This is a genomic window from Streptomyces sp. NPDC049687, assembly GCF_044465285.1.
Taxonomy (GTDB): Bacteria; Actinomycetota; Actinomycetes; order Streptomycetales; family Streptomycetaceae; genus Streptomyces.
In genome coordinates this window covers 1-57671 of record NZ_JBITLN010000024.1, presented here as the reverse complement: position 1 = coordinate 57671, position 57671 = coordinate 1, and the positions used below count along the sequence as shown (strand labels likewise).

47 protein-coding genes and 3 pseudogenes (1 of these 50 running past the window's edge) are annotated in these 57671 nt (G+C 72.3%); 34 read left to right on the top strand and 16 right to left on the bottom strand.

Annotation, left to right across the window (positions count from 1 at the left end; all coding sequences use genetic code 11):
• The 15 genes from ACIBVL_RS41090 to ACIBVL_RS41020 all read left to right on the top strand — a co-directional run.
• Positions 1-867, top strand: the 3' portion of a protein-coding gene (locus ACIBVL_RS41090) for a thiolase family protein (RefSeq protein ID WP_399106004.1). The gene continues 315 nt to the left of window position 1, outside the view; only the last 867 of its 1182 coding nucleotides appear in the window; its start codon lies off the left edge, out of view; the stop codon is at positions 865-867.
• Positions 864-1610: an enoyl-CoA hydratase/isomerase family protein gene (locus tag ACIBVL_RS41085; RefSeq protein WP_399106002.1), complete on the top strand. Its 747-nt coding sequence runs from the start codon at positions 864-866 to the stop codon at positions 1608-1610. The genes ACIBVL_RS41090 and ACIBVL_RS41085 overlap by 4 nt, the downstream gene beginning before the upstream one ends.
• On the top strand, positions 1607-2473 hold the full coding sequence (locus ACIBVL_RS41080; protein WP_399106001.1) for a 3-hydroxyacyl-CoA dehydrogenase family protein: 867 nt from the start codon (positions 1607-1609) through the stop codon (positions 2471-2473). Before ACIBVL_RS41085 ends, ACIBVL_RS41080 begins: the two co-directional genes overlap by 4 nt.
• Positions 2464-3279, top strand: a complete 816-nt coding sequence (locus ACIBVL_RS41075; protein WP_399105999.1) for an enoyl-CoA hydratase/isomerase family protein — start codon at positions 2464-2466, stop codon at positions 3277-3279. The genes ACIBVL_RS41080 and ACIBVL_RS41075 overlap by 10 nt, the downstream gene beginning before the upstream one ends.
• A gap of 28 nt (positions 3280-3307) precedes the next feature.
• A complete protein-coding gene (gene paaA, locus ACIBVL_RS41070; protein WP_399105997.1) occupies positions 3308-4282 on the top strand; it encodes a 1,2-phenylacetyl-CoA epoxidase subunit PaaA in 975 nt (324 codons plus the stop codon).
• Entirely contained in the window at positions 4279-4575 is a 297-nt protein-coding gene (gene paaB / locus ACIBVL_RS41065; protein ID WP_399105995.1) for a 1,2-phenylacetyl-CoA epoxidase subunit PaaB, read from the top strand. Before paaA ends, paaB begins: the two co-directional genes overlap by 4 nt.
• A 19-nt stretch (positions 4576-4594) precedes the next feature.
• Positions 4595-5461, top strand: a complete 867-nt coding sequence (gene paaC / locus ACIBVL_RS41060) for a 1,2-phenylacetyl-CoA epoxidase subunit PaaC (RefSeq protein WP_399105993.1) — start codon at positions 4595-4597, stop codon at positions 5459-5461.
• Complete coding sequence (gene paaD / locus ACIBVL_RS41055) at positions 5455-5976, top strand: 1,2-phenylacetyl-CoA epoxidase subunit PaaD (protein ID WP_399105991.1); 522 nt, start codon at positions 5455-5457, stop codon at positions 5974-5976. Before paaC ends, paaD begins: the two co-directional genes overlap by 7 nt.
• Entirely contained in the window at positions 5973-7076 is a 1104-nt protein-coding gene (gene paaE, locus ACIBVL_RS41050) for a 1,2-phenylacetyl-CoA epoxidase subunit PaaE (protein ID WP_399105989.1), read from the top strand. The genes paaD and paaE overlap by 4 nt, the downstream gene beginning before the upstream one ends.
• 37 nt (positions 7077-7113) lie before the next feature.
• Positions 7114-7512 (top strand): SRPBCC family protein, encoded by a 399-nt coding sequence (locus ACIBVL_RS41045; protein WP_399105987.1) that lies wholly within the window; start codon positions 7114-7116, stop codon positions 7510-7512.
• 235 nt (positions 7513-7747) lie between these two features.
• Positions 7748-8374, top strand: coding sequence for a TetR/AcrR family transcriptional regulator (locus ACIBVL_RS41040; protein ID WP_399105986.1), 627 nt, complete (start codon positions 7748-7750; stop codon positions 8372-8374).
• A 226-nt stretch (positions 8375-8600) separates the two neighbouring features.
• Positions 8601-10058 (top strand): APC family permease, encoded by a 1458-nt coding sequence (locus ACIBVL_RS41035; protein ID WP_399105984.1) that lies wholly within the window; start codon positions 8601-8603, stop codon positions 10056-10058.
• A 112-nt stretch (positions 10059-10170) separates the two neighbouring features.
• Positions 10171-11661 (top strand): aldehyde dehydrogenase, encoded by a 1491-nt coding sequence (locus tag ACIBVL_RS41030; RefSeq protein WP_399105982.1) that lies wholly within the window; start codon positions 10171-10173, stop codon positions 11659-11661.
• Positions 11658-12404 (top strand): gamma-glutamyl-gamma-aminobutyrate hydrolase family protein, encoded by a 747-nt coding sequence (locus ACIBVL_RS41025; protein ID WP_399105981.1) that lies wholly within the window; start codon positions 11658-11660, stop codon positions 12402-12404. The genes ACIBVL_RS41030 and ACIBVL_RS41025 overlap by 4 nt, the downstream gene beginning before the upstream one ends.
• Before the next feature lie 60 nt (positions 12405-12464).
• Positions 12465-12731, top strand: coding sequence for a hypothetical protein (locus tag ACIBVL_RS41020; protein ID WP_399105979.1), 267 nt, complete (start codon positions 12465-12467; stop codon positions 12729-12731).
• A 364-nt stretch (positions 12732-13095) separates the two neighbouring features.
• Here ACIBVL_RS41020 and ACIBVL_RS41015 read toward each other — a convergent pair whose 3' ends face one another.
• The 5 genes from ACIBVL_RS41015 to ACIBVL_RS40995 all read right to left on the bottom strand — a co-directional run bounded on the left by ACIBVL_RS41015 (position 13096) and on the right by ACIBVL_RS40995 (position 18955).
• Positions 13096-13881: a hypothetical protein gene (locus ACIBVL_RS41015; protein ID WP_399105977.1), complete on the bottom strand. Its 786-nt coding sequence runs from the start codon at positions 13879-13881 to the stop codon at positions 13096-13098.
• A gap of 30 nt (positions 13882-13911) precedes the next feature.
• Positions 13912-15054 (bottom strand): PP2C family protein-serine/threonine phosphatase, encoded by a 1143-nt coding sequence (locus ACIBVL_RS41010; RefSeq protein WP_399105976.1) that lies wholly within the window; start codon positions 15052-15054, stop codon positions 13912-13914.
• 101 nt (positions 15055-15155) lie between these two features.
• Positions 15156-15914, bottom strand: coding sequence for an IclR family transcriptional regulator (locus ACIBVL_RS41005; RefSeq protein WP_399105974.1), 759 nt, complete (start codon positions 15912-15914; stop codon positions 15156-15158).
• Between the two features lie 361 nt (positions 15915-16275).
• Entirely contained in the window at positions 16276-16872 is a 597-nt protein-coding gene (locus ACIBVL_RS41000; protein WP_399105972.1) for a TetR/AcrR family transcriptional regulator, read from the bottom strand.
• Positions 16873-16900: 28 nt separating this feature from the next.
• The gene (locus ACIBVL_RS40995; protein ID WP_399106046.1) at positions 16901-18955 is read right to left on the bottom strand and encodes a discoidin domain-containing protein; all 2055 of its coding nucleotides are present in this window, start codon (positions 18953-18955) and stop codon (positions 16901-16903) included.
• Between the two features lie 286 nt (positions 18956-19241).
• On the opposite strand from ACIBVL_RS40995, the gene ACIBVL_RS40990 reads away from it, so the two are divergent.
• Both ACIBVL_RS40990 and ACIBVL_RS40985 read left to right on the top strand, forming a co-directional pair.
• Positions 19242-21233 (top strand): flavin monoamine oxidase family protein, encoded by a 1992-nt coding sequence (locus ACIBVL_RS40990; RefSeq protein ID WP_399105970.1) that lies wholly within the window; start codon positions 19242-19244, stop codon positions 21231-21233.
• 191 nt (positions 21234-21424) lie between these two features.
• Positions 21425-22657, top strand: a complete 1233-nt coding sequence (locus tag ACIBVL_RS40985) for a cytochrome P450 (RefSeq protein ID WP_399105968.1) — start codon at positions 21425-21427, stop codon at positions 22655-22657.
• An 80-nt stretch (positions 22658-22737) separates the two neighbouring features.
• On the opposite strand, the gene ACIBVL_RS40980 is transcribed toward ACIBVL_RS40985, so the two are convergent.
• Both ACIBVL_RS40980 and ACIBVL_RS40975 read right to left on the bottom strand, forming a co-directional pair.
• A complete protein-coding gene (locus tag ACIBVL_RS40980) occupies positions 22738-23454 on the bottom strand; it encodes an alpha/beta fold hydrolase (protein WP_399105966.1) in 717 nt (238 codons plus the stop codon).
• 21 nt (positions 23455-23475) lie between these two features.
• Entirely contained in the window at positions 23476-24444 is a 969-nt protein-coding gene (locus ACIBVL_RS40975) for an alpha/beta hydrolase (RefSeq protein ID WP_399105964.1), read from the bottom strand.
• Positions 24445-24513: 69 nt separating this feature from the next.
• On the opposite strand from ACIBVL_RS40975, the pseudogene ACIBVL_RS40970 reads away from it, so the two are divergent.
• Positions 24514-24772, top strand: a pseudogene (locus tag ACIBVL_RS40970) (amidohydrolase); the annotation flags it as partial.
• Between the two features lie 149 nt (positions 24773-24921).
• On the opposite strand, the gene ACIBVL_RS40965 reads toward ACIBVL_RS40970, so the two are convergent.
• Complete coding sequence (locus ACIBVL_RS40965; protein ID WP_399105963.1) at positions 24922-25563, bottom strand: TetR/AcrR family transcriptional regulator; 642 nt, start codon at positions 25561-25563, stop codon at positions 24922-24924.
• A gap of 98 nt (positions 25564-25661) precedes the next feature.
• Here ACIBVL_RS40965 and ACIBVL_RS40960 point away from each other — a divergent pair, with 98 nt between their 5' ends.
• The 4 genes from ACIBVL_RS40960 to ACIBVL_RS40945 all read left to right on the top strand — a co-directional run bounded on the left by ACIBVL_RS40960 (position 25662) and on the right by ACIBVL_RS40945 (position 29499).
• Positions 25662-26045 carry a VOC family protein gene (locus tag ACIBVL_RS40960; RefSeq protein ID WP_399105961.1) on the top strand — a complete coding sequence of 128 codons (384 nt, stop codon included), beginning with the start codon at positions 25662-25664 and terminating at the stop codon, positions 26043-26045.
• Between the two features lie 75 nt (positions 26046-26120).
• Positions 26121-27773, top strand: a complete 1653-nt coding sequence (locus tag ACIBVL_RS40955; RefSeq protein ID WP_399105959.1) for a TlrC/CarA/OleB/SrmB family ABC-F type ribosomal protection protein — start codon at positions 26121-26123, stop codon at positions 27771-27773.
• Positions 27774-27817: 44 nt separating this feature from the next.
• On the top strand, positions 27818-28444 hold the full coding sequence (locus ACIBVL_RS40950; RefSeq protein ID WP_399105957.1) for an RNA polymerase sigma factor: 627 nt from the start codon (positions 27818-27820) through the stop codon (positions 28442-28444).
• Positions 28441-29499, top strand: coding sequence for a CU044_5270 family protein (locus ACIBVL_RS40945; RefSeq protein ID WP_399105955.1), 1059 nt, complete (start codon positions 28441-28443; stop codon positions 29497-29499). Before ACIBVL_RS40950 ends, ACIBVL_RS40945 begins: the two co-directional genes overlap by 4 nt.
• On the opposite strand, the gene ACIBVL_RS40940 is transcribed toward ACIBVL_RS40945, so the two are convergent.
• The 3 genes from ACIBVL_RS40940 to ACIBVL_RS40930 all read right to left on the bottom strand — a co-directional run bounded on the left by ACIBVL_RS40940 (position 29496) and on the right by ACIBVL_RS40930 (position 35573).
• Positions 29496-30422, bottom strand: coding sequence for a helix-turn-helix domain-containing protein (locus ACIBVL_RS40940; RefSeq protein WP_399105953.1), 927 nt, complete (start codon positions 30420-30422; stop codon positions 29496-29498). The two genes, ACIBVL_RS40945 and ACIBVL_RS40940, sit on opposite strands and share 4 nt — an antisense overlap.
• Before the next feature lie 122 nt (positions 30423-30544).
• On the bottom strand, positions 30545-32719 hold the full coding sequence (locus ACIBVL_RS40935; protein ID WP_399105951.1) for a BTAD domain-containing putative transcriptional regulator: 2175 nt from the start codon (positions 32717-32719) through the stop codon (positions 30545-30547).
• Positions 32712-35573: an AfsR/SARP family transcriptional regulator gene (locus tag ACIBVL_RS40930; RefSeq protein ID WP_399105949.1), complete on the bottom strand. Its 2862-nt coding sequence runs from the start codon at positions 35571-35573 to the stop codon at positions 32712-32714. Before ACIBVL_RS40930 ends, ACIBVL_RS40935 begins: the two co-directional genes overlap by 8 nt.
• Before the next feature lie 379 nt (positions 35574-35952).
• On the opposite strand from ACIBVL_RS40930, the gene ACIBVL_RS40925 reads away from it, so the two are divergent.
• A complete protein-coding gene (locus ACIBVL_RS40925) occupies positions 35953-38109 on the top strand; it encodes a GH92 family glycosyl hydrolase (protein WP_399105948.1) in 2157 nt (718 codons plus the stop codon).
• Positions 38110-38112: 3 nt separating this feature from the next.
• Here ACIBVL_RS40925 and ACIBVL_RS40920 read toward each other — a convergent pair whose 3' ends face one another.
• Positions 38113-39069, bottom strand: a complete 957-nt coding sequence (locus ACIBVL_RS40920; RefSeq protein WP_399105946.1) for an alpha/beta hydrolase — start codon at positions 39067-39069, stop codon at positions 38113-38115.
• A 175-nt stretch (positions 39070-39244) separates the two neighbouring features.
• Here ACIBVL_RS40920 and ACIBVL_RS40915 point away from each other — a divergent pair, with 175 nt between their 5' ends.
• From ACIBVL_RS40915 to ACIBVL_RS40895, 5 genes and pseudogenes are all read left to right on the top strand, one after another.
• The gene (locus tag ACIBVL_RS40915; RefSeq protein ID WP_399105944.1) at positions 39245-39730 is read left to right on the top strand and encodes a MarR family winged helix-turn-helix transcriptional regulator; all 486 of its coding nucleotides are present in this window, start codon (positions 39245-39247) and stop codon (positions 39728-39730) included.
• 126 nt (positions 39731-39856) lie between these two features.
• Positions 39857-41407 carry a hypothetical protein gene (locus ACIBVL_RS40910; protein ID WP_399105942.1) on the top strand — a complete coding sequence of 517 codons (1551 nt, stop codon included), beginning with the start codon at positions 39857-39859 and terminating at the stop codon, positions 41405-41407.
• 108 nt (positions 41408-41515) lie between these two features.
• The gene (locus ACIBVL_RS40905; RefSeq protein WP_399105940.1) at positions 41516-42091 is read left to right on the top strand and encodes a hypothetical protein; all 576 of its coding nucleotides are present in this window, start codon (positions 41516-41518) and stop codon (positions 42089-42091) included.
• A gap of 117 nt (positions 42092-42208) precedes the next feature.
• Positions 42209-43210, top strand: a pseudogene (locus ACIBVL_RS40900) (LacI family DNA-binding transcriptional regulator); the annotation flags it as partial.
• A complete protein-coding gene (locus ACIBVL_RS40895; RefSeq protein WP_399106044.1) occupies positions 43205-45667 on the top strand; it encodes a cellulosome protein in 2463 nt (820 codons plus the stop codon). The pseudogene ACIBVL_RS40900 and the gene ACIBVL_RS40895, both read left to right, overlap by 6 nt.
• 8 nt (positions 45668-45675) lie before the next feature.
• On the opposite strand, the gene ACIBVL_RS40890 is transcribed toward ACIBVL_RS40895, so the two are convergent.
• Positions 45676-46719, bottom strand: a complete 1044-nt coding sequence (locus ACIBVL_RS40890) for a threonine aldolase family protein (protein ID WP_399105939.1) — start codon at positions 46717-46719, stop codon at positions 45676-45678.
• A 10-nt stretch (positions 46720-46729) separates the two neighbouring features.
• On the bottom strand, positions 46730-47383 hold the full coding sequence (locus ACIBVL_RS40885; protein WP_399105937.1) for a TetR/AcrR family transcriptional regulator: 654 nt from the start codon (positions 47381-47383) through the stop codon (positions 46730-46732).
• A gap of 161 nt (positions 47384-47544) precedes the next feature.
• Between ACIBVL_RS40885 and dacB the strand changes: the two genes are divergently transcribed.
• From dacB to ACIBVL_RS40870, 3 genes and pseudogenes are all read left to right on the top strand, one after another.
• A complete protein-coding gene (dacB, locus tag ACIBVL_RS40880; RefSeq protein WP_399105935.1) occupies positions 47545-48909 on the top strand; it encodes a D-alanyl-D-alanine carboxypeptidase/D-alanyl-D-alanine-endopeptidase in 1365 nt (454 codons plus the stop codon).
• A gap of 117 nt (positions 48910-49026) precedes the next feature.
• Positions 49027-49554 (top strand): annotated as a pseudogene (locus tag ACIBVL_RS40875) (FadR/GntR family transcriptional regulator).
• Between the two features lie 78 nt (positions 49555-49632).
• The gene (locus tag ACIBVL_RS40870; RefSeq protein ID WP_399105933.1) at positions 49633-51060 is read left to right on the top strand and encodes a PP2C family protein-serine/threonine phosphatase; all 1428 of its coding nucleotides are present in this window, start codon (positions 49633-49635) and stop codon (positions 51058-51060) included.
• Between the two features lie 229 nt (positions 51061-51289).
• Here the strand turns inward: ACIBVL_RS40870 and ACIBVL_RS40865 are convergent, their stop codons facing one another.
• Positions 51290-52189, bottom strand: a complete 900-nt coding sequence (locus ACIBVL_RS40865; protein WP_399105931.1) for a peptidoglycan-binding protein — start codon at positions 52187-52189, stop codon at positions 51290-51292.
• A 238-nt stretch (positions 52190-52427) separates the two neighbouring features.
• On the opposite strand from ACIBVL_RS40865, the gene ACIBVL_RS40860 reads away from it, so the two are divergent.
• The gene (locus ACIBVL_RS40860; protein ID WP_399105929.1) at positions 52428-53279 is read left to right on the top strand and encodes an MIP/aquaporin family protein; all 852 of its coding nucleotides are present in this window, start codon (positions 52428-52430) and stop codon (positions 53277-53279) included.
• Between the two features lie 51 nt (positions 53280-53330).
• Positions 53331-54848 (top strand): glycerol kinase GlpK, encoded by a 1518-nt coding sequence (gene glpK / locus ACIBVL_RS40855; RefSeq protein WP_399105927.1) that lies wholly within the window; start codon positions 53331-53333, stop codon positions 54846-54848.
• Between the two features lie 68 nt (positions 54849-54916).
• Here the strand turns inward: glpK and ACIBVL_RS40850 are convergent, their stop codons facing one another.
• The gene (locus ACIBVL_RS40850; RefSeq protein WP_399105925.1) at positions 54917-56452 is read right to left on the bottom strand and encodes a multicopper oxidase family protein; all 1536 of its coding nucleotides are present in this window, start codon (positions 56450-56452) and stop codon (positions 54917-54919) included.
• A gap of 335 nt (positions 56453-56787) precedes the next feature.
• On the opposite strand from ACIBVL_RS40850, the gene ACIBVL_RS40845 reads away from it, so the two are divergent.
• Entirely contained in the window at positions 56788-57555 is a 768-nt protein-coding gene (locus ACIBVL_RS40845) for a polysaccharide deacetylase family protein (protein WP_399105923.1), read from the top strand.
• Positions 57556-57671 lie beyond the last annotated feature (116 nt).

Here is a 57671-nt window from a genome sequence, read left to right as displayed (position 1 = left end):
GCGGGCGAGGCCGACCTGGTCGTGGCCGGCGGGGTCGAGTCGATGACCCGCGCGCCCTGGGTGATGGCCAAGCCCGGCACGCCCTGGTCGAGGCCGGGCGAAGTCCACGACACCTCGCTCGGCTGGCGCTTCACCAATCCCCGCTTCCCCGCCACGGCCACCCTGTCGATGGGCGAGACCGCGGAGGAGGTCGCCGCCCTGGACGGCATCACCCGTCTGGAGGCGGACTCCTTCGCGCTGCGCAGCCACCGGCGCGCGGTCGCCGCGCAGACGGCGGGCCGTTTCGCGGCGGAGATCGTCCCGGTGCCGGTGGCCGACGGTGAGGTGACCCAGGACGAGGGGCCGCGTCCGACCACCACGCTGGAGAAGCTGAGCGGCCTGCGCACCGTGTTCCGCGAGGGCGGCATCGTCACCGCGGGCAACTCCTCCCCCCTGTCCGACGGGGCCGCCGCCCTGGTGGTGGCGAGCGGGGCCGCGGTGGAGCGGTACGGACTCGCCCCCAGGGCCCGGGTCGTCGCCGCCGCCTCGGCCGGGGTCGAGCCCCGTCTGATGGGGCTCGGTCCCGTACCGGCCACCACCAGGGCACTGGACCGGGCCGGCTGGACGGCCGGCGACCTCGACGCGATCGAACTCAACGAGGCCTTCGCCGCCCAGGCACTGGCGGTCGTACGCCGGCTCAAGCTCGACCCGGACCGGGTCAACGCCGACGGCGGCGCCATCGCCCTCGGCCACCCCCTGGGCTGCTCCGGCACCCGCGTCCTGCTCACCCTGCTGGGCCGCCTGGAACGGGAAGGCGGCCGACGGGGCCTGGCGACCCTCTGCGTCGGGGTCGGACAGGGCGTGGCGATGCTCGTGGAGCGCGTATGAGCACGTACGAGACGCTGACGGTCGAGGAGCGTGCGGACCGGGTGGTGGTCACCCTGCGCCGGCCCGCCGCCCGCAACGCCATCAACAGCCGCATGATCGCGGAACTGCACCGGGTGTGCGAGGACTTGGAGCGCACCCCGAAACTGCTGCTGATCACCGGGCACGGCGGGGTCTTCGCCGGTGGCGCGGACATCGCCGAACTGCGGCGGCGCGGCCGGGACGACGCGCTGCGGGGGATCAACAGCCGTCTGTTCGAGCGGGTGCGCGCGCTGCCCCTGCCGACGGTCGCCGCCGTGCCGGGCTGGGCGCTCGGCGGCGGCGCCGAGCTGGCGTACGCCTGCGACCTCAGGATCGCCGGACCGGACGCGGTGTTCGGCAACCCCGAACCGGGGCTGGGCATCCTCGCCGCCGCCGGTGCGTGCTGGCGGCTGCGCGAACTGGTGGGCGAGTCGGTGGCCAAGCAGGTCCTGCTCGCCGGGCGGAACCTCGACGCCCCGGCCGCGCTCGCCTGCGGGCTGGTCCTGGACGTCGTACCGGCGGACCGGCTGATCGACGAGGCGCACGCGCTGCTGGACCGGATGTCCCGCTCCTCGGCGCTCGCCCTGCGGCTCACCAAGCTCGTCACCGATTCCGGCGGGGCCCATCCCGTGGCCGACGACCTCGCCCAGGCCGTGCTCTTCGAGAGCCAGGACAAGGAAGAGCGCATGACGCGCTTCCTGGAGAAGAAGGGAGGCCGGGCATGACCTCGGCTTCGACCCCGCCCTCCGTGGTGGGGGTGATCGGCGGCGGCCGTATGGGCGCCGGTGTGGCGCAGTCCTTCGCGGCCGCCGGATCACGCGTGGTCGTCGTGGAGCGCGACGGCTCCGCGGCGGTCACCGCCCTGGAGCGGATCGACAAGGGACTCCGGCAGGCGGCCGAGCGCGGGACGCTCGGCGGGCCGCCGGACCTCGACGTGCCGGACCGCGTCACCGTCGTCTCCTCCATCGCCGAACTGCCCCACGACACCGACCTGGTCGTCGAGGCGGTCCCCGAGAACGCCGCGCTGAAGGCCGAGGTGCTCGCCGCCGCCGAGAACGCGGTGCACGACACGTGCGTGCTGGCCAGCAACACCAGCTCGCTGTCCGTCACGGAGCTCTCGGCGGCCCTGAGGCGCCCGGGGCGTTTCCTGGGGATGCACTTCTTCAACCCCGTGCCCGTCTCCGCCCTCGTCGAACTGGTCCTGGCCCCCGGCACCGACACGGCGACGCTCGACGCGGCGATCCGCTGGACGCACGCCCTCGGCAAACAGGACGTCGTCGTCCAGGACTCGCCGGGCTTCGCCAGCAGCCGCCTCGGCCTCGCCCTCGGACTCGAGGCGATCCGCATGGTCGAGGAGGGAGTCGCCGACCCCGAGGCCATCGACACGGCCATGTGCCTCGGCTACCGGCATCCGATGGGGCCGCTGCGCCTGACCGACGTGGTGGGACTCGACGTACGGCTCGCCATCGCCGAGCACCTGCACGCGACACTCGGCGAGCGGTTCGCGCCGCCGCGGCTGCTGCGGGAGAAGGTCGCCCGCGGGGAGCTCGGCCGCAAGAGCGGTCAGGGGTTCTACCGATGGCAGTGAGCGAAATCCCCACCTCGCACGGCGTGTCGTACGAGGTCACCGACGCCGTGGCCGTGCTCGAGCTCCGCGGACGCGCGACCGGCAACGCGCTCGACGCACACCTGCGCAGCGCCCTTCTCATGGCCGCCCGGCGGCTGACCACGGACGCCCGGCGCGAGGTACGGGCGGCTCTGATCACCGCCCGCGGCCGGCACTTCTGCGTCGGCCAGGACCTCAAGGAACACGCTCACCTGCTGACCACCTCGCCCGCCACCGCCTTCGCCAACATCCCCGACCACTACAACCCGCTGGTGAAGGAGCTGCACGCGCTGCCGATCCCGCTCGTCGTCGCGGTCGAGGGCTCCTGTGTCGGCGCCGGACTGGGCCTCGCGCTCTGCGCCGACCTGCGCGTCGCGGCCGAGGGCGCCCGCTTCGCCACCGCGTTCGGCGGTGTCGGCCTCGCCTCGGACTCGGGCGTGGCCCGCGCCCTGGCCCGGCAGCTGGGCCCCTCCCGCACCGCGGGACTCATGCTGCTCGGCGACACCTTTTCCGCGCGGGACGCCGAGCAGTGGGGGCTGGTCCACCGCGTCGTCGCGGACGGCTCGGCCGCCGCCGAGGGCGTGGCCCTGGCCCGCGCGCTGGCAGCCGGGCCCACCGCCGCGCACCGGGAGACCAAGACGCTGCTGCGGTCGGCGGCCACCACGACCCTGCCGGCGGCGCTGGAGCGCGAGTCCGTCGTCCAGCGACGCCTCGGCACCACCGACGACCACCGCGAGGCGGTCACCGCCTTCCTCGAACGGCGAGGCCCGGTCTTCCGCGGTCGTTGACCGCCCGTCACCCATGAAAGGGGCACCCATGCAAGAGACAGCCGTGCAAGACACACCCGCCTGCGGGCACATGTCCGCGTTCGAGGACACCATCGCCCGTGACCAGCGCATCGAACCTCGCGACTGGATGCCGGAGGCCTACCGGGCCACGCTCGTGCGGCAGATCGCCCAGCACGCCCACTCCGAGGTCATCGGCATGCAGCCGGAGGGCGAGTGGATCACCCGGGCGCCCTCGCTGCGCCGCAAGGCGATCCTGTTCGCCAAGGTGCAGGACGAGGCCGGGCACGGGCTGTACCTCTACTCGGCGGCCGAAACGCTCGGCGCCGACCGCACGGAGCTCACCGAGCGGCTGATCGACGGACGTCAGAAGTACTCCTCGATCTTCAACTACCCGACCCGCACCTTTGCCGACGTCGGGGTGATCGGCTGGTTCGTGGACGGCGCGGCGATCTGCAACCAGGTCCCGTTGTGCCGCACCTCGTACGGCCCCTACGGGCGCGCCATGGTCCGCGTCTGCAAGGAGGAGTCCTTCCACCAGCGGCAGGGCTACGAACTGCTGCTGACCATGATGCGCGGCACAGCCGAACAGCGGGAGATGGCGCAGGACGCCGTGAACCGCTGGTGGTGGCCGTCCCTGATGATGTTCGGCCCGCCCGACGGCGACTCTCCGAACTCGGCGCGGTCCATGGCGTGGAAGATCAAGCGGCACTCCAACGACGCCCTGCGACAGCGCTTCGTGGACATGACCGTCCCGCAGGCCGAGAAGCTGGGCGTCACCCTGCCCGACCCGGACCTGCGGTGGAACGAGGAGCGCGGCCACCACGACTTCGGCGCCCCCGACTGGGAGGAGCTGAAGCGGGTCGTCACCGGTGACGGGCCGTGCAACGCCGAGCGGGTCGCCCGCCGCCGGGCCGCCCACGAGGAGGGTGCCTGGGTGCGGCGGGCAGCCGCGGCGCACGCCGCGAAGCGGGCGGCCCGGCTGCGGGAAGGGGCGGCGGCGTGAGCGCGACGGACAAGGGCGGCTGGCCGCTGTACGAGGTGTTCGTCCGCGGCAAGCGCGGGCTCAACCACGTCCATGTCGGCTCCCTGCGCGCCGCCGACGACGAGATGGCCCTGTCGCACGCCCGCGACCTCTACACCCGGCGCAACGAGGGGGTGAGCATCTGGGCCGTGCGCTCGGACACCATCGCCGCCTCCGCGCCCGACGAGAAGGACCCGTTCTTCGCGCCCAGCGGCGACAAGGTCTACCGGCACCCCACCTTCTACGACATCCCCGACGACGTCCCCCACATCTAGCGACACCGAGGAGCAGTACATGACCGAAGAGGAGCTGTACGTCGACGGCGACAACGCGCGCTGGGCGTTCGGCACCGGGTTCACCGACCCGCTGCACGGGGTCGACCAGGCGGTGCCAGACGGTGTCGACGCGGAGGACCTGGCCGCCTGCTGTGTGGCGCTCGGCGACGACGCCCTGGTGTCCGCGCAGCGGCTCGCCGAGTGGTGTACCCGTGCCCCGGAGCTGGAGGAGGAGCTGGCGCTGGCCAACATCGGCCTCGACCTCCTCGGCCAGGCCCGTCTGCTGTACGCCCGGGCGGGCCGGGCCGACGGCACGGGCCGCGGCGAGGACGCGTACGCCTACTTCCGCGACCCGGAGCACTTCCGCAACGTACGTCTCGCCGAACTGCCGGGCGGTGACTTCGCGTTCACCGTCGCCCGCCTGCTGGTGCTGTCCGTCTGGCGGCTGGCCCTGTGCGAGGCGCTCACCGCCGCGGCCGATCCGGTGCTGGCCGCGATCGCCGCGAAGAGCGTCAAGGAGCTGGCCTATCACCGCCGTTGGGCCGCGGAGTGGACGGTACGGCTCGGTGACGGCACCGCCGAGTCCGCCGGACGGATGCGAGCCGCGCTGGACGCCCTCGCCCCCTTCCTGGACGAGCTGCTGACGGACCGTACGGCCGCTGTCCTCGGGGCGGATCCGGCCGCCGTCGCCGCGCGGACCCGGCTGGAGCTGTTCCATGTACTGGCCGACGCCGGGTTGAACCGGCCCGACGACGTGTCCCCGCTCGGCCCGACGGCGTCCCCGGTCCCGGGCCACGGCCGGGACGGAGACCACACCCCGCACCTGGCGCCGCTGCTCGCCGAGCTCCAGAGCGTCGCCCGCGCCCACCCGGACGCGTCGTGGTGACGGCGTCGCGGGAGCGGGCCTGGCGCGTCGCCGCCGAGGTTCCCGATCCCGAGCTGCCGATGCTGACGCTCGCCGACCTCGGGGTGCTGCACGGCGTCGAGGTGACGCCGGACGGAACGGTCGTCGCCCGGCTCACGCCGACGTACGCGGGCTGCCCCGCCGTGGCCGAGATGCGGGCCGAGGTGGCCGTCCGGCTGCGGGCGGCCGGCTTCGCCGACGTGCGGGTGATCACGGCGCTGGACCCGCCGTGGACCACCGACCGGATCACCGACGAGGGCCGTCGCAAGCTGAGGGAGCACGGGATCGCACCGCCCGGCCCGCGAACCGCGCCCGGTTCGGCACCGGGTCACCGGACCTGGCTGAGCCTGGGCACCGCGCCGGCGGACGTCCCCTGCCCGCGCTGCAGCTCGGCCGACACCGAGGAGCTCTCGCGCTTCGCCGCCACCGCCTGCACGGCACTGCGCCGCTGCCGCGCCTGTCTGGAGCCGTTCCCCCACGTCAAGGACCTGCCATGAGCCTGCCCCCCGCCCGGTCCCGCCGCCGCCCGGCCTTCCACGCCCTGCGGGTGTCCGCGGTGGAGCCGCTGTGCGCCGACGCCGCCGCCCTCACCCTCGACGTCCCCGACCGCCTGGCCGAGGAGTTCACGTTCCGGCCGGGGCAGTGCCTCACCGTGCGGCGCGAGATCGACGGTCGTGACGAGCGGCGCTCGTACTCGATCTGCTCACCGGCCGGCACGGCACCGCGTATCGGTGTCCGCGTGGTGCCGGGCGGGCTGTTCTCCTCCTGGCTCGTGCACGGCGTACGTCCCGGGGACACCCTCCAGGTCATGGCCCCGGCCGGCGCGTTCACGCCGGACCTGACCGGTGCCGGCGGTCTCGGCCACCAGGTACTCGTCGCCGCCGGGTCCGGCATCACACCGATGCTGTCCATCGCCGCGTCCCTCCTCGCCGCGGACGAGGACGCGCGCGTCACGCTCCTCTACGGCAACCGGCGCACCGGCACGGTGATGTTCGCGGACGAACTCGCCGACCTGAAGGACCGGTACCCGGCCCGCTTCCAGCTCGCCCACGTCCTGTCCAGGGAGCCGCGCGAGGCCGAGCTGCTCTCCGGCCGTCTCGACACCGAGCGGCTGACCGCGCTCCTGGACGCTCTCCTCGACGTGCGGGAGGTCACCCACTGGTGGCTGTGCGGCCCGCACGGCATGGTGCGCGACGCCGGCGAGCTCCTCGCCGGGCTCGGCGTCCCGGCGGACCGTGTCCACCGGGAACTCTTCCACGCGGACGAGGAACCCGCCGCCGCGCCCCCCGCCGACCGCGACGACGCCACCGGCCCGGGCCCGACGAGCGAGGTCACCGTGGTCCTCGACGGCCGGGCCACCACGTTCACCGCGTCACGGCACCGCAGCGTCCTCGACGGTGCCCAACAGGCCCGCCCGGACCTGCCGTTCGCGTGCAAGGGGGGTGTCTGCGGAACCTGCCGCGCCCTCGTCACCGACGGCGACGCCGACATGCGCCGCAACTACGCCCTGGAACCGGCGGAGGTCGCCGAGGGCTACGTCCTCACCTGCCAGACCTACGCCGACTCCGACACCCTCACCGTCGACTTCGACAGTTGAGACACGACACCGGACCCGACCACGAGGAGGATCGCCCGTGCGGTACGCCGAGGCGCCGGACGTGCACGGTGACGTCCACGTGGAAGCACCTCCGTCACGGGTGTGGGCCCTCGTGACCGACATCGCCCTGCCGGCTCGCCTGAGCCCCGAACTGCAGCGCGTGGAGTGGCTGGACGGCGCGCGGGGACCCGCGGTGGGGAGGCGTTTCGCGGGGTACAACCGCCACCGGTTGATCGGCGAATGGCGGACCGTCTCGCACGTCCTCGAAATCGAGGAGCAGCGGGTGTTCTGCTGGGCGGTCGTCGACGAGGACGGCTGGTTCGGCACTCCGTCGCCGCCCCCCTCCAGCCCGCTGGCCACGTGGCGCTTCGAGCTGCGGCCCGAGGGGACCGGCACCGGACTGCGGCAGGTGGCCCGGATCGGGCCGGGACGCTAGGGGGTCAGCCTGGCGATCGAGCGCACGCCCGAGCCCGAGGAGGCGATCGTGGCTTTCCGGCTCACGGAACTGCGCACCCACATCGAAGCCACCCTGCGGGGCGTCAAGGAACTGGCCGAACACCCCTGGCAGGCACTCCCGGGTTCCGTGCCATGACTAAGCGGTTCCCGGGGGGCCGGGCCGCGGCGCACCCCGAACCCCGAAGCCGTGTCGGCCCACCGGTAGGGTCACCGGCATGACGGATGCCGCCGACGCCCGCAGGAGCCGACAGCCACGCAAGCGCCTGCACTACGGCGAGGGGCGCGAGGCCCTGTTGAACGCCGCCGTACGGGTGGTGGCGCGGGGCGGACTGCGCAATCTCACCTACCGGGCCGTCGCGGAGGAGGCCGGGGTCACCCACGGTCTCGTCGTGCACCACTTCGGTTCGCGCGACGCGCTGATCGAGGAGGCTCTCGCCCACACGATCCGCACCTCGCTGAGCACCAGTGCCCTGGAACCGGGCACCGGCAGGGTCGGGGACTTCTCGACCGGACTGTCCGAGATGGTCACCGCGGATCCGGGCACCCAGGCGTTCCAGTACGAGCTGCTGCTGGAGGCCCGCCGCCGGCCGGAACTGCTGCCGCAGATCCGCGCCCTGTACGACCAGTACTTCGACGCCACGCAGCGGGAGCTGAGCCGGATGCTGCCGGCCGACGCGGACCGGGCGCTGACCCGGTTGGTCTTCGCCGCGCTCGACGGCCTCGTGCTGCACCAGCTCGTCCTCGGCGAGCCCGAGGTCACGGACGCCGCCCTGGAGGAGCTGCGCTCCCTGCTGAGGCTCCTCGACGCGGACGGCGACCGCACCGGCGAGGCCCGTGCCTGACCTTCCGACCTGCGCTTTCAAGGCCCTGGACGCTCCGGCGTCCGGGGCCTTCCGCTGTTTCGGGCACGGCGGTGCCGGGCGGGTTACGGCTCCGTAAAACACGGACGGCCGGGCAGAAATACCGCCTCACCCCCTTGCCAAACGGATAGCTTCCGCCCACGATGAGGCAACTCGTTTGGCCTCAAAACAATCTCCCCTTCCCTCCCCGTCCCGACAGGTGATCCGAGTGGACAGTCAGACGGCGGTCGCCCCGCACCCCTCGCACGATTCCTCCAAGACCGGCAGGCTCAAGCCCGATTCCCTCGGCGTCCTGGGCATCCTCTTCTTCGTCCTCTCCGCCCAGGCACCGCTGACCGGCATCGCCGGAGCCGTCCCCATCGCCGTCGCCATCGGCAACGGGGCCGGCGCCCCCGCGGCGTACGTCGCGGCCGGCTGCGTGGTCCTGTTGTTCTCCATCGGCTTCGTCGCCATGGGCCGCCACGTGGTGGACGCCGGCGCCTTCTACACCTACATCGGCAAGGGCCTGGGCCGCTCCACCGGCTCCGGCAGCGCCGGTGTCGCCCTCTTCGCCTACTGCACGGTCCAGGCCGCCATGTACGGGCTCTACGGCGCGACGGTGAGCGGTCTGGTCGAGCACTACGCCGGTGTACACGTGGCGTGGTGGGTCTGGACCCTGGTCACCATGGTCGTCGTCCAGGTCCTCGGCGCCGCCGGCATCGAGATGGGCGCCAAGGTCCTCGCCGTTTTCGTCCTGGCGGAGTTCAGCATCCTGATCGCCTTCGCCCTAGTGACCTTCTTCAAGGGCGGCGGTCCCGAGGGTCTCGACTTCGGCGGCAGCTTCTCGCCCGGCGCCGCGCTCCAGGGCGCTCCCGGCGTGGCGCTGATGTTCGCCGTCGCGTCGATGTTCGGCTTCGAGGCCACCGCCATCTACGGCGAGGAGGCCCGGGAACCCAGGAAGACGGTCCCGCGCGCCACCTATCTGTCGGTCGCGGTGATCACCTGTTTCTTCGCCTTCACCTCGTGGATGCTGGTCTCCGCGCACGGCGCGTCCCGGGCGACGGCCGAGGCCGGCCGGGCGCTGACGTCCGGCGACGCCACGACCTGGGTCTTCACCCCGATCACCGCCCAGTTCGGCGCCTGGACCGGCGATGTGCTGCCCGTCCTGCTGGCCACCTCGCTGTTCGCCGGCATCCTGGCCTTCCACAACTCCGCCAACCGCTACCTTTTCTCGCTCGGCCGTGAGGGCCTCCTGCCGCACGGGCTGACCGCGATCAACCAGCGGCACTCCCCCTGGGCGGCCGGCGTCGTCCAGACCCTGATCTCGGTGGCCCTGGTCATACCGTTCGCACTGCTGGGCAAGGACCCGGTGCTGACGCTCTTCTCCTGGTTCAGCGGAGTCGCCGTTCTGGGGATCATGCTCCTGTACTTCCTGACCTCGGTCTCCGTGGTCGTCTTCTTCCGCCGCTCCCGCGCCGACATCCGGCCGTGGAACACGCTGATCGCCCCGGTCCTGGGCGCGCTCGGCATCGCCGGCGCGATCTGGCTCATCATCGACAACTTCACCACGCTCATCGGCGGCGACGAGGCCACCGCCGTGTGGCTCGAGCTCACCGTCCCGGCCGTACTGATCCTGGGACTCGTCGTGGCGCGGCTGACGCGGCGCGGCCCCGCCGTCACGCTCTGACCTCGACGTCCCGCGCCGCGGGCGACGGCGGCACCACTCCCCGGGTGCCGCCGTCGGCCCGCCCCTCATGCCCCGCCCACTGTCACGTTTCACACCTTCCGGAGGAGAGCTGATGCCGGCCCTCGCCCATGACGACCTGCTGCGTCGCGCCAAGGAACTGGACCTGCCCGCCCAGCACCACATCGACGGGGTGGACGAGCCGGGCGGCGGCGCCGCGTTCTCGGTCGTCTCACCTCGCGACGGACAGGTGCTGACGGAGGTGGCCGACGGGCAGGCCGCCGAGGTGGACGCCGCCGTGGCGGCCGCCCGCCGGGCCTTCGACTCCGGTCCCTGGCCCCGCCTCGCGCCCGTCGAGCGCGGCCGGATCCTGCTGCGCATCGCCGAACTGCTCGAAGAGCAGCGGGAGAAGCTCGCCCTGACCATCAGCCTGGAGATGGGCAAACCCATCACGGACGCCTACGACATCGAACTGCGCGCGGCCATCAACACCTTCCGCTGGTACGGGCAGCTGGCCGACAAGCTGACCGACGAGTCGCCGCACACCTCCCCGGACGCCCTAGCGCTGATCACCCGGGAACCGGCGGGTGTCGTGGGCGCGGTGGTGCCGTGGAACTTCCCCCTGACGCTGGCGAGCTGGAAGGTCGCCCCGGCGCTCGCCGCCGGCTGCGCGGTCGTCCTCAAGCCGTCCGAGAACTCGCCCCTGTCCGCCCTGCTGCTCGGCCGGATCGCCACCGAGGCCGGACTGCCGCCCGGCGTGCTCAACGTCGTCACCGGGGACGGGCCGGTGGCCGGCCGGGCGCTCGGACTCCACCCCGGTGTGGACGTCCTGGCCTTCACCGGCTCCACCGCCGTCGGCCGCCACTTCCTGCGCTACGCCGCCGACTCCAACCTCAAGCGCGTCTGGCTCGAACTGGGCGGCAAATCACCGAACATCATCCTCCCCGACGCCCCCGACCTGGAGAAGGCCGCCGCCACCGCCGCCTGGGGCATCTTCTTCAACCAGGGCGAGATGTGCACCGCCCCCTCCCGCCTCCTGGTGCACTCCTCCGTCGCCGAACGGGTCACCGAGGCCATCGTGGCCCGGGCCCGCGAACTGCAGGTCGGTGATCCGCTGGACCCGGCGACCGAGATGGGCGCGCTGGTGGGAGAGAGCCATCTGGAGCGCGTACTCGACCACATCGGCACCGGCCTCGACGAAGGCGCCCGGCTGCGGGCCGGAGGCGAGCGCACGCTGGCCGGCACCGGCGGCAGCTTCCTGAGCCCCACCGTCTTCGACCAGGTCGATCCCGGCATGCGGCTGGCCCGCGAGGAGATCTTCGGCCCCGTCCTGTCCGTCCTCCCCTTCGACGACCTGGACGAGGCGGTCCGCCTGGCCAACGCCACCGAATACGGCCTCGCCGCCGGCCTGTGGACCTCCGACCTGTCCACCGCCCACCGGGTCTCCCGCGCCCTCAAGGCCGGCACGGTCTGGGTCAACTGCTACGAGGAGGGCGACCTGACCGTGCCCTTCGGCGGCATGAAGCAGTCGGGCAACGGCCGCGACAAGTCCGTCCACGCCATCGAGAAGTACACCGAACTCAAGACCACCTGGATCCAGTTGTGACCCGCCCCTTGATCGCGATCCCCGCGCGCTTCTCCGCGACCACCTCCGCACTGCGGTACGCCGCGGAGGTCAACGCCCGCGCGCTGATCGAGGCCGTCTGGCGGGCCGGCGGCGAACCGGCCACCATCCACCCCGCGCCGATGGACGCCACGGAGGTCGCCGCCCGCCTGGCCCGCTTCGACGGAGTCCTGCTCCCCGGCGGCGGCGACCTCGCCCCGCACCGCTACGGCGCCGAGGACACCCACGCCAGCGTCTACGACGTCGACGAGGCGCAAGACGCCTTCGACCTGGAAGTGGCCCGCGCCGCACTGGACCTGGGCCTTCCGCTGCTGGCGATCTGCCGTGGTCTCCAGGTCGTCGACGTCGCCCTCGGCGGCACCCTGGAGCAGGACATGGGCGGCCCGGACCTCGAACACCGGCATGTCGTGCATCCGGTGGCGATCCGGCGCGGCACCCTGCTGGAGCAGGCCACCGGCGCACAGAAGGTGGAGGCCTCCTGCTACCACCACCAGCGGGTGAGCGGCATCGCGGCAGGGCTCGCGGTCACCGCACGGGCCGCCGACGGCACCGTGGAGGGACTCGAACTTCCCGGCGCCCAAGGGTGGTTCACGGCCGTCCAGTGGCACCCCGAGGACACCGCCCACGAGGACCGGGCCCAGCAGGGCCTCTTCGACGCCCTCGTACGAGCCGCCCGGGACGGACACCGCCCACCGCATCCCCTGCGACATCCCGCACTGCCGTGACGTCGAGGGCTGCCGCGGCCATGCTGGACCTGGCCCGCGGCAAGGCCCCGTCGGTGTGTCGTGGTGCGGTACATCGCCTGGACGTCCGGTTCCAGCTGGACCGTCGGGCCGACCTCGAACGCGGGTCCCTCCAGACCGTCGAGGGACATCATCTCCATCAGGGCGACCGCGCCGTCGATCTCGTCGCCGGAAACCGACACCCCGCCCCTGCGCGTCTTCTTCGGCACCGAGGGACTGGACATGATCCCCCACGTCTACGCCGAGCGCCTCAAGACCTGGCAGGACTGGGCCCACGTCTCCACCCTGGCCCAGGGCAACCCGGCCTGAACCGAGCGGCGGTACGCGTCTGGCCGTGGGCCCTCAACGGTAGGGCACACCAGTCACAGCAGGGTCAGCGGCGCGTGTCGCCAGGCGCGAGCAGGCTGGCCGTCCCCCTCACCGATGACGAACTCCGGGACCTCCCCCTGCCGACGGCCAAGGCGAGCGCGGCGCGCGCGGCCCTACTCGATGGTGTCGCCCTGCTGCACCCGGTCCGCCCCGGCCGGACCGCCTCCGGCGCCGACGGGCAGCGGGACGTACGGCTGCGGCTCCCGGTGGCCGTACGGTCGCGGCGGCCGGACCGGCTCCCACCGAGGTCAGGGCGAGTGCGCCGACCACCCCGCCCAGCACAGCCCGGCGCGGGACGCCCGGCTCACGAGACGCACCCGCCGACGCGCCGGGTGCTCAGCGCCACGTCGTCCATGCGGACGTCGTACGACGACGGCGTGGGACCGGCCTGGTAGAGCTGCCAGCCCAGCCTGAGCCGGTCGAAGGCCGGGAAGACGAAGTCGTCCGCCGTGCCGCCGTGTTCCTTGGTGGAGACCGTCAGCTCGGGCCGCTCGACGCCGTCCAGGTAGACGGTGACGCGGTTGTCGGTCGCGTCGAGGTGGAACTCGACGCACTGCCAGGTGCCGGCGGTGGCGGGAGCGGAGGTCTTCCAGGCGGTCCAGTCCCCCGTCGGGCCGAGGTCCGAGCCGACGCCCCAGAAGTTGGCCCGCTCGGTGGGGACGTACTGACCGCCCAACGGCCGTACGAGGGTGGGGCCGTCGGAGCCGGAGGCCTCGGCGATGGTCCAGTGCGCCCAGTCGGGGGCCGTGGGGAATCGGTCGACGCGCAGCCGCAGGCGGGCCCAGAGGCTGTTGCCGGCGGGCGCGAGGTCGGACAGGACGAGGAAGGCGCGGCCGTTGCCCTGCGTGCGCAGCCGCAGTTCACGGCCGTGTCCGGTGTGGCTGGGTTCGACGGTGAGCGAACCGTCGGAGGTGTCGGCGGTCCAGTCACGGCCCCCGGTGACGGGGCCGAGGGGGAGGCGGTCGAAGCTTTCCCGCACGAAGGTGCCAGGGGGGAACGCGGTGGTGGGGGTGGCCGAGGCGGTGGGGGGTGTCGCGAGCAGCGCGGCCGATGCCGCCAACAGCGCTGCGAGCTTCCTCAAGCGTGTCATGGGCACAGTCTGCAACACCGGTCACAGCGGTCACCCGGCCCGGTCTCCCAACAGCAGCCCGTCCGCGGCCGGTTGGGGAAGGTCCGCGGCAGCCGGCTTGCGGATGAGCAGCAGTGCCGCGTCGTCGTGGAGCCGGCCGCCCACGTGGTCGAGCAGTTCGTCGTGGAGGGCGTCGAGGGTGCGCGCGGGCTCGTCGGACAGATGGCGCGCCAGTCCCTCGGCGAGCGGGTAGAACGCCCGCCCGTGATCGCGGGCCTCGGTCACCCCGTCGGTGTAGAGGAGCAACTGGTCGCCGTCGTCGAAGGGCAGCACCTGGAGGCTCGGGGTCTCGTCGGTGAGGGCGCGCAGGCCGAGGGGCGGGGCCGGACGCGTGGGCTCGACGGCGGCCACGTCCCCGGCGGCGCGGACCAGCAGCGGTGGGGCGTGTCCGCAGTTCACCATCTCCAGCCGGCCGACCCGTGGGTGGCCGGCGACCACTGCGGTCACGAAGTCGTCCGCGCCGAGGTTGCGTGCCAGGCTCCGCTCGATCCGGTCGACGACCGTGAGGAGGTCGGGTTCGTCGTAGGCGGCCTCGCGGAAGACACCCAGCACCAGCGCGGCGGTCCCCACGGCCGGCAGTCCCTTGCCGCGCACGTCGCCGACGATCAGCCGGACCCCGTACGGCGTGTTCACGAGGGCGTAGAGATCGCCGCCGATCCGGGCCTCGGCCGCGGCGGCGCTGTAGCGGACGGCCACCTCGAAGGGGCCGACGATCTCCGGCACGGGCTTGAGCAGCGCGTGCTGGGCGGCTTCCGCGACCGAGCGGACGGCCGCGAGCACCCGTTCCCGGCGTACCCGCAGCGCGCCGGCCAGGCCGCTCGCCAGGGTCACGGCTGTCAGCGAGGACAGCACGACCGCCAGTTCCCGCGCCGGGACCTCGTGCCGCACGCCGAGCGCGGCGGCGAGCGCGGCGGCGAGGAGGCCGACGCAGAGGACACCGCGCGGCCTGTTCGTGGTGGCGGCGAGCGCGGGTCCGGCCGCGAGGAGGGGCAGCCAGATCATCCCCGCTCCGCCGACGAGGTCGACCAGCACCACGACGAGAACGATCAGCACGGGCAGGACCGGTCCCGCCGCCACGGTCCTGAACAGGTGCGTCGGCCCATGGCCGCCACCATGGTGTCGGTCCTGGTTCATGTCGTTTCCGCAGTCCTCGTCTTTGTATATGGATGTCTGCACCGAAATATCGGTTTCCTCTAGGAAACGGGTTCGACTCGGGTGCCACAAGGACCGGGATTTCACATAGTGAGCGAGAGGCCCCTGGTCACTCGGCTCGCGGTCGGGAGCAGCCGGGCCAGGATCTCCTGGAGCCGGGGCAGCCGGTCCGCCGGCAGGGAGACACCGAGGGAGCCGAGGGTGTCGCCGCTGTAGACGGGAACGGCGACACAGACCGTGCCGAGGGTGTACTCCTCCAGGTCCGTGACGGCGGGGGCCACGGGCGAGGAGTCCAGCCGCCGGAGAAGCTCGGGCGCGCTGGTGATGGTCCTCGGCGTGAGGTCGGCGAGGCGGTGGCGGGAGAGGTAGTCCTTACGGGCCTCGTCGTCCAGTTCCCGCAGTACGGACTTGCCCAGCGCGGTGGCGTGTCCGGCGTCCTCGAAGCCCACCCAGAGGTCGACGCGGGGTGCCCTGGGGCCGTCGACGATCTCGGCGACCCTGATCTCGCCCTCCTCGTAGAAGGTGAGGTAGGCGGCGGTCGCGAGCTCGTCCCGCAGCGCGGCGAGCGTGGGCCGGACGCGGCTGAGCAGCGCCTGTCCCCGGCCCGCCGTGTGCAGCGTGCGCAGCCTGTCCCCCAGGACGAAGCCGCCGTCCTCCAGTTTGCGGACGTATCCGTCGTGGACCAGCGTCCGCAGCAGGTGGTAGGCGGTGGCCAGGGGCAGGCCCGTCTCGCGCGCCAGCTGCTTCGCCGGCGCGCCGTTCTCGTGCGCGCTCACCGCCTCCAGCAGGCGGAAGGCCCGCTGCACGGACGTGATGAGCGTAGGGCCGTCCTGCGCAGCCATACGACCAGCGTGCGCCGGGCCTCCGCCTTGGGCAAGACGTGCGCCCCCGCCCCCTCAGCTCCTCACCCCTCAGCTCCCCATCCCGCGAAGATCCGCCGCGGGTGAGGGGGAGGGCGAGCAGTACTCCGACCGAGGACCCCGCGTGTCGTACACCGCGCGGATGATCCGTTCGACCTCTGCGATGCACCCCCTGGGCCGACCGGACGGTGATCGGCCCGAGGGTGCGCAGGCCGGCGGCGTGGTACGCGCCCGACCCGCCGGGGCGGCCGTGTCGCCCTGCGGCCCCGAGCGGCCGTGCGATGGCCGACGTTCGCGGCGCTCGCGGCCGAGGTCCGTGCGCTCGAGTGTTCCCGAGCCGACGTCAGGAGCTGCTGACCAGCCCGGCGACGTGCGCGGTGACCGTGTCCAGGATGTCCGTCCAGGCGGCCGCGTCGCCGAGGACCAGGTAGTTGAGGGTCAGGCCGTCGGTCATGGCGGCCAGATAGCGGGCCAGGACGGGGACGGGGACGCCGAGCCGGAGGTCCATGCTCCGGCACAGCTGCTCGATGAGTTCGGCGTAGGCCTCCTCGTACAGCTCGTACTGGCGGCGCGCCAGATGCTCGAACCCGGGCCGGCGCAGGGCGTACTGGGTGAGTTCGTAGGTCAGCATGTGCTCGTCGGGGTGGGCGCGGACGTGGTCCCAGTACGCCCCGAATCCGGCGCGGATCGTGTCCTGGAGCGTGGCACGGGGCCGGATCGCGTCCTTCACGACGCTCACCGAGTGGGCGGTGAGCGTCGTGATGACGGACTCGACGAGGGCCTGCTTGGAGTCGAAGCAGTAGTGGAAGACGCTCAGGGACACGCCGGCCTCGGCGGCGATGGACCGGGTCGTCGTGTTCGGGACGCCGTCCCGGGCCATCGCTCTGATCGCCGCTTCCGTCAGCTGCCGGCGCCGTTCGGCCGACGGCATGCGTGCCATCCGTGTCCCCCGCGTGTCGTGACTGCCGCTAGGCGCTGTGGACGCCCACTTCGTAGAGCGAGTATCCCCATTCGGTGCCGCGGTCGAGTCCGTGGACCCGGACGTAACGGGCCGGGGTGCCGGTGAACCTGGCCGTGTCCAGGCCGCCGTCGCCGGACGTGGTGGACCAGGCGGTCGTCCACGTCGCGCCGTCGGTGGAGAGCTCGATGCGGTACGACTTCCCGTACGCGCGCTCCCAGTCGACGGTGACGCGGGAGACCAGGTTGGTGGACCCGAGGTCGACCTGCCACCACTGGTCGTCGCTCCAGTCGCTGGCCCAGCGGGTGGAGTCGTCGCCGTCCACGGCCTGGCCGGGCTGGTAGCTGGTGAACGGGTTGGACTCGGACGAACCGGCCGTGGCCGTCATCCCCTTGGCGAGGTTGACGGAGGCCTGGTGCTGCTCGGTCGCGCCCCAGGTGTCGACGTAGGACTCCGCGCCCCGGAAGAGGTCGTCGACCACGTCCTGGCCGCCGACGAGCCGGATGTCCTCGATCCAGTCGGGGATCAGGCCGACGTTGGCGCCGCCGTCGGTGTTGAAGTCGAAGGTGCGCTGACCGACGGTCTGCCTGTCGACGACCGAGCCGCCGTCGACGCTCCTGAAGGGGTAGGTGACCTTGTTGGCGGCGTCGGCGCCGCGCGGGGCCGGGTGGTCGCCGATGCCGTTGAAGTCGGTGCCGAAGCCGTACCCCACGCCGTACTTCGCACGCAGCGCGTCCGTTCGCTTCGCCTCGGTGGCGAAGGCCTCGGAGCCGTGCATGTACTGGGCGACGAAGCCTCCGAGGGAGTAGACCCGCTCGGTCCAGTTCAGGTCCATCCAGCTGTGCGAGGAGAGCACGCCGGGGTAGGACGCGGCCTCGAAGATGTCGAGCGCCTGGCCGACCGCCTTGACGCTCATGTGGTCGATCTCCAGCATCATCTTGCGCTTCATCATGCCGCGCACGGCGTACTCGCCGAGGTCGGTGAGCCCTCGGGTGTTGCACTGCGCGTTCTCGTCGTACTCCGGCACCTCGGTGCCCGCCGGCAGCTCGTCCTCGGCCTCGGAGGCGGCGGTGCCGATGGGGTTGTCGTGCTGCGGCCCGGTGCACTTCTCGGTCTGCCAGAAGGTGCCGGTGGACAGGAACTGGCCGACGTTGATGGCCGTGCCGAGGCCACCCTCGTCGAAGCGGACGCCGCACAGCGCGTTGTCGAACTTGTGGCACAGGAACATGCTGCGCACGCCCAGCGCGTACAGCTCGTCGAGCCCCTTGTCGATGTCGGACTTGCTGCACTGCCCGACGTCCAGGATCTGCTTGCAGCCGAACGGCTCGGAGGTCTCGACGCCCAGGATGACGGCGAGCTTGCCCGCCTTGATGACCGCGCGGGCCTGCGCGCTGTCGGTGACGATCCGGAACCAGCCCTTGCCGGTGCCGCCGTACATCTTGTCGATGTAGGCCTGAAGGTCGTACGTCAGCTTGGCCTGCAGCCGGATCGAGGTCATCTCGTCGCAGCCGCGGTCCTTGAAGAAGTACACCGAGCAGATCACGCCGTTGGTGACGAGGTCGTTGACGAGCACCCGCTGGCCGCCGCGCCAGGCGCGCTCCACCCAGGCGTAGTAGTTGGCCTGGTGGGTCATCGAGTCGTACGCCGGCCAGTCCTTGAAGGTCGGCCAGCCGACCGGGTCGTGCCTCCCGTCTCCGCCGTGGGTGATGTAGTCGAAGATCGCTAGGGTGCCGTCGGGGTAGTGCTCGGGGCAGTCCTTGAGCGCGTCGGCGACACCGGCCTCGGAGAACACCTTGCCGCAGATCAGCCGGCCGCCGAAGGCCTCGTTGGAGAACAGGTGGTTGTGCGCGTCGACGAAACCGCGCACCTCCCCGGCGGAGTTGGTGCCGGTGAAGGGCTCACCGGTGATGTCGATCCCGGAGTCCGGCGCGGGCCTGGCCGTGGGTGTCCACCAGTCGGCGGCGGCCGCCGAACTCTGGGCCGGGCCGAGGACCGTGGCCAGCACGAGAAGGAGCAGCGAGACGAGAGTGAGGTCTCTGCGTCTGCGGTACGAGCGTCCGGTCATGGTCACGGCCCACGTCCCTCGGTCGGCGGGATGGCGCGGTCGACGAGGGCTTTTTGACTGCCCTTGAGATTGTCATGACCGACGCAAGATAGTGCGACGAGGATCGGGGCGGGAGAGGTTCCGAGTCAAGAGTCCGGGACACTTGACCTGATAAGTGGGGGTGGCGCGAGTAAACCACCCGCATACGTGGGGCAGTTGCACGCCGAGGGCAGACGCGCCCACCCGTTCAGGTGAGGATCCGGGGGAGCGGCCCTGCGGAGCCGGGTGTGGCCCCTATCCAGGGCACATGGACACTTCGCGCACTTCTGTAGAGCCCGGCCGGATCTCCCGCCGCCGGTTCACGGCGGCCACGGCCCAAACGGCCGCCGCGCTGACCGCCGTCTCCTCCCCGGCCGCGGCGGCTCCACCCGCCCGGGACACGCCCAAGTCCACCGCCGAATGGGCCACTTGCCTCGCGGTCGCCCGCGCCCTGCTGGTGGTCGACGAACACGACCGGCCGCTCGTCCCGGCGTACCGGAAGGTCCTCGACGGCGGGCTCCCGCGGGCGAAGACGGGGACCGCGAAGAAGGTGCTGGTGGTCGGCGCGGGGCCGGCCGGCCTGGTGGCCGCCTGGCTGCTGAAGCGGGCGGGGCACCACGTCACGCTCGTGGAGGCCAACGGCAACCGGGTCGGCGGCCGCATCAAGACCTTCCGTACGGGCGGCCACGAGCGGGCGGGACAGGCCTTCGCCGATCCGCTGCAGTACGCGGAGGCGGGCGCCATGCGCATCCCCGGCAGCCACCCGCTGGTGATGGGCCTGATCGACCGACTCGGTGTCCGGAAGCGGCGGTTCCATCTGGTCGACGTCGACGCCGACGGCAAGCCCGTCAACAACGCCTGGCTGCACGTGAACGGCGTCCGGGTGCGCCGCTCCGAGTACGCGCGCTCGCCGCGCCGGGTCAACCGCTCGTTCGGGGTGCCCCGCGCGTACTGGGACAAGCCCTCCGGGACCATCCTGCGCGAGGCCCTGGACCCGGTGCGCGACGAGTTCAGCACGCTCGGCGCCGACGGCAGGCGGGTCGACAAGCCGCTGCCGGAGCGGGTGCGGGGCTGGGCGCGGGTGGTGCAGAAGTACGGCGACTGGTCGATGTACCGGTTCCTGACCGAGGAGGCCGGCTTCGACGAGCGGACGATCGATCTCGTCGGCACCCTGGAGAACCTGACCTCCCGGCTCCCGCTCTCCTTCATCCACAGTTTCATCAGCTCCTCGCTGATCAGCCCGGACACCGAGTTCTGGGAGCTGGTCGGCGGCACGGCCACGCTTGCGGACGCGCTGCTCAAGGAGGTCGCCGACGTGCTGCGGCTCGACCGGCGGGCGACGCACATCGAGTACTGGGCGCCGGACCGGCACGGCGCCGACGACACCGCGCACGTGCGCGCCGACGGGCCGCACGTCTGGATCGACACGGTTTCCGAGGGGCGCGGCGGCAGGGTCGTGCGCGAGGAGTTCACCGCCGATCTGGCGATCGTCACGGTGCCGTTCTCGGGGCTGCGGCAGATGCAGGTCAGCCCGCTGATGTCGTACGGGAAGCGGCGGGCGGTCGCGGAGCTGCACTACGACAGCGCGACCAAGGTGCTGCTGGAGTTCGCCCGGCGCTGGTGGGAGTTCACGGAGGCCGACTGGAAGCGCGAACTCGACGCCGTACGGCCGGGGTTGTACGACGACTACCGCGCCGGGAAGGTGCCGGCCGACGGGAGTCTGCTGGGCGCGCATCCGTCCGTGCCACCGGGGCACATCACCCCGGGGCAGCGGGCGCACTACGCCGCCAACCGGTGGGCGGGCCGGGACCAGCCGGAGGCGGCGCACATCGTGGGCGGCGGCTCGGTGTCCGACAACTCCAACCGGTTCATGATCAACCCGTCCCACCCGGTCGACGGCAGCGAGGGCGGTGTCGTCCTCGCCTCCTACAGCTGGGCCGACGACGCCTCCCGCTGGGACTCCCTCGACGACGACGCCCGCTACCCGCACGCCCTGCGCGGGCTGCAGCAGGTCTACGGCCGGCGCGTCGAGGTCTTCTACACGGGCGCCGGCCGCACCCAGAGCTGGCTGCGCGACCCCTACGCCTACGGCGAGGCGTCCGTGCTGCTCCCCGGCCAGCACACGGAGCTACTGACGGCGATCCGCACCCCGGAGGGCCCGCTGCACTTCGCGGGCGACCACACCTCGGTCAAGCCCTCGTGGATCGAGGGGGCGCTGGAGTCGGGGGTGCGGGCCGCGCTGGAGGTCCACCACGCCTGACCGGAGCGTTCCGAGCACGTGGTGAACGCGTCCGAACGAGGGGCAGGCTCCCCTTCCGCACGAGGAGGGGAGCCTGCCGGCGACGGCGGCCGTGACGTGGATCACGAACAGGGCGTCGTCAGGGTTCTGACGGTGTGTTGTCAGGAAGCTGCGGTTCCATGGCGGCGGACGTTCCCCCCACCAGGAGTGCCATGACCCCCATCGTCGCGCACGACCCGTCCGAATCCGTTCCCGAGTTCCCGATGCCCCGGGACGCGGCCTGTCCGTTCGCGCCACCCCCCGAAATGCTGCGGCTGCAGGACGAGCGGCCGGTCGCCAAGGTCCGTCTGTGGGACGGCAGTACGCACTGGCTCGTCACCCGCTACGACGACCAGCGCGCCCTGTACGGCGACGCGCGGCTCAGCGTCGACGTCACCCGGCCCGGCTTCCCGTACCTCAGCGCGGGCTTCAAGGAGACCGCCGGCAGGACCCCGCCGTCGTTCCTGAACATGGACGACCCCGAACACGCGCGCATCCGGCGGATGGTCACCGCGCCGTTCACCATCAAGCGGATGGAGGCGCTGCGGCCGACGGTCCAGCGCATCACCGACGAGCTGATCGACGCGATGCTGGCCGGGCCGAACCCGGCCGACCTGGTCGAGGCGCTCGCGCTGCCGCTGCCCTCGCTGGTGATCTGCGAGCTGCTGGGCGTGCCCTACGATGACCACGACTTCTTCCAGAGCCACAGCAGGGTCGGGGTGAGCCGGAACGCGACGGCGGAGGAGGCCCGGGCCGCCAACATCGCCCTGTACACGTACCTGGACCGCCTGCTCGACGTGAAGCTCGTCGCGCCCGCCGACGACATGCTCTCCGACCTGGCCGCCCGGATGCGCGACGGTGACCTCACCCGGCACGAGGCCGCGATGCTGGGCCAGTTGCTGCTCGGCGCCGGCCACGAGACCACCGCCAACATGATCTCCCTCGGGGTGCTGGCGCTGCTCGAGCATCCCGAGCAGCTGGCGATCGTCCGTGCCACCGACGACCCGAAGGTCCTGGCCGGCGCGGTGGAGGAGCTGTTGCGCTATCTGACCGTCGTGCACAGCGGTCAGCGGCGGCTGGCGCTGGAGGACCTGGAGGTCGGCGGGCAGCGCATCCGCGCCGGCGAGGGTGTCATCATCCCGGGGGCGACCGGCAACTGGAGCGCCGAGCGCTTCCCCGACCCCGGCCGCCTGGACGTGCGCCGTGACGCCCGCCGTCACATGGCGTTCGGCTTCGGCATCCACCAGTGCCTGGGCCAGCCCCTCGCCCGTGTCGAACTCCAGGTGGTGTACGGCACGTTGTTCCGCCGGGTGCCCCAACTGCGGGTGGCGGCAGGGCTGCACGAGATCCCGTTCAAGCACGACGGGCTCGTGTACGGCGTCCATGAGCTGCCGGTGACCTGGTAGCGGTCCCCGGTCCGGCGCGGTCGTCAGGCCACGCGGACGTGTACCGGGGAGACACGTCCGCGCGGCTGCCGGGGGGCGCGTCAGCTCGTCGCGCGCACCGCGTCCCGGATCAGGTCCGCGACTTCCTTCGGCTGCGAGACGGCGACGGCGTGCGAGGCGCCCTCCAGCTCGACGGTCGTCGCCCCGGCGCGCTTGGCGCCGAACCGCTCCACCTCGGGGTTGATGGCCTGGTCCGCACCGGCGATCAGCGCCCAGGACCGCTTGGTCCGCCAGGCGGCCGCGGCGGCCTTCTCCTCGAACGCGGCGGCGGCCAGGGGGCGCTGGGCCGCGGCGAGGACCTTGGTGACGTCCGAGGGAACGTCGGCCGCGAAGATCGCGGGGAAGGCGTCCTCGGCGATGGTGACCTCGGCGGCCGACTCGCCGTCCGGGGTCGGGTACGTCCACTGCCTGAGGTTGCTGACCAGCGGCGACAGCGGGAAGCGGCCCTGCAGCTCGCCGAGGCTCTCGCCCTCCTCCAGGGCGTAGGCGGCGACGTAGACGAGGCCGACCACGTTCTCCGTGACGCCGGCGACCGTGATGAGGGCGCCGCCGTAGGAGTGGCCGACGAGGATCACCGGGCCGTCGATCTGGGCGGCGACGGAGGCGACGTAGGCGGCGTCGGAGGCGAGGCCGCGCAGTGGGTTCGGCGGGGCGATCACCGGGATGCCGTGGTCCTGCAGTTCCGTGATGACGCCGGACCAGCTGGCGGCGTCGGCGAACGCGCCGTGGACGAGTACGACGGTGGGCGTGGTGGTCATGACTGTGCTGTCTCCCGAAGATCAGACGTGCAGGGCGTCGCGGAGGGTGCTCACGGCGAGGGTGATGGCGGCCTCGGCGGCATGTGTGGAGCGCAGGGCGTTGAGCATCACGAAGTCGTGGATGATGCCCTGGAAACGCACCGCGGTGACCGGCACACCGGCCTCGCGGAGCTTGTTGGCGTACGCCTCGCCCTCGTCCCGCAGCACGTCGGCCTCACCGGTGATCACCAGAGCCGGAGGCAGGCCCGCGAGCTGCTCGACCGTGGCCCGCAGCGGCGACGCGGTCACCTGCGCACGCTCGGCCTCATCGCTCGTGTACTGGTCCCAGAACCACCGCATCGCATCCCGGCGCAGGAAATACCCCGTCGCGAACTGGCGATACGACGCCGTATCGAAAGAGGCGTCGGTCACCGGATAGAACAGCACCTGCTGCACCAGCGCAACCCCACCACGCTCCTTCGCCATCAACGTCAGCGCCGCCGCCATGTTGCCGCCCACCGAGTCACCCGCCACCGCCAGCCGCGAACCGTCCAGCCCCCTCGAACCACCCTGGGCCACCACCCACCGCGCCACCGCGAAGTTCTGCTCGATCGCCACCGGATAACGCGCCTCCGGCGACAACTCGTACTCCGGGAAGACCACCGCCGCCCCGGCCCCCACCGCGAGCTCACGCACCAGCCGGTCATGAGTGTGGGCATCGCCGAACACCCAGCCCGCCCCATGAATGTACAAAATCACCGGCAAAACACCCTCAGCACCGGCAGGCCTCACCACACGAACCCGCACACCACCCGTCGGACCACCCGCGACAGTGACCCACTCCTCCTCCACCGCCGGCTTGACCACATCACCCGACTGCACCTCGTCGACCGCCTTACGGCCCTCCACCGGACCCAGATCGAACAGATACGGCGGATTCGCGGTCGCCTCGGCGAACGCCGCGGCCTCGGGCTCGAGCACCGGCACGACCGGCTCTAGGACGTCGGACATGGGAATCTCCTGGTGTTTTCGGGGTGCGTTGTCCTGCCCCCGCACGCTAGATCCGCGGGACGAGCGGGAATTGCCCGCGCGTGCACCGGTGATGTCCTCACAGCGCAGGATGCCGCGGAACTCGTCGTACACAATGTGCGCACCCACACACAGGATCCGCGCCGCCCGCCGGCCAGGGCGCTCGCGGTGCGCGGCGGTGTCGTCACGGTGGTCGGGGACGACCAGGACATGGCCGGGCGTCGGCCCGGACACACGGGTCGTCGACGCGCTCGGCCGACGGGTCGTGCCCGGCCTGAACGACGCCCGTCCGCCTGTGATCCGGGGCGGCCCGCGGTGCGAGCGAGCAGGAGATCGCCGCGAGCCGGCGTGCGCGTCGCACTGAGCGAGGCATGCGCGCGTGGGTCTCGGGCGGTGCTGATCCGAGGAGGCCAGGTCACGTGACTGGTGGCCTGGCCTCCTTCGCTTTGTCTCGCAGGCTCAAGGGGCGACCGCGTAGTCGCCGAGGGCTGGCTCCAGGAGTGCGAAGACCTGGGTGGCTTCGTGGGTGATCACGGCGGCGATGTGCTCGTTGTCGTGGTCGGCGAGGGTCAGTTCCTGGATACGTTCGAACAGCAGCCGGTGGGCTGCGCCGAGTTGGGCTGCGACGGCGCGGGGGGTGATGTCGTCGGCTGCGGGGGTGCCGGTGGCCGCCGCGAGGGTCTCGGCCAGTGCGTGCTCCCGCCGGTCGTGGAGGTCGCGCAGCCGAGCGGTGAGGGTGGGGCTCTCGGCGATCATGCGAGAGAAGTCCGGGCCGCTGAAGCCCGCCACGGGGTCGTGCTCCTCGACGGCGGCGAGGAAGGCGGTGCGCAGCGCGGTCAGGGCGGACTCGCCCGCCGCGCGCCCCGCCACCACCTCGGCCAGGCCGGCGACGAACTCCTCCTGGTGGTCGAGGGCCAGATCTTCCTTGCGCTGGAAGTAGTTGGTGACCGTCTTCTTCGCGACCCGGGCCGCTGCGGCGATCTCCGCGATCGTCGTCTGCTCGAAGCCCTGGTCGAGGAACAGCCGGGTCGCGTGGTCCGAGATCAGCTGTCGTGTCTCGCGCTTCTTGGACTCACGGAGTCCGCTCGTGTCGATAGCCATGAGGGGAATCTTACTCTCGTAGTAAAAATATGTTGACCTCCTGAATGTGTCGAGTATAAGTTTACGTCCGTTGTAAGTTTTTGCCGGGAGGGAACACCATGCGGATCACAGCCTCAACCGTCTCGCTCACCGTCGACGACGTGGCCGCGTCCCACGCCTTCTTCACCACCCACCTCGGCTACGAAGAGGTCGCCACCGCCGACGGGTTCGCCTCGCTGACCCGCGAGGGCGCCGCGGTCGACATCGTGTTGCTGCGCCGCGGCATCGACGTCCTGCCCGCCGAGCAGCGCGACCAGCGTGTGTCGGGGCTCATCCTGGCCTTCACCGTCACCGGTCTCGCGGACGAGGAGCGGCGACTTCGGGAGCAGGGTGTGGACATCACCATGCCGCTGCGCGAGGAGCCATGGGGCGAGCGGCTCTTCCAGGTCACCGACCCCAACGGGGTCGTCGTCCAGTTCGTCGAGTGGGCGCGGCCCGCCTGAACCCGATCGGTGAAGCGCCGCCACCGATCCACTCCGCACCGGCCCCACCCGGCCGAGATCAAGGGGGACACCTTCTTGCACACCTCACAACTGGCCCTTCACGACATCAGCAAGCGATACGGCGACCACCTCGTCCTCGACAAGGTCTCCTTCACCGTCAAACCGGGCGAGAAGGTGGGTGTCATCGGTGACAACGGCGCCGGAAAATCCACCCTTCTGAGGCTCATCGCCGGCGAGGAGCACGGGGACGACGGCGAGTTGAGCGTTGTCGCGCCGGGCGGCACCGGGTACCTCGCCCAGGCGCTGTCGCTCCCGCCCGATGCCACCGTCCAGGACGCCGTCGACGCGTCCCTGGCCGACCTGCGCGCACTCGAAGCACGCATACGCCGGGCCGAGGCGGACCTCGCGGGCGCCGAAGGGGCGCGGCTCGACGCGGACTTGCAGGCCTATTCCGCGCTGCTGGAACAGTACGAGGCCCGCGACGGCCACCACGCCGACGGCCGGGTGGACATCGCGCTGCACGGGCTCGGAGTGCCGCAGCTGGAGCGCGACAGGCCGCTCGTGACGCTTTCGGGCGGCGAGCGCTCCCGCCTGGCCCTGGCCGCCACCCTGGCCGCGCAGCCGGAACTCCTGCTGCTGGATGAACCGACCAACGACCTCGACGACCAGGCCACCGCGTGGCTGGAGGCACTGCTTCGCCAGTACCACGGCACGGTGATCGCCGTCACCCACGACCGTGTCTTCCTCGAACAACTCACCGCCACCGTCCTCGAAGTGGAGGCGGGCACCGTCACACGGTATGGCGACGGATACGACGGCTACCTCGCCGCGAAGGCGGCCGAGCGCCGACGCCGGATCCAGAAGTACGAGGATTGGCATGACGAACTGGCCCGCAACCGGCGGCTGGCCGAGTCCAACGTGGCGCGGCTGGACGCCATCCCGCGCAAGACGCCGCTGAGCGTCTTCGGACACGGGGGCTTCCGCGCCCGCGGACGGGGGCACGGCGCGATGGTCCGGATCCGCAACGCCAAGGAACGCCTCGCACGGCTGACCCGCGAACCCGTCGAACCGCCCCCCACCCCGCTCGTCCTCAGCGCCCGCATCACCACCGCCGAGGTGGCCGGGGAACCGCCCGAAGCGGCCGAGGACGCGTCCGAGCCGGTCCCCGCGGCGGAGCTCACCGACGTGTTCGTCGCCGATCGTCTGCGCGTGCCGTCCCTACGGGTCCGCCCCGGCGAACGGCTGCTGGTGACCGGCCCCAACGGCGTGGGCAAGACCACGCTCATGAAGGTCCTGGCCGGTGAGTTACGACCGGACACCGGCCGGGTCCGCGTCCCGGGGCGCGTCGGACACCTGCGGCAGGACCAGACACCGTGGCCGCCCGGCCTCACCGTGGTCCAGGCGTTCGCCCGTGGGCGGACCGGCACCCTCGACGAGCACACCGACCTGCTGCTCTCCCTGGGGCTGTTCACGCCGGCCGACCTCCGCCTGCGTGTGGAAGAGCTCTCGTACGGTCAACGACGCCGCATCGAACTGGCCGGACTGGTCAGCCAGCCCGTGGACCTGCTGCTCCTGGACGAACCCACGAACCACTTGTCCCCCGCACTCGTCGAAGAACTGGAGGAGGCACTGACGGACTACCGTGGCGCCCTGGTGATCGCCACCCACGACCGCATGATGCGGTCCCGGTTCACCGGATCCCACCTGGACCTCACCACCGTCGCGTGACGCAGGCCACAGGAACTCCTCCCAGGTCACGGAGAGAAGTGGTCGTGAGGGACTCAGAGAACGACGTACGCCGTCGCGTGCGCGAGGGGGACCGTGAGGCGTTCGCCCAGCTGTACGAGGATTTCGCCCGTGCCGTGTACAACCACGGACTGCGGTTGACGGGCGACTGGTCGACGGCCGAAGAGATCATGTCCGAAACGTTCCTGACCGCGTGGCGGACCCGTGCCCGTGTTCAGGCGGAGGGCGGCACCCTGCTGCCCTGGCTGCTGGGCATCGCCACCCACAAGGCGGACAACGCCCGCAGGGGGCTGCGCAGACGGCAGTTGTTCCTGGCGCGTCAGCCGCAGCCGCGTGCGGAGGAGGACTTCGCGCCCAGGACGGTCGGACGGATCGACGACGCACGGCGCCTGCGTGCCGTGCAGGCCGCGTTGGGCCGGCTCCGTCGTCAGGAGCGGGAGGTGCTGGCCCTGTGCGTGTGGTCCGGCCTGGACTACCAGCAGACGGCGGAGGCGCTGGGCATCGCCGTCGGCACCGTGCGCTCCCGCCTCTCGCGTGCCCGTAAGAAGCTCGCCCTGCTCGCGGAAGAAGAGCGGGAACTGCCCACCGCCCGCGGAGAGATGACAAGTGCGGCCGCGATCGCGGCCATGCCCGTACGGGAGGAGCTCACATGAACGACAGGGCCACCGATCCTTCCCCGGAGCGGCACGGCGACCGCGAGGAGATCGCCCGCCTGCTGCCCGCCCCGGCCGACTGGGACCTTCCGCGCGAGCAGCACCTCCGACACAAGGATCTGTTGATGCACCACATCGACCGCGACCATGCCGTCCCGGCGCACCCCGCCCGCCCGGCCCGCCGACTGCTGCGGCCCGCGCTCCTGGCGCCGGCGACCGCGCTGGCCCTGGCCTGCGCGCTGGCCGCGGGAGCGGCCCTACACGGCGGCGATCACAAACCGTCCGACACCGCCTCGCACGAGGCGGCCACGGACATGCGGCCCGCCGCGGCGCTGCTGGACCGGATCTCCGTCGCCGCGGAGAAGCACGCCACGCTCGTCGTGCGGGACGACCAGTTCGTCTACACCCGGGAGAAGGTCCGCGGGGCCGACCTGACCAGCGGCAAGGCCGTGCTCGGCCCGCTGATGGACCGTGAGGAGTGGGCCGCGCAGGAACCGGGGCCCCTGCGCAAGCTCGGCCTGATCCGGGAGGACGGCGAGACCTTCCCCGTCAACGCCGAACTCGGTGACACCGACGGCACACCGGCCGGCATCAACCGGCCCACCTACAGCTGGCTCAGCTCCCTGCCCACCGACCCCGCCAAGCTGCTCGCCCACCTGTACGCCAAGACCCCGGCCGCGCAGGGCCGGGAACGCGACCAGGCGGTGTTCGAGCAGATCGGATCCCTGCTCGGCGGGGTGATGCCGCCCCGCACGGCGGCCGCCCTCTACCGCGCCGCGGCGAGGATCCCCGGCGTCACCCCGGACCCGCAGGCCCGCGACGCGCTCGGCCGCCGTGGCCTCGGCATCGCCCGCGACGACACCCGCTACGGCATCCGGACCGAGTGGGTCTTCCACGAGAAGGACTTCACCTTCCTCGGCTCCCGCAGCTACCTGACCAAGGACACCTCGTACGGCAAGGCCGGAACCCTGCTCTCCAGCGTGGCCGAGCTGGACCACGGAGTCGTCGACAAGGCCGGCCGACGGCCCGCGGGCAAGGGGAGGAGCGGGGCCTAGGGGGCGTTTCGAAAGTCCCGTCCGGCCCTCGTGGCGCCTGCGGCCATGTCGCGCCATTCGCGGGGGGACATGCCGTAGGCGGTCCGGAAGACCCGGCTGAAGTGGGTGGCGCTGAGGAAGCCCCAGCGGGCGGCCACCGCCGCGATGGTGCGGCTGCCGCGGCCGTGGCGCATCAGGTCGCGCCGGCACTCGTCCAGGCGGCGGCGCAGGATCCAGCGGCCGACCGTGGTGCCCTCGTCCTTGAACAGCTTGTGCAGATAGCGCACGGAGATGTGATGGGCGCGCGCGATGACCTCCGGTGACAGGTCCGGGTCGGTCAGGTGCAGTTCGACGTACTCCAGGATCCGCTCCAACACCGGCGGCTGGGCGGCCGCCGGACCCGGGGCCTGTCCGCCGAGCTGCTCGGTGGCGAGGGTGGACAGCAGGTTCACGGCGTTCCAGGCGAGCATCTCGCCGACCGTGGGCCGGGCCTCGGCCGCGGCGCGGGCGAGGTCGGACAGCAGCGGGGAGAGCAGAGTGCCGAGGCGGGAGTCGCGGGCCACGGGCGTGCGCGTGATCCTGCCCGCGTCGGGCTGCGCGAGCCCCAGCAGGTCGCCCGGGACGAGGAACACCGTCGCCCGGAAACACTCGGGGAAGTCGAGCGTGGGGGTGTGCCGGACGTCGTAGAAACAGATGTCGCCGGGGGCGAGCTGGAGGGCGAGGGGCCGGGGGTCGGGCGGGACGGTACCGCCCCGCAGGCCGACGAAGAGGTACTCGCCGCCGTCCCGCGCGAGCAGCCGGTGGGCGAGGTGCGGCCGGTGGCCTTCTCCGGGCAGCCGCGCGGGCGACTGCCCGTGGTGCTCGCCGGTGAGGATCTCGACGCCGAGGGGCGTGCGGACGGAACGGGTGGGGGCGCTGGGGGTCGTGGTGCTGGTGCTGGGCATCTTCCGCCGTTGTCTCCCAGGGATGGTCACGTGCTCGGACGGTAGGTCGGAGGATGTGCAAAAAGAGTGACAGCGGAGTGACGGCAGCCGTGACGACTGAGGTTCACCCGTCGGTTCACCTGTCAGCTCTCTGTGGACCGCTCGACCGTCTCGGCGAGTTCGGCGGCGAGCGCTCGTAGCAGGTCGTGCAGGGTGTAGCGGCCCAGGGAGGGCTCGGCGAGGAGGTGGGATTCGGCGAGGCGGCCGAGGAGGAGACGGATCCGGCGGACGGGCGCTCCGGTGAGGGACGCGGCTGTCGCCGGGGTGATGTGCGGTCCGGGGTGCCGGGACAACAGCCGGAACAGGTGGGCGCTGTCGTCCGGCAGACGGCGGTAGGAGGTCAGGAAGACCGGGCGCAGGGCGTCGAGCGCGTCGAGGCTGCCGTGGGAGGCGCGCAGTTCGGCCGCGACGGCCGCGAGGGGGAAGTGCGGGTGGGCGGCGGCGCGGGCGGCGACGGCGGTCAGGGCCAGGGGCAGCCGGCCGCAGCGGGCGACGATCTCCTCGGCGGCCGCGGGCTCGGCGGCCGGCCGGCCGGCACCGAGACGCAGGGTGAGGATCGCGTGCGCGTCTTCGGCGGACGGCGGTTCGAGAGGCAGCGGCCGGGCACCCGAGGCGACCAGGCCGGGCAGGGCGCTGCGGCTGGTGACCACCGTGAGGCAGCCCGGCGCGGCGGACAGCAGCGGGCGCGACTGCTCGGTGTCGACGGCGTCGTCGAGCACCACCAGCAGGCGCCGCCCCGCCGACAGGGTGCGGTACAGGCCGCCCAGGGCGGCCGGCCCGTCCGGCATGTGCCTCGCGGGCACCCCGAGCGCCGCGAGCATCGACCGCAGCGCGTCGACGGGCTTCACGGCGGGCCGCCCCGGCTCGAACCCCCGTAGCCTCACGTACAGTTGCCCGTCGGGAAAGCGGTGGGCGACCCGATGCGCCCAGTGCACCACAAGGGCGCTCTTGCCCACCCCCGGCATTCCCCCGACGAGCACCACCCCCGAAGCCCGTCCGAGCGCCGCCAGCCGGGCGGACTCGGCCTCCCGCCCGGTGAACCCGGCCGGGTCCTGGGGCAACTGGGCAGGCCGAACGGTGGACTTGAGGGACCCCGAACCCCCTGAGGCACCCCTCGGGACCACCTCTGTCGCCCGTCCCCGCACGACCGGCCCGGGAGCTCCGGGCCCGCCGTCGGCGGGCCCCGCTCCGGAGATCTCGCCGACGTGTCCGCCGCCCACCGGACGGGCCGCCACGGCGTCGCAGGCCGCAACCCCGATCCTTGAGCCCCCGGTCTCGGGGCCATCCGCGGGCACCGGGGAAAAGGGAACACTGGCGGCGGCCTCCCCCACGGCCCCGGAGCCACCCCCGGCCTTCCCCCTCCCCGTCCGACGTCCGGCGGCCGCCGTCCTCACCCGCGCCGGGACGCCCCACGCCTCCTTCCGCGGAATCCGAGCGTCCGCTCCCGCGGCCCCCACCCGCCGTACCTCCTGCCGCAGCACCCGGGTGTGGGCCGCCGAGAGTTCCGGGCCAGGGGTGAGGGACAGGTCGGTCGCCAGGCGGCGACGGATGTCCTCGTAGGTCCTGAGGGCCTCGGCCTGGAGGCCGCACGCGGCGAGGACGAGGACGAGGCGGGCGTGCAGGGGCTCGTCGAGGGGTTCGTCGGCGGCGGCGTGGCGCAGGGCCGGCAGGACCTGTTCGGCGCGGCCGCACAGCAGGGCGGCGTCGGCCGCCAGGCGAGCGGTGTCCAGGAGTTCGCGCTGTACGGCGGTGAACCGGACATGGGCCCGGGCGACTGCCGGAATGCCCATCGCCAGCGGTCCTCGCCACTCCCCCAGCGCCTGGGTGAAGTGCCGGGCCGCCGTCTCGGGCCGCCCGGTGGCCGCCGCCCGTCTGCCCTGCCGGGTCAGTGCGCGGAACCGCAGGAGGTCGACCTCGTCCGTCCCCGCCTCCAGGAGGTATCCGCCGGGCCGGCGCAGCAGGCGTCGGCCGGGTGCGCGGGGCGGCAGTCCGGGTTCGAGGAGGCGGCGCAGGGCACCGACGTAACGGCGTATCACGTTCGGCGCGCTGGCGGGCGGGCGTTCGGCCCACAGCACGTCGAGGATCTCGCCGGTCTGCACGGTCCGGCCCGCGTGCGTCAGGAGCAGGGCGAGCAGGGCACGCTGCTGGGGGAACCCCAGGTCGAGTTCCCGTTCCCCGCGCCGGACCCGTACCGGCCCCAGCACCTCGAACCGCGTCGCCTCACCGCCGACCGAGGACGTGACCGCGTCCCTAGGCACCGACCTGGCCCTCCTCTCCGCCCAGCCGGGTCGCGACCAGGTCGGCGTCGGCATGGTTCAGCGCCCGGAGGAGGGTCAGCGCCTCTCCCCAGGCGGCGCGGGCCGCCCTCTCGTCGCCCATGGCGAGGTGGGTGTCCCCGACCCGGCGGAGGATCTCGGCCTCGACGTAGGGCACGCCCAGCTCCCGCAGCAGGGCCAGGGCGTTGCGGTAGCCGAGCAGGGCGTGCGGGTGGCGGCCCAGGTGCTGGTGGGCGTAGGCGATGCTGTCCCAGGTGGTGGCCTGGCCGTAGCGGTCGCCGAGTTCCTGGAGCATGCGCAGCGCCTCGAAGCAGTGGGTCAGCGCCTGCCGGTACTCGCCGAGCTGGGCGTGGTACCAGCCGACCGAGTTCAGCACGCCGGCCTGGGCGGCGCGGTCGCCGAGGGAGCGGAAGAGGGCGAGGGCGAGCTGGTTGTGGAGCAGGGCGCCGGGCAGGTCGCCCTGTTGGTCGCACTCCCAGCCGAGGCTGCGATGGGTGTTGGCCCGGCCGGTGTCGTCGCCCAGGTCGGTGAAGAGTTCCAGGGCCTGTTCCAGGCGGGGGACGGCGCGGCTGTGCAGGCCGAGGCGGCCCTCGATGCGGGCCAGTCCGCGCAGGCCGCGCGCGACGAGAACGGGTTCGTCGAGCCGCCGCGCAGCGTCGAGCGCGGTGCGCTGTGCGGTCAGCCCGTCGTGCCAGTGGCCGCGCCGGTCGAAGAACGGCTCCAGGGACCAGGCCAGATGGCAGGCGAGACGTTCCTGCACTGGTTGCTCGGAGCCGGCGGCGGTGTCGACCACGGCGAGCAGGACCAGGTGTTCGGCGGTGAGCCAGGCCAGGGCGCGCTCGTCGTCGGTGAGCGGGTGGGGCTGAGCGCCCTCGGGAGCGGGCGGCGGGGGCAGCGGGTCGGAGTTGGGTGCGAGGAGGCGGTCGGCGGCGTGCGCGGTGTGGAGGTAGTGGTGGTGGAGCCGGTGGAGCGCGGCCCGCCGTTCCGCCTCGGGGTCCCGCTCGTGGAGGAGTTCGCCGGCGTGGGCGCGCAGCAGGTCGTGGAAGGAGTAGCGCGCGAGGCTGTGCTCGGTGACCAGGTGCAGGCCGGTGAGCTCGGCCAGCAGCGGCCGGGTACGGCGTAGGGGGAGGCCCGTGAGGGCGGCCGCGGCGGGGAGGGTGAAGTCGGGGCCGGGGTGCAGGGCCAGGAGCCGGAAGAGACGGGCCGCCCCTGGCGATACGGCGCTCGTGGACCAGGAGAACACCGTGCCGACGTCGACGGAGGCGTCGGCGCGGGCGAAGGCGTCGAGGCTGCCGTGGGCCTCGCGCAGTTCGGCGGCGACGGCCGCGAGGGGGAAGTGCGGGTGGACTGCGGCGCGGGCGGCGACACAGGCGAGGGCGAGGGGCAGTCCGGCACACAGTGCGCCGATCGCGTCGGCGGCCCGTGGCTCGGCCGCCACCCGCTCGGCGCCCAGCCGGCGCACCAGGAAGGCGTGTGTCTGGTCGGCGTCGAAGGGGCGCAGGGTCAGGGCGTGGGCGCCATGGGCGGCGACCAGGCCGGTCAGGGCGTCGCGGCTGGTGACGATGGTGCGGCAGCCGGGCGTGCCGGGCAGCAGGGGCCGGATCTGCTCCACGTCACGGGCGTTGTCGAGCACGATGAGGACCCGTCGCCCGGCCAGCACACTCCGGTAGAGCGCGGCCTGTGCGTCCAGCCCTTGCGGGACCCGGTCGGGCGGTACGCCGAGCGCGTCCAGGAAGCCGCGGACGGCCTCCCCGGGGTCCATCACCGCGCCGGACGGGTCGAAGCCGCGCAGGTTCACATAGAGCTGCCCGTCGGGGAACCGGCCGGCGACCCGGTGCGCCCAGTGCACCGCGAGGGTGGTCTTGCCGACGCCCGCCATCCCGCCGACGGCGCCGATCACCACGGTCCCGGGATGCTGCGGCTCCGCACCGAACAGGGCGAGCATCTCGTCCAGCTCGGCCCGTCGTCCCATGAAGGCGGGCAGATCATGAGGAAGTTGGGAGGGTACGACGAAGGGGAGGCCGGCCGGGGCCGGTGCGTCGCTCTCCGAGAGCGCGTCACCCGCCGTGCCCGGTCCCTCCCGCAGCACGGCGTCGTGCGCGTTTCGCAGTTCCGGACCGGGGTCGATGCCCAACTCCTCGGCCAACCGCGCCCGTACGGTCTCGTACGCGGCCAGCGCCTCGGTGCGCCGGCCGGCCGCGGCGAGCAGGCGGACCAGGCCGCCGTGGACGGGTTCGTCCAACGGGTGGGCGTCGGCGGCCCTGCGCAGCTGCGGCAGGACCGGCTCCGGCAGCCCGGCGCGCAGGGCCGCGTCGGCCGCTTCCCGTGCGGCCGTGAGCCGTTCGCGTTCCACCGCGTCGAAGGCCGGGTGGGCGCGGGCGTGCGCGGGGATCCCGGCGGCGACCGGTCCGCACCACAACGACAGTGCCTCGGTGAGTAGTTCGACCGCGCGTGCGGGTGCCGTGTCCGCTCTGTCCCGGGCCGCCTCGCGCAGCGCGCGGAACCGCGGAAGGTCGGCGGAGTCACGGTCGGTCACCAATCTGTATCCGCCGGCGTCCCGCACCAGCCAGCGGCCCTCGGCGCGGGTGGGGAGCCCGGGCTCCAGGAGTCGGCGGAGCGAACCCACGTGCCGGCGGACGACGTTGACCGCGCTGCGTGGGGGATCGGCGCCCCACAGCACGTCCACGATCTCGCTCACGGCGACCGGTTGGCCCGCCCGGACCAGCAGCAGGGCCAGAAAGGCCCGCTCCTGCGGCCCGCCGACGTCCAGTTCCGTCTCCCCCCGGCTCACTCGAAGGTCCCCCAGCACCGTGAACCGCACCGACTCCCGCGGCAAGCCATCCCCTCCCCGATGTTCCTCCCCATTCCGACTGTATGTCACAGACGGAGTCACCCAGAGTTACGGACGGGAGGTCCCCGCTGTTCAGAGCCACTCCCTCCGGTCCGGCGCCAGCGCGCCCGGCCGAGCGCCCACTGGCCCTCGGGGCAGGCCGCCGCCCCTGCGGTGGCCCCTCGGGGCCTGGCCGGCCGGGCAGCCCCTGCCCTCGCCCCTCGCGCCCGCCGGCCCTCCGGCCTCCTCCCCCCCCTTGCGCCGTGTGCCTGACTTCCGGGTGTCGTGCGGCACGGCGGCTCGGTGTGCGCGGTGACGGCGGTGAGAGTGGGCGTCTGCGCCCGCCGTGCGCTCCGCCGGCCGTCCACGACGCAAGGAGACCTCCGTGCGCCTGTCACCCCTCGGGGCCGCGCTGGCCGCCGTCGTGCTGCTGAGCCCGCCCGCGCGGGCCACCGTCACGTCCGCGAGGCCCGTCGACGACCCGGCCCGTTACGTCAACCCCTTCGTCGGCACCCAGCCGGGCGGGGTGGACTGGGGCCATGGAGGCGGCGGCGGGAACACCTTCCCCGGCGCCTCGGCGCCGCTGGGCGGCGTGCAGTGGAGCCCCGACACGGTCACCCGCCAGTACGGCGGCTACGCATACGCCGACAACCGGATCCGCGGCTTCAGCCTCACCCACCTCTCGGGCGCGGGCTGCGGCGACTACGGGAACGTACCGTTCATGCCTCTCACGGGCCGGCCCGCTCCGGACCCGGACGCCCGTCATGCCACCTTCTCGCACACCAACGAGGAGGCGCGGCCAGGGAGTTACCGGGTCGACTTCGACAACGGCATCCGTACGGAGATCGCTGCCACCCAGCGGTCCGGCATCGCCCGCCTGAGCTACCCGGCGGACGCCCAGGAACCCGCCGGGCTGACCGTCGACGCCGGGCGGGCCTTCAACAAGGCCACCGGCACCCTCACCGTCGGCGCCCGCACCCTCTCCGGCTTCACGGACAGCGGCGGTTTCTGCGGCACGCCGGTCAGGTACCGGCTGTACTTCCACGCCGTCTTCGACCGGCCCTTCGCCCACACCGAGCCGCTGGACGGGCGGACGTCCGGGGCGTACGTCTCGTTCGCCCCCGGCACCCGCACGGTGACCGTACGGCTCGGCATCTCCTTCGTGAGCGAGGAGGCCGCCCGCCGCAACGCGGAGGTGGAGCAGCGCGACCGCTCGTTCGACGAGGTGCGGCGGGCCGCGCGCCACCGCTGGAACGACTGGCTCGGCCGGATCACCATCGCCGGGGGCACCGAGGCACGGCGCCGGATGTTCTACACCGCGCTCTACCACTCCCTGCTGCACCCGGGCGCCTTCAGCGACGTCGACGGGCGGTACCGGGGCATGGACGGCCTGGTCCACCGCACCCGGCCCGGGCATGTGCAGTACGCGAACTTCTCCGGCTGGGACGTCTACCGCTCCCAGATCCAGCTGCTGGCGCTCCTCGCGCCGCGCGAGGCCTCGGACATCGCCCAGTCCATCCTCGAACAGGGCCGCCAGGCGGGCTACTTCGACCGCTGGACGCTGGGGAACGGCGGTACCGGCGTCATGGTCGGCGACCCGCTGCCCGCCATGGCCGCCTCCGTCCACGCCTTCGGCGGCACCGACTTCGAGGCCCGCGAGCTGCTGCGCACGGCCGTCGCGGGGCGCCAGGACGAGCGGCAACGGCCCGGACACACGTACTACGACTCGCTCGGCTACATCCCGGCGGGGACGAAGGGCGTGTGGGGCAGCGCGGCGACCACGCTGGAGTACGCCGTCGCCGACGCCGCCCTCGCCCACCTGGCCGGCCGGCTCGGCGACGCCGGGACGCAGGCCACGCTGCTGCGCGCCTCGGGCAACTGGCGCCACCTGCTCCACCCCGGCAGCGGCTACCTCCAGCCCCGCCGCGCCGACGGAACCTGGCCCGCCTTCAAGCCGACCCAGCGCAGGGAGTACGTCGAGGGCAACGCGGCGCAGTACACCTGGATGGTCCCGCACGACCTGCCCGGCCTGTTCACCGCGATGGGCGGCGAGGCCGCCGTCACCGCCCGCCTGGACACGTTCTTCACCCAGTTCAACGCGGGCGCCGACCAGCCGTACGCCTACCTCGGCAACGAGCCGTCCTTCAACACCCCTTGGTCGTACGACTACTTGGGGCGGCCCGACCGCACCCAGGACACCGTACGGCGCATCCTCACCAGCCTGTTCGGGGACGGTCCGGACGGGCTGGTCGGCAACGACGACCTCGGCGCCATGTCCTCCTGGGCCGTCTGGGCCGCCCTCGGCATGTACCCGCAGATTCCGGGCAGCCCCCAACTCGCCCTGGCCAGCCCGCTGTTCCCGGTCACCGTCATCCACCGGGGCAACGGAGTGAAGATCACCCTCGTCGCCCCGAACGCGTCGGAGACGAACTCCCGCGTACGGGACGTACTCCTCGACGGCCTGCCCACGGACCCCCGTCGGCTGCCCGACACCTTCCCGGCCAAGGGAGGTGTCGTGCTCTTCCGCCTCACATCGCCGTAGCGGTCAGGCGGTCCCCAGCGCCGTGCGCAGGGTGCCCACGGCGAGGGTGATGGCGGCCTCGGCGGCGTGTGTGGAGCGCAGGGCGTTGAGCATCACGAAGTCGTGGATGATGCCCTGGAAACGCACCGCGGTGACCGGCACACCGGCCTCGCGGAGCTTGTTGGCGTACGCCTCGCCCTCGTCACGCAGCACGTCGGCCTCACCCGTGATCACCAGAGCCGGAGGCAGGCCCGCGAGCTGCTCGACCGTGGCCCGCAGCGGCGACGCGGTCACCTGCGCACGCTCGGCCTCATCGCTCGTGTACTGGTCCCAGAACCACCGCATCGCATCCCGGCGCAGGAAATACCCCGTCGCGAACTGGTGATACGACGCCGTGTCGAAAGAGGCGTCGGTCACCGGATAGAACAGCACCTGCTGCACCAGCGCAACCCCACCACGCTCCTTCGCCATCAACGTCAGCGCCGCCGCCATGTTGCCGCCCACCGAGTCACCCGCCACCGCCAGCCGCGAACCGTCCAGCCCCCTCGAACCACCCTGGGCCACCACCCACCGCGCCACCGCGAAGTTCTGCTCGATCGCCACCGGATAACGCGCCTCCGGCGACAACTCGTACTCCGGGAAGACCACCGCCGCCCCGGCCCCCACCGCGAGCTCACGCACCAGCCGGTCATGAGTGTGGGCATCGCCGAACACCCAGCCCGCCCCATGAATGTACAAAATCACCGGCAAAACACCCTCAGCACCGGCAGGCCTCACCACACGAACCCGCACACCACCCGCGACAGTGACCCACTCCTCCTCCACCGCCGGCTTGACCACATCACCCGACTGCACCTCGTCGACCGCCTTACGGCCCTCCACCGGACCCAGATCGAACAGATACGGCGGATTCGCGGTCGCCTCGGCGAACGCCGCGGCCTCGGGCTCGAGAACGGGGCGCGTGGCGGCGGTGTCGGTCATGACGACCTCCTGGGGTTCGGGTGCCGCGGACACGCTTCCGACGGTAGTCCCGGAGGGAAGCGGCGGCACGGCAGGAACAGTAGCGCGCGATTAAGTCGTGCACAACTAATTAGCGGGCTATATTTTTGCGCACGATAGAATCGAGGGGACTTGAACGATAGGGTGGTGGCCACCGATGACCAGCACAGACACCGGGAGCCGCGCCGTGGAGCAAGCCGCCGCCGCACCGACCGACGGATCCCTGCTCCTGGACGACCAGCTCTGCTTCGCCCTGTACGCCGCCTCCCGCGCGGTCACCGCCCGCTACCGGCCCCTGCTGGACGAGCTGGGCCTGACCTACCCGCAGTACCTGGTCATGCTGGTGCTGTGGGAGCGGGACTCCCTCTCCGTCCGCGAGCTGGGCGCCGCGCTCCAGCTGGAGTCCAGCACCCTCTCGCCGCTCCTGAAGCGCCTGGAGGCGAGCGGCCTCCTGCGCCGCGAACGTCGCCCCGACGACGAGCGCTCGGTAGCCCTGCGCCTCACCGACGCCGGCGCGCGCCTCCGCGACCGGGCGGCCACCGTCCCCCTCGCCATCGGTGACGCCATGGGCCTCACGCCGGAACAGGACACCGTCGCCAAGCGGCTCCTCCGCCTCCTGACGGCGAACGTCACGGACGGCTGAGTCGACCTGCCCCGATTCGCCTGTGCCTCGCCACATGAGACGGCTATTGGCCTGTCGGTACGTGTTCTTCGACCGATAGACTGACAAATCAGAGATGCGTGGGTGCAGTTGACGGGGGAGGCCGCCATGTCCGGGGACCAGTACGGCAGATACGACTACACGTTCGCCGTCCCACCGATGCCGGCGGCACCGCCGCCCGCTCCGGCGGACGGGGTGCGTGCCGTCGCGGTGGCGGTGCTCAACCTCAGCGGTCTCGGCCTCGGTTACGCCCTGACACGCCGCTGGCTCCTGACGCTGCTCTGCCTGGTCGCGACCGCCGTTCTGCTGTTCGTGGCACTGCCGGCCGACCCGGACGGCGTCCCGGTGGCCGCACTGGTGGTGTACGGCCTGTTCCTCGCCGCGGTGGCGGCGCACGGCGCGTCGGTGGGTCTGCGCACCCGCCTGTCCTGGCCCCCGTCCGCGCCGCTCGCGCTGGTGGTGGGACTGGTCCTGCTCGTCGCCCCGGCCGGGGGCGTGGTGCTCTACGACAACGCGCGGGACGAGGCGACGCAGCAGATGCTCCTCGACCGGCTCGACAAGGCCGACCGCCTGGTGGAGGCGGCCGGCGACAAGTCGTTCGCCGCGGTCGAGTCCGACTACCGCGCCGCGCAGGAGATCTACGAGAGCCTGAGCGCCGACCACCCGGACTCTCGGGCGGCCGCGAAGGTGCCGGCCCGGATGAAGACGTTCTACACGACCGCCGCCGCCTCCTACGACAAGCGCGACTACTGCGCGGCGGTCGCGCCGCTCACCTACCTGCGCACGGTCCCCAAGAAGATGCCCGAGACCGATCTGAGCGACCTGAAGGACTGGCCCGACGACCGCCTGGCCACCTCGCTCTACGAGTGCGCCTCGGACGGCCTCACCAGCGGACAGTCCACCTGGGCCGCGCAGTTCGGCGAGCTGCTCACCTCCTTCCCCGACTCCGAGCAGGCCGCGAAGGTCGAGCCCGCCGTGAGCTCGGCCGTCACCGCGACGGCGAAGGGGCTGAGCGGCAGCGACCCGTGCGCGGCCGTCGATCAGCTGAAGAGCCTCAGCAGCCAGATCCAGACCATCCAGGCGGAGGGCACGACCGTCGCCGCACTCGCCAAGGACGCCGACCAGGCCTCCAGCCGGGCCGACGCGGGCACGTACTCCTGCGGTGTGGACCAGTACAGGGACGGCGACTTCGACGCCGCGCAGACGACCATGGAGGAGTACGCCTCGGCCCACAAGTCCGCCAAGAACGCGGGCCTCGCGAAGAAGATCGCTATCGCGGCGGAGATCGCCCAGACGGTCCCGGCCGCCGGCAAGAAGCTGCCCACGAACCGCACCGGCGGCAGCATCTCGGTCACGGTCCAGAACGACAGCCCCGACGACATCACCGTCATGTACACCGGCCCGGTGACCGGCAGTTTCACCCTCAAGGGCTGCGGCAGCTGCAAGGCGTACTCCCTCAGCAGCACGATCTTGCGCGGCTTCAAGCCGTGCAACGCCAACAAGAACTACCCGGAGCGCACGATCAGCCTGCCGACGGGGACCACGTACTTCCTGCACAAGCCGAAGAGCGACAGCTCCACCCCGGCCTCCGACACTGCCAAGCTGGAGTCGGGCTACATCTACACGGAGTGCGCCTACACCACCGAGAGCCTGTCCTGAAGCCGCCCGGTAGCCGATTTCCCCACTTTCCGGCGAAAGGAGCGCAACCTTCGCGCCGACCGGGCTGTCTCCCCTGATACCAGACACTCACAACCTTGGGGGAACAAGATGGCACGAAGCAGGACCGTCTGGGTGACCGCAGCTCTCCTGACCGCCACGCTGGGCGCGGCCGCGGTTCCGGCCGTGGCCGCCCCGGCCGCGGCCCCGCGGGCGGCCGCCGCCTGCCCCACCGGCTGGGGCAGCCTCGACAAGACGAACCTCGCCGGCACGTCCGGGGAGTTCGTCACCAACGCCAGGACCGGTCGGCACGACTGCTACGACCGGTTCGTCATCGACGTCCCGGGCGCGACCGCCGCCGAGCTCGGCTACTCCGTCGGATACGTCGACGAGTTCGTCCAGGACCCGTCCGGGCATCACATCCCGATCGGCGGCGGTGCCATCCTGGACATCCGGGTGTCCGCTCCCGGATACGACCTCGAGACCGGCACCGCCACCTACCCCGGCCGGCCCGGGCAGCCCCTGCCGGGCGTCGACCTCACCGGATACCGCACCTTCCGGGACACCCGGTACGGCGGCAGCTTCGAGGGCCAGTCGCAGTTCGGACTCGGGGTACGCGCCCGGCTGCCCTTCAGGGTGCTGCAACTGGACGGCCACCTCGTGGTGGACGTCGCGCACAGCTGGTGAGTCACCCGCCCACGCTCCGATGCGGCCCGACCAGCAGCACCGGGAGCGTGGGCTCCTACCTCCACAGGCCGGTCCCCCGCCTTGACGGCACCTCATGTGACCGGTGACAATCACGAAATGTATGTGACCGGTCACAACCCCCGCCCGGCGAGCATCCGCGATGTCGCCACCGCCGCGGGAGTCTCCTACCAGACCGTCTCGCGGGTGATCAACGGTCATCCCAGCGTCAGGCCGGCCACCCGGGAGCGGGTGCTCGCCGCCATCGACGAGCTGGGCTTCCGGCGCAACGCCACCGCGCTCGCCCTGGCCAGCGGGCGCCGCAGGGCCGTGACCGTGCTCACCGCCGACACCACCCAGTACGGGTACGCGTCCGTCCTGGGTGGCATCGAGGAGGCCGCCCGCGCCGCCTCCTACTCGGTAGGGATCGGCGTCCTGGAGTCGGCGGAGGAGGCGGCCGTCGCCGCCGAGGTTCGGCGGGCGGCCGACTCGGGCGGCGGACTGATCGTGATCGCCTACGACCCGGCCGGCGTACGGGCGTTGGATTCCGTACCGCCCGGACTGCCGGTCGTCGGAATCGTCGAGACCCCCGCGAGCCCACCCGAGGACGAGCGCCCCTGGGTGTGGACCGACGACCGCCGGGCCGCCTACGAGGCGACCCGGCATCTGCTCGCCCTCGGCCACGAGACCGTGCACTACGTCACGATCCCCTCCGGCACCCGCCGCACCGGCGCCCGCACCATGGGCTGGCGGCAGGCGCTCAGGGAGGCGGGAGCCCCGGAACCCCGTCCGGTGCGGGGGAGTTGGGGACCGGCGGGTGGTCATGCGGCGGGCCTGCGGCTGGCGCGGGACCCGGCCGTCACCGCGGTCCTGTGCGGCAACGACGACCTCGCGCTCGGGGTGCTGCGCGCCCTGCACGAGTGCGGCCGGTCCGTCCCCGGCGAGATCAGCGTGGCCGGCTTCGACGACGCCCCGCACGCCGCCTATCTGACCCCGTCACTGACCACCGTACGTCTGGACTTCACGGGTCTCGGCCGCTCGGCGTTCGCCCTGCTGCACTCGGCGCTGGAGGAGTCCGCGCGGATCGTCGCGCACCCCGTCTCCGTACCGGAACTGGTGGTGCGGGAGAGTTCGGGGCCCCCGCCCGCGCCCGCCGCCCCCCAGCGTCTCACCGTCGACCTCGCCGTCACCGAGGGCCCGGTGCTGCACGGCGCCAACGGCGCGCTGTACGGACTCAGCGACGACGGGGTCCCCGGCGACGCCGTGCTCGCGCCCCTGAAGATCACCGGCATCTCCCAGAAGCCGGAGGGTGGGGCCCAGCACCCCAACGGGGACGCGTTCACCGTCGCGCGGTCGTTCTTCCGCACCGGCGCCGGCGAGATCAACGTGCTGCTGCAGGACTCCTACGCCGAGTGGCCGTACGAGGACCTGGGTATCGACGACTACCTGGCCAGGGTCGACCGGATCGTCTCGGAGATCGCGGCCCGTCCGGACAGCGACCGCTTCGTCTGCGTCCCCTTCAACGAGCCCGACCAGATCTGGTACCACCTCGATGTCGCCGACCAGGCGGAGTACGAGGCCAACCGGGACCGGTTCTTCCGGGACTGGAAGACGGTGTACGAACGCATCCGCGCCATCGACCCGTCGGCGAGGATCGCCGGACCCAACGAAGCCGCCTACCACAGCCGTCTGCTGACCGACTTCCTCGCTTTCGCGCAACGCGAGAACGTCCTCCCCCAGGTGCTGACCTGGCACGAGCTGGACTCCGCCTCGCTGCGGGACTTCCAGGCCCACTACGACGAGTACCGCGCCATCGAGCGGAAGTCGGGCATCGCGCCGCTGACCGTCAGCGTCGACGAGTACGGCAACCGCCGCGACCTCTCCGTGCCCGGCCAACTCGTGCAGTGGGTCTCGATGTTCGAGCGGAACAAGGTGTACGCCCATCAGGCCTACTGGGACGCCGCCGGCAACCTCAGCGGCAACGTGGTGCGCACGAACATCCCCAACGGCGGCTGGTGGTTCTTCCGTTGGTACGCGGGCCTGACCGGCGACACCGTCCAGGTCACCCCGCCGAAGCCGCACACCGTCGACACCCTCCAGGGCCTCGCCTCCCTCGACACCTCGCGCCGCCAGGCCCAGGTGCTGCTCGGCGGCTCCACCGGCGACGCCGACGTCGTCGTACGGAACGTCTCCCGGGCCGTCTTCGGCCGTACGGTCGTCGCAACCGTCGCCGAGGCCGCGTGGTCCGGATACGAGGGGCCGCACGCGGCGCCGCAGGTCCTCGCGCGCACGAAGGTGCGAGTGGCCGACGACGGCTCGGTGAGCGTCCCGCTGCGCGGGCTGCGCCGGATGTCCGCGTACCGGATCGTCCTCACCCCGGCCGGCGCCGGCACCCCGGCCCCCGTCCGCGTCCCGTGGTCGGCGTCGTACGAGGCCGAGGAGGCGGCCGTCACCGACGGCCGGATCCGCACCCACGGCACGGTGAGCGACGCGAACGGCTACGCGGCCTCCGGGACCCAGGACGTCGGCTCGCTCAACTCCCCTTCCAGCAGGGTGGACTTCACGGTGACCGTCCCGGCTGACGGCACCTACGACCTGGCGATCCTGTACGGCAACCAGTCCGGCGGCCCCGCCACCCAGCGGCTGTCGGTCGACGGCGGCACCCCGGTCACGGTCACCTATCCGTCCACCCAGAACTGGTCCCACGGCGGCAGGAAGGACGTCCGCGTCGATCTGCCGGCCGGTACGCACGTCCTCACCCTCGCCAAGGGCGACGCCGAGGTCACCCTCGACCGCATCGACCTGACCGCCCGCACCGGCGACCCGTCCGCCTCGTACGAGGCGACCCTGGCGGACATCGGGGGGAGGCCGTCGTACGACTACTCCTCGTCGGCCGGGGCCGGCACGGGCGCGCTCGTGCTGGGCGGGGACGACCGGGCGGTCTTCGACGTGTACGCCCCTCGCGACGGCTACTTCACGGTCGTATCGAGGGCGTCGGCGGCCGTGGAGCTCGCCCTGCACGGCGAGACGGTGACAGCGGCGCCCGGCCGGCCCCTGCGGCTGTACCTCGCGGCGGGCAACAACCGCGTCACGGTCACGGCCGGACACGCCTCGCTGCGCTCCCTGGACGTCTCCGGCGACGGCTCGGCGACCGGCACGCTCTCCTACGAAGCCGCCTCCGCGATCCTCACGGGCGGGGCGCGGCTGGTCGACTCCGTCCACGCCTTTGGCGGCCGCCGTATCACGGGGCTCGGCAACGACCCGGCCAGTACGGCCCGGTTCACCGTGGACGCGCCCCGGTCCGGCCGCCATCTGCTGGTCGTCCACTACGCGCACGACGACCGGCGCGACAACGGCCACGCCTACAACACGGACATCGTGTCCCGTACGGCGGACATCACGGTGGGCGCCGGTGCCCCGCTCCGGGTGACCTTCAAGAACACCTGGAGCCCTGACGACTTCTGGACGCTCGCCGTCCCCGTCGACCTGGAGCGGGGCAGGAACACGGTGACCTTCGGGAACGCGGACGCCTGGGCACCGGACCTCGACCGGATCGAACTGGGCCGGATCGTCGGCTGATCCGCCGCTCAGCCGGCGTGCCGGCGGACGGCGTCCAGCAGATCGTCGACGTCCTGCTCCGTCGTCGCGAAGGAGGTGACGAAGCGGGCGACGCCCGGTTCCCAGCGGTCGTGATAGAAGGCGTAGCCGTCGGCCAGGAGCCGCTCGGTGACCTGCTGGGGCAGTCGGCAGAAGACGACGTTGGCGTCGGCGACGCCGAGCAGTCCGACGTCGGGCAGAGCCTTGAGCCCGTCCTGGAGGCGGGCCGCCATGGCGTTGGCGTGCGCCGCGTTGCGCAGCCACAGACCGTCGGTCAGATAGGCGCCCAACTGGGCCGCGTGGAAGCGCATCTTGGCGGCCAGCTGGCCGGCACGCTTGGCACGGAAGGTGAGTTCGGGGGTGAGGGAGCGATCGAAGACGACGATCGCGTCGGCCGTCATCGTCCCGTTCTTGGTCGCCCCGAAGGACAGCAGGTCGACGCCCGCACGCCAGGTCAGCTCGGCGGGGGTACGGCCGAGCGCGGCGACGGCTCCGGCGAAACGGGCCCCGTCCATGTGCAGCCGCAGCCCGGCCTCCTTGGTGAGGGAACCCAGGGCCTGGATCTCGTCGAGGGTGTACACGGCGCCGGTCTCGGTCGCCTGGGTCACGCTCACCACCGAGGGCTCCACGCTGTGCACGTCGCCGGCCTTGTGCCGTACGGCCGCCCGCAGTTCGTCGGGGTCGATCTTCGCGTCGTCGCCGCCGAGCGGGACCAGTTTCGCGCCCGCCGTGTAGAACTCGGGTGCCCCGCACTCGTCGTTGTTGATGTGGCTGTCCCGGTGGCAGAGCACACTGCCCCAGGGCGGGGTGAGCGCGGCCAGGGAGAGGGCGTTGGCGGCGGACCCGGTGGAGACCGGCAGGATGTCGACGTCGTGCTCGAACATCTCGCACAGCCGCCGCCGGACGTCGGCGGTGACGTCGTCCGCGCCGTAGGGCTTGGCGGGGCCGGCGGCGGCCCGGGCCACGGCCTCGACGACCTCGGGGGAGGCGCCGGCGGTGTTGTCGCTGGTGAAGACGCGGGCGGGCGGGGTCATGGTGGGCTCCTCAGGGGGCGTCGGACGTGGTCGGGTCGGCGGCCTGGATGAGCTGGCGCAGGGCACCGTAGTAGACGTCGTGACGGGTCACCGTCGGCACGATCGCGGTGAGATGGCCCGTCAGCGCCGGGAACTCCTCCGGGTCGAGCGCGGCGAGTGCCGTGCGGGTGAGCGCCTGCGCGGACCTGGGGTCGCGGTGGTCGACGAAGCTCGCGCTGCCGAGGGTCAGCAGGTACATCCGGCGGTAGGCGGCGATCGCCTCCTCGGCCGTCATCCCGGCCGCCAGGCTGTCGGCCAGCTGCGGCTCCACCAGCCGGGCCAGCAGGTTCACGCCGAGCCAGGGGCGGGCTCCGCGCAGTACGAGCAGGCCCGGGTGCTCCACCAGCAGGCGGTACAGCGCGGTGAACCGGGCCTCGGTGGCCGTCGCCCAGTCGGTGCCCGGCGCGGGTTCGGGCAGCCGGGCGGCCAGGTGGTCGAGGCACAGGTCGAGCAGCCCGGCCAGGTCGGTGCAGCGCCGCTGGAGGGAGGCCAGGGAGATGCCGAGGCGTGCGGCCAGGGCCCGGAAGGTCAACGCCTCGGGGCCGCCCTCGTCCACCAGCAGGAGGGCGGCCTCGGCGATCCGGTCCGGTGTCGCACGGTCCAGGGAAGAGGTACGGCGGGGCATGCGGGTCAGCGTACGGTACGGCGTATCGATTGTGAAGTTCCGCCCCAGGACGTCGAGATGGCACTCGTCCGTGATGGGCGTCTCAGCCTCGGAGCGTTCAATTCCGGTAAGGTGCACCGGAGTTCACGGCCACAGGGCCCCCACAGAAAGCCTGGACCCCCATGAGTGACATGATCCCGGAGACCTCCGCTGCCCTTTTCGTGCCCGGCGGGCGACGCCGGCACCGCAAGCCCCGGCAGGGTGGCCCCGGGTTGCGGCGGGCTCTGGTGCTCGCCATGGCCGTGCCCGTCGCCTCGGTGGCGCTGTCGGCCCCCTCGGCCTTCGCCGTCGACAAGGGCATCGGCACGACGGCCAAGGACACCGCCGATCTCGACCCGGACGACCAGCAGATGGTCACCAACCTCGAGGCCCGCGTGGTCGACCAGCGCCTCGGGTCCAATGTCAGCGGTGTGGTCCTGGACGCCGAGTCGGACGACACTCTGTGGGACCACAACGGCGCCACCGCGCTGATGCCGGCGTCCAACGTCAAGCTCGCCACGGCGACCGCCGCCCTCACCGTCCTCGGACCGGAGCACCGGTTCACCACGAAGGTCGTGTACGGCGACGGCACCCTGACCCTCATCGGCGGCGGCGACCGGACCCTGACCAGCGCCGATCTCGCGGAGCTGGCGAAGACGGCGGTCGACGGCCTCAAGGCGGCGGGGCTGACCACCGTGAAGGTCGCCGTGGACGACAGCCTCTTCCCCGAACCGACCCTGGCCAACGGGTGGAACACCGGCTACTACCCCGACTCCGTCGCCCCGGTGCGCGCACTGGTCGTCGACGGGCAGGGCGTGGACGACACCTCGCTCGACGCCGGGCAGGCCTTCGCCCAGCAGCTCGCCGCGAACGGCGTCACCGTCGACGGAGACGTCACCCGCGCCACGGCGAGCGAGCACGACGTGCCGGTCGCCCGGCACAAGTCGGCCCCCCTGTCGGACATCGTCCACACGATGCTCAAGACCAGCGACAACAACATGGCCGAGACGCTGCTGCGGATGACCGCGCTCGGCGCGGGCCGCCCGGCCACCTTCGAGGGCGGCACGGAGGTCGTACGCCAGGTGCTGAGCCTGCGCTACGACGTCGATCTCACCAACTTCGAGATGTACGACGGCAGTGGCCTGTCCCGCGCCGACCGCATCCCGGCGGCCACCCTCGCCGAGATCCTCGAACTGCTGACGCAGCCCCGTTACGAGCGCACGCTCGGCTCCATCCTCGACGGTCTGCCCGTCTCCGGTGAGGCCGGCAGCACCCTCGGCCCGGAGTGGGGCCGCTTCGACGACGTGAACTCCAAGTGCGCCGTCGGCAAGGTCCACGCCAAGACCGGCACCCTCACCGGCGCCATCGCGCTGAGCGGCCTCACGCAGGGCAAGGACGGCAAGTGGAAGGTGTTCTCCTTCATCGAGAACGGCTCCACCGCCGGCCCGAACGACATCAAGGACGCCATGGACGGCCTCGCCGCGACCGTCAACGGCTGCTGGGCCTGACCCACGGCGGGCACGGCAGCGCCCACGGTGCGCCCACCCTCCCCTGGTCATCAACGTCACCCGCATGCTCATCAGGGAGGATGCGGGTGCCGACGATCGGACCCGGAGGGGGTTGCGGTGTCCCTGACGGACAGGGCCGCCGAGCATATCCGTGAGCTGATCCGCACCGGCGCGCTGCCTCCGGGGCCAAGCCGCCGCCGGAGCAGGATCTGGCGGCCCGGCCGGGCCTGTCCCGCTCGAACCGGTCGCCACCACACTGACCGCCACCCGGTTCACCGACGACCAGCCGGCCGTGGTCGCGCGGCATCTCGACGCCATGCGCGAGGCCCGCGACGACGTCGAACAGCTCAACGCCCACGACGCCGCCTTCGACCGCGCCGTCGTCACCGCCACCGGCGTCGCACCCTCCTCATCCTGCTGGAAGGCGTCTCCGGCCGCACTTTGCGGGCACGCATCCGGCGCGGCCTGGTCGACGCGCAGGCCGCCGGCCGCACCCTCGCCGAACACGAGGCCATCTTCGACGCACTGTCCACCCGGGACGCCGCCCTCGGCCAGGCCGCCGCACTGCTGCACGTCGGCAACACCGAGCACTGGCTGAGTGAACATCTGCGCACCACGCACCCGGCCACGGCACGGACCTGGTGACGTTCGCCGCACTCCGGAACCACAACTTCCGTTCATACCTCTGCACTTGACGCTTCATCATATAGTTGCCGACTACGCGTGGTGATCCGTTGTCCCCGCCGCGCGGCCGTACCCACCGGAAAGGCAACGACCCTGCGGAACGACCCGCGCAGCCGCAGCGCCGACGCACCCGACCCCTTGTCCTCGCCGCGCCGGTCGGCGTTCTCCCCTGCCGCCGACGTCATCGGCTCGGAACTCGATCTGCGGCTGACGGGCAGCCATGTCGTGCACGCGCTGGCGCCCGGTTTCTGCGAGGCCGCGTCGGTGTACCTGCTGGAACGCTGGCGTCGCGAGGAGGACGCCCCGCGCCCCTCCGCGGATCCGCCCCGCGTCGAGGCGCGCCGGCTGGCGCTGCGCGTGGAGCCGGACGTGGCCGAGGACTGGGAGGGCACGCTGCCGGTCGGCGAGATGATCTCCTTCCCCCGCGAGACGCCGTACGCCCGTGCCCTCGCGGCGGGGCACACGCAGGTGCTGGACGCGGTGGACCCGCACACGTTCGAGCGGCTCGTCGCCTCCGGGGGCGGGGAGACGCGCATCGGGGACATCCGGCGTGTCGCCTCCTTCCTCGTCGTCCCGCTGCGCCTGCGGGGCGTCCCGATCGGCATCGTCACCTGCACGCGCGCGGCGGGCCGGGAGCCGTTCCGGCCCGCGGACGTGGCGGCCGTGGAGGCGCTGGCCGCCCGGGCCGTCGTCGCCCTGGACAACGCGCGCCGCTACGAGCGCGAGCGCCGCACCGCGCTGGCCATCCGGGACAGTCTGCCGCCGGGCCCCGCGCAGAAGTTCGAGGGCTGCCGCATCGCGCACGGCTGTCTGCCCGCGGGCAAGGGCAGTGTCGTCGGCGGCGACTGGTACGACGTGCTGAGACGGCCGGGCGACCGGGTCAGCCTGATCGTCGGGGACGCCATGGGGCACGGTCCGGAGTCCGCGGTCGCGATGATCCAGCTGCGCACCGCCGTCCGTACGCTGGCGGGCCTCGACATTCCCGCGGCCGAGCTCATACGGCGGCTCGACGCGCTGGCCAGCGACACCCCCGGCGCCTCGTTCGCGACCTGCGTGTACGCCGAGTGGGACGCGCGGGAGCGCACCTGCACCCTGGTGGGCGCCGGCCACCCTCCCCCGCTGCTGCGCGGCCCGGACGGCCGGACCGAGCCGGTCGTCCTGGCCGGGGCGGGTCTGCCGCTCGGCCTGGGCACCGGCAGCTACGAGCCGACGGTGCTGTCCCTGTCCGAACCGGCGCTGCTCGCGCTCTACAGCGACGGTCTGGTCGAGTCCCGCGACGCCGACATAGACCAGGAGATCACCCGGCTCGCCCGTTCCCTGGACGAGGCCGCGGCCGAGCCCCATGACGCGGACGACCCGGGCGCGCTGCCCGCGCTCTGCGAACGGCTGCTGCGGACACCGTCCGGGGCGGCCGGCGCCGACGACCGCACACTGCTGCTGGCCGAACTGACGCCCTCCCCCCGCTGACCGGGCGGCACGAACCACCGCCGACAGCGCACCGGACGTGTTCCCGACTGTCGTCGAGCATGCCTTGGGGCGATGGCTTCTGGTCGATCCCGTGAGGCCCCTGCATGCCATGAGCACGCCATAAACGCGCCGTGGAAGTCGCGCGGAAGGGAGTTCCGCGTCCGGGCCGGCGACCCCGTACCGCCTCGCACTCCTGCGGCGCGGAATCCGCCGGCGGCCCGCGCCGGGCTCACGGCTCCGAGGTCTCGGATTCGAGCGACTTCCGGGTCGCCCGCCCGTAGACGCCCGACTCGTCCGCGAAGACGAGCCGGGCCAACTGGTAGCCGCGCACGGCGTTCTGGACCTCGCTGTCGAAGTCGCCGTCCGCCTCACCGTCGTAGAAACCGGCTTGTTTCAGGCGGAGTTGGAGTTCGGTGACCTCCGGTCCCGTGTCGCCGAGGCGCAGGACGGGGGCCTGTCCGCCGGAGGGGCTGGGCGCGGGGGCGGCCGTGGCGGTGGCACCGGTGCCGGTCGGCGACGCGGTCGGGCCGGGGGAGCCGGTCGGGGTGGCCCGGCTCTCCGACGGGGTCGCGCTCGGCGACGCCGTCGGGCTCGCGGACCGCTGGGTGGGGGACGCCGACCGGGACGGGGCCGGGGAGGAGGTGCCGGTCCCGGCGGCACCGGCCGGGACGTCGGCCCGCATGTCGTCGGGGCCGGCGCCGGTCCGGGAGGGGCTGTCGTACGTGAAGAGCACGGCGATCAGGCCGCCCGTCACCAGGACGGCCGCCCCGGCCGCGACGCCGGCGGTCAGCACGACCCGTCGCGGTCGCCGTCGGCCGCCCGGGACGGCGTCCGCCGGGAGCGGTTCCCGGGGCGGGGAGGGGAGATCCTCGTCGGCAGGCCGGGGTACGTCGTCCCACTCCGGTAAGGAACGGGGCCCGGGTGGGCCCGCGGAGCCCTCCGGGGCGTCGCCCACCTCGACGAACGGCCGGATGCGCAGCGGATCGAAGTCCTCAGCGGCCGCCGCCTCCGCCGCACGGGTCTCGAGATGGGCGTCGGCCGCGCGGCGGCCGCAGGAGCAGGCCGGCCCGCCGTCGGCGGCCCTGGGGGTACCGCATTCCGGGCAGACGAGTCCGGTCGGTTCACTCACACGCGTTCCTCTCCCTGTGAACCCTCTCCCCCGGTGAACTGCAGGATTCAATCAAATCTTCTGCACAGGATCCCCAGGAGGCCCCCGAATCCGGAATCACGACGTCCGAAGCGGCGAAAACCAGTCACCGCAGGTAAATATCCTGTTAGTGCGATATGTCCTTGATCGACCTATTCTGATGCCATGAGGACTCGGGCAATCCAACGGCCGGTCCTGAGCCGGCCGGAATCGAGATGCCATGGCTGAGCGTCTGAAAAGACTCGGATTGATCGGCGAGCTGTCCGCCGAATTCGCCGGGACCATGATTCTCATCCTCTTCGGCTGCGGTGTGGTCGCCCAGGTCGTCGCCGGAGGAGGACTCACGACCCCGCCCGGCGGCCTCGGGAACCACGACAGCATCTCCTGGGCATGGGGCATCGGCGTCACGATGGGTGTGTACGTCGCGGCCCGGCTGAGCGGCGCCCATCTCAACCCCGCCGTGACCGTGGCCCTGGCCGCGTTCAAGGGGTTCCCATGGAGCAAGGTGGCGCCCTACGCGCTGGCGCAGACGGCCGGCGCGTTCGTCGCGGCCCTCATCGTCCGGTGGAACTACACCGAGGCGCTGGGCACCTACGACCCCGGCCACACCATCAAATCGCAGGGCGTGTTCTCGACGCTCCCCGCCAACGGCAACCCGAAGCTGCCGGTGCACGAGTGGGGAGCCTTCCGCGACCAGGTCATCGGCACGGCCATCCTGCTGCTGCTGATCCTGGCCATCACGGACCTGCTCAACACTCCACCGGGAGCCAACCTGGCCCCGTGGATCATCGGTCTGGTCGTCGTGGGAATCGGCATGGCCTGGGGCACCGACGCGGGGTACGCGATCAACCCGGCACGTGACTTCGGTCCCCGGCTGGCCAGCTTCATCACGGGGTACGGCACAGCCTGGAGAGATCAGTACGACAACTTGTACTTCTGGGTGCCGATCGTCGGTCCCCTGGTCGGCGGTCTGCTCGGCGCCTTCCTGTACAAGTTCCTCGTCGGACGGTTCCTCCCCACGGCAGAGCCGGAGCCTCCCGGTCGTGTCCCGGCCCCCGAGGGCAACGACTGACACCCGGGGCCTGGCACCCGGGCCCGACACCCACACAAGAGGCGGCACCCTATGGCGGACTTCGTGGGCGCGGTGGACCAAGGCACCACCAGTACCCGTTTCATGATCTTCGACCACTCCGGCAACGAGGTGGCGAGGCACCAGCTGGAGCACGCCCAGATCCTTCCCAGCTCGGGCTGGGTCGAGCACGACCCGGTGGAGATCTGGGAGCGCACCAACTCGGTGATCCAGAACACGCTGCGGCACGGGAACCTCTCTCCCGAGGACCTGGCGGCGATCGGTATCACCAACCAGCGGGAGACCACCGTGGTCTGGGACCCCCGCAACGGACGGCCGTACTACAACGCCATCGTCTGGCAGGACACCCGCACCGACTCCATCGCCGCGGCCCTGGAGCGCGAGGGCAAGGGTGACGTCATCCGCCGCAAGGCGGGGCTGCCCCCGGCGACCTACTTCTCCGGCGGCAAGATCCAGTGGATCCTGGAGAACGTCGACGGCGTCCGCGAGGCGGCGGAGCAGGGCCACGCCCTGTTCGGCAACACCGACGCCTGGGTCCTGTGGAACCTGACCGGAGGTCCCGACGGCGGTATCCACGCCACCGACGTGACCAACGCCAGCCGCACCATGCTGATGGACCTGGAAACCCTCGACTGGGACGACGAGTTGCTGGGTTTCTTCAACATCCCCCGGGCGATGCTGCCCAAGATCAACCCCTCGGCGCACGCGGAGGCGTACGGCACGACCCGCACCTCCCGGCCCCTGCGTGCCGCCATCCCCATCGCCGGGATGCTCGGCGACCAGCAGGCGGCCACCGTGGGACAGGTCTGCTACGCGCCGGGCGAGGCGAAGAACACCTACGGCACCGGCAACTTCCTGGTGCTCAACACCGGGACGGAACTGGTCCGTTCCCAGCACGGGCTGCTCACCACGGTGGCTTACCAGTTCGGTGACAGCCCCGCGATCTACGCCCTGGAGGGCTCCATCGCGGTCACCGGATCCGCGGTGCAGTGGCTGCGCGACCAGATGAAGATCATCGGCAGCGCGGCGGAGAGCGAGACGCTGGCGCGTACCGTCGAGAACAACGGCGGCGTGTACTTCGTCCCCGCCTTCTCCGGCCTGTTCGCCCCGTACTGGCGATCCGACGCCCGCGGCGCGATCGTCGGCCTCACCCGGTACAACGACAACGGCCATCTGGCGCGGGCGGCACTGGAGGCGATCTGCTACCAGAGCCGGGACGTCGTGGAGGCCATGGAGCAGGACTCCGGTGTCCATCTCGACGTACTGAAGGTGGACGGCGGGATCACCGTCAACGACCTGTGCATGCAGATCCAGGCAGACGTGCTCGGCGTACCGGTCAGCCGTCCGGTCGTCGCGGAGACCACCGCACTCGGCGCCGCCTACGCGGCGGGGCTGGCCACCGGCTTCTGGCAGGACACGGACGAACTGCGCACCCACTGGCAGGAGTCGAAGCGCTGGGAGCCCCAGTGGTCCGACGAGCAGCGCGCGGAGGGCTACGAAGGCTGGAAGAGGGCGGTGGAACGCACCCTCGACTGGGTCACGGTCAAGTAGACCCGCAGTGGTCCGCGACTCCCCGCCGCCGTGGCCGGGAGTCGCGGACCGCTGGGCGCGGGTGGTCCTCAGCGCACGTAGTCGATGATCTGCATCATGCCCTCGTCCTCGTGCTGGGACTGGTGGCAGTGCACCATGGCGCGGCCGACGAAGTCCCTGGCGCACAGCCGGAAGGTGAGCGAGCCGTGCGGCGGGAGGCCGACGGTGTCGTGCCAGACGGGGGTGGCGAGCGGACGGTTGTTGATCGCGGTGACGAGGAAGTGGTTGGTGTGCAGGTGGAGGGGGTGGTGGGCGTGGCGTCGGGAGTCGTTGGTGACGGTCCATTCCTCGACCTGGCCGAGGCGGACGCGGTGGTTGACGAAGTCCGGCCGGAAGCGGCCCCAGACAGGATCCCTCCGCCCCGCCTCGGGATCGGCGTGCGGTGTCTCCCCCTCGCCCAGGATGCGGTAGGCGTGGGGGAAGTCCCCTGAGAAGACGTTCTCGTAGCTGCGGAAGGTGAGCGCGCGGGTGCGGGTGGGGTCGGGCAGGGTGGGCGGCCGGCCGGGCAGTCGGGTGGGGAGCGCCATCGAGCGGGGGGTCCCGGCGACCTTCAGGGTCATCAGGGGCCGGGACACTCCCCCGGCGGTCAGCTGGTAGACACCGGGCTCGCCGCCGCGGATCAGGAGGTCGGCCCGTCCGCCCACCGGCAGTTGCAGGGCGGTGACGGCGACGGGACGCATGTAGGTGATGCCGTCGGAGGCGATCTGGTGCATCCGCTGCCCGTCCAGGCGCAGGTAGAGCGTGGTGAGGGCGCCGGCGTTGACGAGCCGCCAGCGCTGGACCTCACCCGGCGCGATGGTCAGGACGGGGTTGGTCGCGCCGTTGACCAGGAAGGTGGACGGGAGGCGGTCGTAGGTGGCGTCCGAGGTCAGGTCGGGTACCCGGCCGCCGGACAGTTTGAGTTCGTTGATGCAGACGACGACGTCCTCGGCCGCGGCGACCTCGGGTACGTCGTCGATGTCGCCCTCGACGACGATCACCCCCGCCAGGCCGTTCAGCAGGTGGGTCGCGGTGGCTCCGTGGTGGTGGGGGTGGTACCAGAAGGTGCCGGCCGGATGGTCCTTCGGTACGGCGACGGTGCTGCGGTGGGTCGTGGTCCCGCCGGGCCTGTCGGCGGGCTCGAAGGAGCGGAAGACGTTGTCCGCCTCGCCCGTGGGGTCGACGTGCATGCCGTGCAGGTGCAGGTTGACGGTGTTGAAGCCGTGCGGGACGTTGATGTCGGTGCCGTGGTGCGCCGGGCCGGTGTTCGGCGGCAGTGCGTTGACGTGGGTGATCCGCAGGGTGTCCCCGGGACGCACACGCAGGGTCGGGCCCGGCACGGACCCCTCGTACGTGCGGGTGCGGACGGTGCCGGCCCCGGGCAGTTCCTGTTCGGTGAACCGGACCGTCATCCGGGTCTCCAGCCGGCCGCTGCGCCGCACCGCCCTGCGCGTCGCGGGCTGCGGAAAGACCGGCTCGGCCGCCTTGCGCGTCGCCGCACGGGCGGCGGCCGCGCCCGCGGTCACGGCCGCCCCGGCCGCGGCCGGCAGGACCTTCAGAACACCACGACGCGGCAGAGATGCCATGAATCGCCTCCACGGGCAACGGATCGGCAGACCGACGGATGGACGCACCACACCCCAGCCTCACGGAGTGTGATGATAGTGTACGTTCCGTAGTCACACCGAGGGTGTGCGGCGCGGCCGGTCGGTCGGCGCCGCACCTGACGATCGGCCGCACCTGACGATCGCCCGCCCCCGACGATCGTCCGCGCCCCCCGAACCACCGCGCCCGCGGGGCATCCTGTCGCCGTATCACCCCGGATTCGTCCGTGATCCGTAACAGGCGGATCCCGTGACCGGCCTTCCCCGTCCTGACAGGTGCACGGAAGAGATCCGGAACGGCGGGGAGTGGGGCGGACATGGCGCGGCATGGCGGGCGGGGCTGGTACGGCCGGGTGATCGCGGCGGCGGTCGGGGTGACGGCGCTGGCCACCGGCGCCTCGGTGTGGACCGCGCAGGCCGGCGCCGCCGGCGGCGGCTCCCCGCGGACGGCTGTCTCGGCGCGCCCCAGCACCCCGGCGCCGGTGGCGGTGACCATCGCGCACGCCTCGGACCGGGGCGCCCGGGGCGTCAACATCACCATCGACGACGGCCCGGACCCCACCTGGACCCCCCTGATGCTCCAAGTGCTGCGGGAGTACGGTGTGCACGCCACGTTCTGCATGGTGGGGACGCAGGCGCAGGCCCACCCGGACCTCGTGCGGGAGGTGGTGGCGGCCGGGCACCGGCTGTGCGACCACAGCGTCTCGCACGACACCACGATGGACACCAAGTCCCAGGCCTACCAGTCGCAGCAGATCCTGGACGCCGAGCGCATGATCACCGAGGCGTCCGGGGGCGTCCGGCCGATGTACTACCGGGCCCCCGGCGGCGCCTTCACCCCCTACAGCCGCAAGCTCGCCGCCTCACGGGGCATGCGCCCGCTGGGCTGGAACGTGGACTCCAAGGACTTCGAACGTCCGGGCACCGACGCCATCGTCACCACCGTCGAGAACGAACTCCCCAACGGACCGACGCTCCTCTTCCACGACGCGGGCGGGGACCGCTCCCAGACCGTCGAGGCCCTGCGCCTGCTGCTGCCGTGGCTCAAGGAGCAGGGCTACTCCTTCGGTTTCCCGGTCCGCTGAGCCACGGCCCCCGCACCGCCACTAGGGCGTGTTTCGAAAGTCCCGTCTGGCCCGCGACGCCTGGCACGGCGCCTCGCCGCGTTGTCGGGATCGCCCGCGTACGCCCAGTACGCGGA

What these genes read in the sequence shown, in the direction of transcription:
- ACIBVL_RS41085 (WP_399106002.1), top strand. Translation starts at nt 864, where the DNA reads ATGAGCACGTACGAGACGCTGACGGTCGAGGAGCGTGCGGACCGGGTG.
- ACIBVL_RS41080 (WP_399106001.1), top strand. Translation starts at nt 1,607, where the DNA reads ATGACCTCGGCTTCGACCCCGCCCTCCGTGGTGGGGGTGATCGGCGGC.
- ACIBVL_RS41075 (WP_399105999.1), top strand. Translation starts at nt 2,464, where the DNA reads ATGGCAGTGAGCGAAATCCCCACCTCGCACGGCGTGTCGTACGAGGTC.
- paaA (WP_399105997.1), top strand. Translation starts at nt 3,308, where the DNA reads ATGCAAGAGACAGCCGTGCAAGACACACCCGCCTGCGGGCACATGTCC.
- paaC (WP_399105993.1), top strand. Translation starts at nt 4,595, where the DNA reads ATGACCGAAGAGGAGCTGTACGTCGACGGCGACAACGCGCGCTGGGCG.
- paaE (WP_399105989.1), top strand. Translation starts at nt 5,973, where the DNA reads ATGAGCCTGCCCCCCGCCCGGTCCCGCCGCCGCCCGGCCTTCCACGCC.
- ACIBVL_RS41040 (WP_399105986.1), top strand. Translation starts at nt 7,748, where the DNA reads ATGACGGATGCCGCCGACGCCCGCAGGAGCCGACAGCCACGCAAGCGC.
- ACIBVL_RS41030 (WP_399105982.1), top strand. Translation starts at nt 10,171, where the DNA reads ATGCCGGCCCTCGCCCATGACGACCTGCTGCGTCGCGCCAAGGAACTG.
- ACIBVL_RS41015 (WP_399105977.1), bottom strand. Translation starts at nt 13,881, where the DNA reads ATGACACGCTTGAGGAAGCTCGCAGCGCTGTTGGCGGCATCGGCCGCG.
- ACIBVL_RS41010 (WP_399105976.1), bottom strand. Translation starts at nt 15,054, where the DNA reads ATGAACCAGGACCGACACCATGGTGGCGGCCATGGGCCGACGCACCTG.
- ACIBVL_RS41005 (WP_399105974.1), bottom strand. Translation starts at nt 15,914, where the DNA reads ATGGCTGCGCAGGACGGCCCTACGCTCATCACGTCCGTGCAGCGGGCC.
- ACIBVL_RS41000 (WP_399105972.1), bottom strand. Translation starts at nt 16,872, where the DNA reads ATGGCACGCATGCCGTCGGCCGAACGGCGCCGGCAGCTGACGGAAGCG.
- ACIBVL_RS40995 (WP_399106046.1), bottom strand. Translation starts at nt 18,955, where the DNA reads ATGACCGGACGCTCGTACCGCAGACGCAGAGACCTCACTCTCGTCTCG.
- ACIBVL_RS40990 (WP_399105970.1), top strand. Translation starts at nt 19,242, where the DNA reads ATGGACACTTCGCGCACTTCTGTAGAGCCCGGCCGGATCTCCCGCCGC.
- ACIBVL_RS40985 (WP_399105968.1), top strand. Translation starts at nt 21,425, where the DNA reads ATGACCCCCATCGTCGCGCACGACCCGTCCGAATCCGTTCCCGAGTTC.
- ACIBVL_RS40980 (WP_399105966.1), bottom strand. Translation starts at nt 23,454, where the DNA reads ATGACCACCACGCCCACCGTCGTACTCGTCCACGGCGCGTTCGCCGAC.
- ACIBVL_RS40975 (WP_399105964.1), bottom strand. Translation starts at nt 24,444, where the DNA reads ATGTCCGACGTCCTAGAGCCGGTCGTGCCGGTGCTCGAGCCCGAGGCC.
- ACIBVL_RS40965 (WP_399105963.1), bottom strand. Translation starts at nt 25,563, where the DNA reads ATGGCTATCGACACGAGCGGACTCCGTGAGTCCAAGAAGCGCGAGACA.
- ACIBVL_RS40960 (WP_399105961.1), top strand. Translation starts at nt 25,662, where the DNA reads ATGCGGATCACAGCCTCAACCGTCTCGCTCACCGTCGACGACGTGGCC.
- ACIBVL_RS40945 (WP_399105955.1), top strand. Translation starts at nt 28,441, where the DNA reads ATGAACGACAGGGCCACCGATCCTTCCCCGGAGCGGCACGGCGACCGC.
- ACIBVL_RS40940 (WP_399105953.1), bottom strand. Translation starts at nt 30,422, where the DNA reads ATGCCCAGCACCAGCACCACGACCCCCAGCGCCCCCACCCGTTCCGTC.
- ACIBVL_RS40920 (WP_399105946.1), bottom strand. Translation starts at nt 39,069, where the DNA reads ATGACCGACACCGCCGCCACGCGCCCCGTTCTCGAGCCCGAGGCCGCG.
- ACIBVL_RS40915 (WP_399105944.1), top strand. Translation starts at nt 39,245, where the DNA reads ATGACCAGCACAGACACCGGGAGCCGCGCCGTGGAGCAAGCCGCCGCC.
- ACIBVL_RS40910 (WP_399105942.1), top strand. Translation starts at nt 39,857, where the DNA reads ATGTCCGGGGACCAGTACGGCAGATACGACTACACGTTCGCCGTCCCA.
- ACIBVL_RS40905 (WP_399105940.1), top strand. Translation starts at nt 41,516, where the DNA reads ATGGCACGAAGCAGGACCGTCTGGGTGACCGCAGCTCTCCTGACCGCC.
- ACIBVL_RS40890 (WP_399105939.1), bottom strand. Translation starts at nt 46,719, where the DNA reads ATGACCCCGCCCGCCCGCGTCTTCACCAGCGACAACACCGCCGGCGCC.
- ACIBVL_RS40885 (WP_399105937.1), bottom strand. Translation starts at nt 47,383, where the DNA reads ATGCCCCGCCGTACCTCTTCCCTGGACCGTGCGACACCGGACCGGATC.
- dacB (WP_399105935.1), top strand. Translation starts at nt 47,545, where the DNA reads ATGAGTGACATGATCCCGGAGACCTCCGCTGCCCTTTTCGTGCCCGGC.
- ACIBVL_RS40860 (WP_399105929.1), top strand. Translation starts at nt 52,428, where the DNA reads ATGGCTGAGCGTCTGAAAAGACTCGGATTGATCGGCGAGCTGTCCGCC.
- glpK (WP_399105927.1), top strand. Translation starts at nt 53,331, where the DNA reads ATGGCGGACTTCGTGGGCGCGGTGGACCAAGGCACCACCAGTACCCGT.
- ACIBVL_RS40850 (WP_399105925.1), bottom strand. Translation starts at nt 56,452, where the DNA reads ATGGCATCTCTGCCGCGTCGTGGTGTTCTGAAGGTCCTGCCGGCCGCG.
- ACIBVL_RS40845 (WP_399105923.1), top strand. Translation starts at nt 56,788, where the DNA reads ATGGCGCGGCATGGCGGGCGGGGCTGGTACGGCCGGGTGATCGCGGCG.